Origin of the sequence: Ruminococcus sp. 5_1_39BFAA (assembly GCF_964240875.1) — a bacterium.
In the GTDB taxonomy this organism is placed as follows: domain Bacteria; phylum Bacillota; class Clostridia; order Lachnospirales; family Lachnospiraceae; genus Blautia_A.
In genome coordinates this window covers 115,343-173,013 of record NZ_CAXSVO010000001.1, presented here as the reverse complement: position 1 = coordinate 173,013, position 57,671 = coordinate 115,343, and the positions used below count along the sequence as shown (strand labels likewise).

59 protein-coding genes (2 of these 59 running past the window's edge) are annotated in these 57,671 nt (G+C 46.8%); 43 read left to right on the top strand and 16 right to left on the bottom strand.

Annotation, left to right across the window (positions count from 1 at the left end; translation table 11 throughout):
• The 8 genes from yaaA to ACESZH_RS00820 all read left to right on the top strand — a co-directional run.
• Positions 1-499, top strand: the 3' portion of a protein-coding gene (gene yaaA / locus ACESZH_RS00855) for a peroxide stress protein YaaA (RefSeq protein ID WP_373215405.1). 260 nt of this gene lie to the left of the window's left edge; only the last 499 of its 759 coding nucleotides appear in the window; its start codon lies beyond the left edge, outside the window; its stop codon occupies positions 497-499.
• A gap of 77 nt (positions 500-576) precedes the next feature.
• A complete protein-coding gene (locus ACESZH_RS00850) occupies positions 577-1,428 on the top strand; it encodes an effector binding domain-containing protein (RefSeq protein WP_373215404.1) in 852 nt (283 codons plus the stop codon).
• 238 nt (positions 1,429-1,666) lie between these two features.
• On the top strand, positions 1,667-2,038 hold the full coding sequence (locus ACESZH_RS00845) for a GntR family transcriptional regulator (protein ID WP_373215401.1): 372 nt from the start codon (positions 1,667-1,669) through the stop codon (positions 2,036-2,038).
• A 3-nt stretch (positions 2,039-2,041) separates the two neighbouring features.
• A complete protein-coding gene (locus ACESZH_RS00840) occupies positions 2,042-2,884 on the top strand; it encodes an ABC transporter ATP-binding protein (RefSeq protein WP_373215398.1) in 843 nt (280 codons plus the stop codon).
• Position 2,885: 1 nt separating this feature from the next.
• Positions 2,886-3,509 (top strand): ABC-2 transporter permease, encoded by a 624-nt coding sequence (locus tag ACESZH_RS00835; RefSeq protein WP_373215397.1) that lies wholly within the window; start codon positions 2,886-2,888, stop codon positions 3,507-3,509.
• A 61-nt stretch (positions 3,510-3,570) separates the two neighbouring features.
• On the top strand, positions 3,571-4,470 hold the full coding sequence (locus tag ACESZH_RS00830) for a DUF4474 domain-containing protein (protein ID WP_373215395.1): 900 nt from the start codon (positions 3,571-3,573) through the stop codon (positions 4,468-4,470).
• On the top strand, positions 4,467-5,333 hold the full coding sequence (locus tag ACESZH_RS00825) for a metallophosphoesterase (RefSeq protein WP_373215393.1): 867 nt from the start codon (positions 4,467-4,469) through the stop codon (positions 5,331-5,333). Before ACESZH_RS00830 ends, ACESZH_RS00825 begins: the two co-directional genes overlap by 4 nt.
• A gap of 57 nt (positions 5,334-5,390) precedes the next feature.
• A complete protein-coding gene (locus ACESZH_RS00820; protein WP_373215390.1) occupies positions 5,391-6,746 on the top strand; it encodes an MATE family efflux transporter in 1,356 nt (451 codons plus the stop codon).
• 84 nt (positions 6,747-6,830) lie between these two features.
• Here the strand turns inward: ACESZH_RS00820 and ACESZH_RS00815 are convergent, their stop codons facing one another.
• On the bottom strand, positions 6,831-7,190 hold the full coding sequence (locus ACESZH_RS00815) for a metal-dependent transcriptional regulator (protein ID WP_373215389.1): 360 nt from the start codon (positions 7,188-7,190) through the stop codon (positions 6,831-6,833).
• Between the two features lie 297 nt (positions 7,191-7,487).
• Between ACESZH_RS00815 and ACESZH_RS00810 the strand changes: the two genes are divergently transcribed.
• From ACESZH_RS00810 to ACESZH_RS00755, 12 genes are all read left to right on the top strand, one after another.
• Positions 7,488-9,938: a methyltransferase domain-containing protein gene (locus ACESZH_RS00810; protein WP_373215388.1), complete on the top strand. Its 2,451-nt coding sequence runs from the start codon at positions 7,488-7,490 to the stop codon at positions 9,936-9,938.
• 7 nt (positions 9,939-9,945) lie between these two features.
• Positions 9,946-10,860, top strand: coding sequence for a LysR family transcriptional regulator (locus ACESZH_RS00805; protein WP_373215385.1), 915 nt, complete (start codon positions 9,946-9,948; stop codon positions 10,858-10,860).
• Positions 10,861-11,022: 162 nt separating this feature from the next.
• Positions 11,023-11,967, top strand: coding sequence for a nickel ABC transporter permease (gene nikB / locus ACESZH_RS00800; protein WP_373215382.1), 945 nt, complete (start codon positions 11,023-11,025; stop codon positions 11,965-11,967).
• Positions 11,964-12,830, top strand: a complete 867-nt coding sequence (nikC, locus tag ACESZH_RS00795) for a nickel transporter permease (RefSeq protein ID WP_373215381.1) — start codon at positions 11,964-11,966, stop codon at positions 12,828-12,830. Before nikB ends, nikC begins: the two co-directional genes overlap by 4 nt.
• 34 nt (positions 12,831-12,864) lie before the next feature.
• Entirely contained in the window at positions 12,865-14,418 is a 1,554-nt protein-coding gene (locus ACESZH_RS00790) for an ABC transporter substrate-binding protein (RefSeq protein WP_373215380.1), read from the top strand.
• A gap of 30 nt (positions 14,419-14,448) precedes the next feature.
• Positions 14,449-15,240 (top strand): ABC transporter ATP-binding protein, encoded by a 792-nt coding sequence (locus ACESZH_RS00785; protein ID WP_373215378.1) that lies wholly within the window; start codon positions 14,449-14,451, stop codon positions 15,238-15,240.
• A complete protein-coding gene (locus tag ACESZH_RS00780; protein WP_373215376.1) occupies positions 15,233-15,991 on the top strand; it encodes an ABC transporter ATP-binding protein in 759 nt (252 codons plus the stop codon). The genes ACESZH_RS00785 and ACESZH_RS00780 overlap by 8 nt, the downstream gene beginning before the upstream one ends.
• Positions 15,992-16,133: 142 nt before the next feature.
• The gene (locus tag ACESZH_RS00775) at positions 16,134-17,723 is read left to right on the top strand and encodes an ABC transporter substrate-binding protein (protein ID WP_373215374.1); all 1,590 of its coding nucleotides are present in this window, start codon (positions 16,134-16,136) and stop codon (positions 17,721-17,723) included.
• A gap of 12 nt (positions 17,724-17,735) precedes the next feature.
• On the top strand, positions 17,736-18,728 hold the full coding sequence (locus ACESZH_RS00770; protein WP_373215372.1) for an ABC transporter permease: 993 nt from the start codon (positions 17,736-17,738) through the stop codon (positions 18,726-18,728).
• Positions 18,725-19,552, top strand: a complete 828-nt coding sequence (locus ACESZH_RS00765; RefSeq protein WP_373215370.1) for an ABC transporter permease — start codon at positions 18,725-18,727, stop codon at positions 19,550-19,552. The genes ACESZH_RS00770 and ACESZH_RS00765 overlap by 4 nt, the downstream gene beginning before the upstream one ends.
• A gap of 62 nt (positions 19,553-19,614) precedes the next feature.
• Entirely contained in the window at positions 19,615-20,559 is a 945-nt protein-coding gene (locus tag ACESZH_RS00760) for an ABC transporter ATP-binding protein (RefSeq protein ID WP_373219834.1), read from the top strand.
• Between the two features lie 148 nt (positions 20,560-20,707).
• On the top strand, positions 20,708-21,301 hold the full coding sequence (locus ACESZH_RS00755) for an ABC transporter ATP-binding protein (RefSeq protein WP_373216127.1): 594 nt from the start codon (positions 20,708-20,710) through the stop codon (positions 21,299-21,301).
• A gap of 33 nt (positions 21,302-21,334) precedes the next feature.
• Here the strand turns inward: ACESZH_RS00755 and ACESZH_RS00750 are convergent, their stop codons facing one another.
• Both ACESZH_RS00750 and ACESZH_RS00745 read right to left on the bottom strand, forming a co-directional pair.
• Positions 21,335-22,246 carry a selenium metabolism-associated LysR family transcriptional regulator gene (locus ACESZH_RS00750; protein ID WP_373216126.1) on the bottom strand — a complete coding sequence of 304 codons (912 nt, stop codon included), beginning with the start codon at positions 22,244-22,246 and terminating at the stop codon, positions 21,335-21,337.
• A 29-nt stretch (positions 22,247-22,275) separates the two neighbouring features.
• Complete coding sequence (locus ACESZH_RS00745) at positions 22,276-23,445, bottom strand: aminotransferase class V-fold PLP-dependent enzyme (protein ID WP_373216125.1); 1,170 nt, start codon at positions 23,443-23,445, stop codon at positions 22,276-22,278.
• Positions 23,446-23,602: 157 nt separating this feature from the next.
• Between ACESZH_RS00745 and yedE the strand changes: the two genes are divergently transcribed.
• Genes yedE through ACESZH_RS00730 form a run of 3 tightly spaced genes read left to right on the top strand, consistent with a single transcriptional unit; the run spans position 23,603 to position 25,175 of the window.
• On the top strand, positions 23,603-24,679 hold the full coding sequence (yedE, locus tag ACESZH_RS00740) for a YedE family putative selenium transporter (RefSeq protein ID WP_373216123.1): 1,077 nt from the start codon (positions 23,603-23,605) through the stop codon (positions 24,677-24,679).
• Between the two features lie 47 nt (positions 24,680-24,726).
• Positions 24,727-24,933 carry a sulfurtransferase TusA family protein gene (locus ACESZH_RS00735; RefSeq protein WP_373216121.1) on the top strand — a complete coding sequence of 69 codons (207 nt, stop codon included), beginning with the start codon at positions 24,727-24,729 and terminating at the stop codon, positions 24,931-24,933.
• The gene (locus tag ACESZH_RS00730; RefSeq protein ID WP_373216119.1) at positions 24,933-25,175 is read left to right on the top strand and encodes a DUF3343 domain-containing protein; all 243 of its coding nucleotides are present in this window, start codon (positions 24,933-24,935) and stop codon (positions 25,173-25,175) included. Before ACESZH_RS00735 ends, ACESZH_RS00730 begins: the two co-directional genes overlap by 1 nt.
• Here the strand turns inward: ACESZH_RS00730 and ACESZH_RS00725 are convergent, their stop codons facing one another.
• From ACESZH_RS00725 to ACESZH_RS00715, 3 genes are read right to left on the bottom strand one after another with little or no spacing between them, the layout of a single operon-like run.
• Complete coding sequence (locus ACESZH_RS00725) at positions 25,176-25,832, bottom strand: DUF3786 domain-containing protein (RefSeq protein ID WP_373216118.1); 657 nt, start codon at positions 25,830-25,832, stop codon at positions 25,176-25,178.
• Positions 25,833-25,891: 59 nt separating this feature from the next.
• Positions 25,892-26,617 (bottom strand): DUF554 domain-containing protein, encoded by a 726-nt coding sequence (locus ACESZH_RS00720; protein WP_373216116.1) that lies wholly within the window; start codon positions 26,615-26,617, stop codon positions 25,892-25,894.
• Positions 26,618-26,625: 8 nt separating this feature from the next.
• Complete coding sequence (locus ACESZH_RS00715) at positions 26,626-28,122, bottom strand: DUF6056 family protein (RefSeq protein ID WP_373216115.1); 1,497 nt, start codon at positions 28,120-28,122, stop codon at positions 26,626-26,628.
• Positions 28,123-28,316: 194 nt separating this feature from the next.
• On the opposite strand from ACESZH_RS00715, the gene ACESZH_RS00710 reads away from it, so the two are divergent.
• On the top strand, positions 28,317-29,117 hold the full coding sequence (locus ACESZH_RS00710) for a transglutaminase domain-containing protein (protein ID WP_373216114.1): 801 nt from the start codon (positions 28,317-28,319) through the stop codon (positions 29,115-29,117).
• Here the strand turns inward: ACESZH_RS00710 and ACESZH_RS00705 are convergent.
• Positions 29,107-30,003: an EamA family transporter gene (locus ACESZH_RS00705; RefSeq protein ID WP_373216112.1), complete on the bottom strand. Its 897-nt coding sequence runs from the start codon at positions 30,001-30,003 to the stop codon at positions 29,107-29,109. The two genes, ACESZH_RS00710 and ACESZH_RS00705, sit on opposite strands and share 11 nt — an antisense overlap.
• A 286-nt stretch (positions 30,004-30,289) precedes the next feature.
• Here ACESZH_RS00705 and ACESZH_RS00700 point away from each other — a divergent pair, with 286 nt between their 5' ends.
• The 5 genes from ACESZH_RS00700 (at position 30,290) to ACESZH_RS00680 (ending at position 34,979) form a co-directional block, all read left to right on the top strand.
• Complete coding sequence (locus ACESZH_RS00700; protein WP_373216110.1) at positions 30,290-30,775, top strand: type III toxin-antitoxin system ToxN/AbiQ family toxin; 486 nt, start codon at positions 30,290-30,292, stop codon at positions 30,773-30,775.
• 133 nt (positions 30,776-30,908) lie between these two features.
• On the top strand, positions 30,909-31,676 hold the full coding sequence (locus ACESZH_RS00695) for an ABC transporter ATP-binding protein (protein ID WP_373216108.1): 768 nt from the start codon (positions 30,909-30,911) through the stop codon (positions 31,674-31,676).
• The gene (locus tag ACESZH_RS00690; protein WP_373216106.1) at positions 31,669-33,681 is read left to right on the top strand and encodes an FtsX-like permease family protein; all 2,013 of its coding nucleotides are present in this window, start codon (positions 31,669-31,671) and stop codon (positions 33,679-33,681) included. Before ACESZH_RS00695 ends, ACESZH_RS00690 begins: the two co-directional genes overlap by 8 nt.
• Positions 33,682-33,940: 259 nt before the next feature.
• Complete coding sequence (locus ACESZH_RS00685) at positions 33,941-34,669, top strand: AzlC family ABC transporter permease (protein WP_373216104.1); 729 nt, start codon at positions 33,941-33,943, stop codon at positions 34,667-34,669.
• A complete protein-coding gene (locus ACESZH_RS00680; protein ID WP_373216102.1) occupies positions 34,659-34,979 on the top strand; it encodes an AzlD domain-containing protein in 321 nt (106 codons plus the stop codon). The genes ACESZH_RS00685 and ACESZH_RS00680 overlap by 11 nt, the downstream gene beginning before the upstream one ends.
• A 12-nt stretch (positions 34,980-34,991) precedes the next feature.
• Here the strand turns inward: ACESZH_RS00680 and dapF are convergent, their stop codons facing one another.
• On the bottom strand, positions 34,992-35,849 hold the full coding sequence (dapF, locus tag ACESZH_RS00675) for a diaminopimelate epimerase (protein WP_373216100.1): 858 nt from the start codon (positions 35,847-35,849) through the stop codon (positions 34,992-34,994).
• A gap of 323 nt (positions 35,850-36,172) precedes the next feature.
• Here dapF and ACESZH_RS00670 point away from each other — a divergent pair, with 323 nt between their 5' ends.
• The 9 genes from ACESZH_RS00670 to ACESZH_RS00630 all read left to right on the top strand — a co-directional run bounded on the left by ACESZH_RS00670 (position 36,173) and on the right by ACESZH_RS00630 (position 46,697).
• Positions 36,173-36,961, top strand: a complete 789-nt coding sequence (locus ACESZH_RS00670) for a transporter substrate-binding domain-containing protein (protein ID WP_373216098.1) — start codon at positions 36,173-36,175, stop codon at positions 36,959-36,961.
• Positions 36,962-37,068: 107 nt separating this feature from the next.
• A complete protein-coding gene (locus tag ACESZH_RS00665) occupies positions 37,069-37,761 on the top strand; it encodes an amino acid ABC transporter permease (protein WP_373216097.1) in 693 nt (230 codons plus the stop codon).
• Between the two features lie 13 nt (positions 37,762-37,774).
• The gene (locus ACESZH_RS00660) at positions 37,775-38,497 is read left to right on the top strand and encodes an amino acid ABC transporter ATP-binding protein (protein ID WP_373216138.1); all 723 of its coding nucleotides are present in this window, start codon (positions 37,775-37,777) and stop codon (positions 38,495-38,497) included.
• 329 nt (positions 38,498-38,826) lie between these two features.
• On the top strand, positions 38,827-41,118 hold the full coding sequence (locus ACESZH_RS00655; protein WP_373216095.1) for an extracellular solute-binding protein: 2,292 nt from the start codon (positions 38,827-38,829) through the stop codon (positions 41,116-41,118).
• Between the two features lie 155 nt (positions 41,119-41,273).
• A complete protein-coding gene (locus ACESZH_RS00650; protein WP_373216094.1) occupies positions 41,274-42,161 on the top strand; it encodes an alpha/beta hydrolase family protein in 888 nt (295 codons plus the stop codon).
• Positions 42,162-42,185: 24 nt separating this feature from the next.
• Positions 42,186-43,199: a sugar ABC transporter substrate-binding protein gene (locus ACESZH_RS00645; protein ID WP_373216092.1), complete on the top strand. Its 1,014-nt coding sequence runs from the start codon at positions 42,186-42,188 to the stop codon at positions 43,197-43,199.
• Between the two features lie 86 nt (positions 43,200-43,285).
• Positions 43,286-44,797: a sugar ABC transporter ATP-binding protein gene (locus tag ACESZH_RS00640; protein ID WP_373216090.1), complete on the top strand. Its 1,512-nt coding sequence runs from the start codon at positions 43,286-43,288 to the stop codon at positions 44,795-44,797.
• Complete coding sequence (locus ACESZH_RS00635) at positions 44,787-45,746, top strand: ABC transporter permease (protein WP_373216089.1); 960 nt, start codon at positions 44,787-44,789, stop codon at positions 45,744-45,746. Before ACESZH_RS00640 ends, ACESZH_RS00635 begins: the two co-directional genes overlap by 11 nt.
• Positions 45,747-45,755: 9 nt before the next feature.
• On the top strand, positions 45,756-46,697 hold the full coding sequence (locus ACESZH_RS00630; RefSeq protein WP_373216088.1) for an ABC transporter permease: 942 nt from the start codon (positions 45,756-45,758) through the stop codon (positions 46,695-46,697).
• A gap of 16 nt (positions 46,698-46,713) precedes the next feature.
• Here ACESZH_RS00630 and ACESZH_RS00625 read toward each other — a convergent pair whose 3' ends face one another.
• Both ACESZH_RS00625 and asnA read right to left on the bottom strand, forming a co-directional pair.
• On the bottom strand, positions 46,714-47,130 hold the full coding sequence (locus ACESZH_RS00625) for a CBS domain-containing protein (RefSeq protein WP_373216086.1): 417 nt from the start codon (positions 47,128-47,130) through the stop codon (positions 46,714-46,716).
• Between the two features lie 67 nt (positions 47,131-47,197).
• Positions 47,198-48,205, bottom strand: a complete 1,008-nt coding sequence (gene asnA / locus ACESZH_RS00620; RefSeq protein ID WP_373216084.1) for an aspartate--ammonia ligase — start codon at positions 48,203-48,205, stop codon at positions 47,198-47,200.
• 272 nt (positions 48,206-48,477) lie between these two features.
• On the opposite strand from asnA, the gene ACESZH_RS00615 reads away from it, so the two are divergent.
• From ACESZH_RS00615 to ACESZH_RS00600, 4 genes are all read left to right on the top strand, one after another.
• Positions 48,478-49,188, top strand: a complete 711-nt coding sequence (locus ACESZH_RS00615; protein WP_373216083.1) for a hypothetical protein — start codon at positions 48,478-48,480, stop codon at positions 49,186-49,188.
• A 138-nt stretch (positions 49,189-49,326) separates the two neighbouring features.
• The gene (locus ACESZH_RS00610) at positions 49,327-49,806 is read left to right on the top strand and encodes an RNA polymerase sigma factor (protein ID WP_373216081.1); all 480 of its coding nucleotides are present in this window, start codon (positions 49,327-49,329) and stop codon (positions 49,804-49,806) included.
• Positions 49,800-50,864: a DUF4179 domain-containing protein gene (locus ACESZH_RS00605; RefSeq protein WP_373216080.1), complete on the top strand. Its 1,065-nt coding sequence runs from the start codon at positions 49,800-49,802 to the stop codon at positions 50,862-50,864. Before ACESZH_RS00610 ends, ACESZH_RS00605 begins: the two co-directional genes overlap by 7 nt.
• Positions 50,865-51,085: 221 nt before the next feature.
• A complete protein-coding gene (locus ACESZH_RS00600) occupies positions 51,086-51,550 on the top strand; it encodes a hypothetical protein (protein ID WP_373216079.1) in 465 nt (154 codons plus the stop codon).
• 117 nt (positions 51,551-51,667) lie between these two features.
• On the opposite strand, the gene arcC is transcribed toward ACESZH_RS00600, so the two are convergent.
• Positions 51,668-52,600 carry a carbamate kinase gene (gene arcC, locus ACESZH_RS00595; protein WP_373216077.1) on the bottom strand — a complete coding sequence of 311 codons (933 nt, stop codon included), beginning with the start codon at positions 52,598-52,600 and terminating at the stop codon, positions 51,668-51,670.
• Positions 52,601-52,805: 205 nt separating this feature from the next.
• Between arcC and ACESZH_RS00590 the strand changes: the two genes are divergently transcribed.
• Positions 52,806-53,666 carry a GH25 family lysozyme gene (locus tag ACESZH_RS00590; RefSeq protein WP_373216075.1) on the top strand — a complete coding sequence of 287 codons (861 nt, stop codon included), beginning with the start codon at positions 52,806-52,808 and terminating at the stop codon, positions 53,664-53,666.
• Between the two features lie 47 nt (positions 53,667-53,713).
• Here ACESZH_RS00590 and ACESZH_RS00585 read toward each other — a convergent pair whose 3' ends face one another.
• The 5 genes from ACESZH_RS00585 to ACESZH_RS00565 form a co-directional block, all read right to left on the bottom strand.
• Complete coding sequence (locus ACESZH_RS00585) at positions 53,714-54,649, bottom strand: GTP-binding protein (protein WP_373216073.1); 936 nt, start codon at positions 54,647-54,649, stop codon at positions 53,714-53,716.
• 529 nt (positions 54,650-55,178) lie between these two features.
• A complete protein-coding gene (locus ACESZH_RS00580) occupies positions 55,179-55,475 on the bottom strand; it encodes a PBECR2 nuclease fold domain-containing protein (RefSeq protein ID WP_373216137.1) in 297 nt (98 codons plus the stop codon).
• A 335-nt stretch (positions 55,476-55,810) separates the two neighbouring features.
• Complete coding sequence (locus ACESZH_RS00575) at positions 55,811-56,179, bottom strand: helix-turn-helix domain-containing protein (RefSeq protein WP_373216071.1); 369 nt, start codon at positions 56,177-56,179, stop codon at positions 55,811-55,813.
• 646 nt (positions 56,180-56,825) lie between these two features.
• Positions 56,826-57,440: an L-2-amino-thiazoline-4-carboxylic acid hydrolase gene (locus ACESZH_RS00570; protein WP_373216070.1), complete on the bottom strand. Its 615-nt coding sequence runs from the start codon at positions 57,438-57,440 to the stop codon at positions 56,826-56,828.
• A 15-nt stretch (positions 57,441-57,455) separates the two neighbouring features.
• Positions 57,456-57,671, bottom strand: the 3' end of a protein-coding gene (locus ACESZH_RS00565) for a hypothetical protein (RefSeq protein WP_373216069.1). 243 nt of this gene lie beyond the right edge of the window; 216 of the gene's 459 nt are visible here — the last part of the coding sequence; its start codon lies off the right edge, out of view — the gene reads right to left on this strand; its stop codon occupies positions 57,456-57,458.

The window sequence follows — 57,671 nt, the reverse complement described above, 5'->3', positions numbered from 1 at the left end:
GGCACCTGCTGTTTTTTCGGATAAGGAATGGGATTATGTGCAGGAAAATCTCCGGATCCTTTCCGGCTTTTACGGGGTCCTGAAGCCCTTTGACGGAGTGACGCCTTACCGTCTGGAAATGCAGGCGAAGGCCGCAGTGAGCGGTTGTAAAAACCTCTATGATTTCTGGGGCAGTAAGCTTTACGAGGAAGTGACAGACAAAGACAGGATCGTGATCAATCTGGCGTCAAAGGAATATTCAAAGTGCATAGAAAAATACCTTCAGCCGGAGGATACATACATTACCTGCATATTTGGTGAGGAGAAAAACGGAAAGATCATCCAGAAGGGAACCCAGGCAAAGATGGCCAGAGGGGAAATGGTCCGCTACCTTGCGGAAAACGCGATAGAGGACCCGGAGGAGATGAAAGAATTCAGCAGGATGAATTACCGTTTCCGGGAGGAATTGTCATCAGGGAAAGAATATGTTTTTGTAACAGAGCAGAATACCCGTCAATGACCTCTCTTTTTGTGTGCGGAAAAAGAGAGGAAAAAAATGCGCCATAGATTTATGATAACAGCAGGGAGGGATGAAAAATGGAATGGATAGAAAGACTGAATGATGCGATCCGATTTATAGAAGACCATCTGACGGATGAAATTGGGTACCAGGAGCTTGCAAAAATCGCAGGCTGCTCTGCCTATCATTTCCAGAGAATGTTTGCTTATATGGCAGGAATGCCCTTGTCGGAATATATCCGGAGGAGAAAAATGTCTCTGGCAGCAGTGGATCTGCAGAGCGGAGATGAAAAGATCATCGATATTGCCCTGAAATACGGATACAATTCTCCTACAGCATTTAACCGGGCATTTCAGAGCGTTCACGGAATCGCTCCGTCTCTTGTAAAAAACGAAGGAGCGTCCGTAAAATCCTTTCCCCCGATCAAATTTACGATTATGGTGAAAGGAGCACAGGAAATGAATTACAGGATTGAGAAAAAAGAGGAGATCCGTATTGTAGGCATGGCAAAACCGATGTATGCGGAGTTGGAGAAGAATTTTGAGATCGTTCCTCAGATGTGGCAGGAGGCAGCCGTTACGGGGTTAATACCAAAGCTGGCAGGTATGATGAACTCCCAGCCTATGGGAATCCTGGGAGTATGCGACTGCAATGACCCGGAACATGGAAGATATTATATTGCCGTTGCCACCTCAGCAGAGGCAAAGGAGGGTATGGAGGAGCATGTGATCCCGTCCTTTACCTGGGCGATCTTTCCCGGAGAAGGGGTCTGCCCACAGGCGATCCAGGAGCTGGAGCAGCGTATCGTGACAGAGTGGCTTCCCACATCAGGTTACGAATATGACAACGGACCGGATATTGAAGTATATCTGGAGCCGGATCCACAGAATTCAAAGTTTGAAGTGTGGATTCCTGTTGTGAAAAAGTAAAAGTAGTTTTATTCCTATTAAACAGCAGGGGAGAAATCCGTAAATGCGGATTTTTCCCCTGCTGTTGTTCAGTGGTGCGCCTGGCGGCGCGAGTTTCCGGCGGGTGCAAATCCTGAATCCGTCCGGCAGCCGGGGATGGTATAGCGGCATATAGGAATCTTTTTCATATATGGCATTGACAAAACTGCACTAACTGTATATACTGTTCATATACAGATAAAAACAAAGAGGTGATGAGTTGAATATCCTGATAGATAATAAAAGCGGAGCGCCGATTTACGACCAGATATACACACAGATTAAAAATCAGATCATCAGCGGCGTATTGGAGGAGGACGAGGCACTGCCCTCCATCAGAAATCTTGCGAAGGATCTGCGCATCAGTGTGATCACCACCAAGCGGGCCTACGATGAGCTTGAACGGGAGGGCTTTATTTACACGATTCCGGCTAAGGGGTGTTTCGTAGCGCCTAAGAATGTGGAATTGCTGAGAGAGGAGAATCTGAAAAAGATCGAGGACTATATGCAGAAGATCGCGCAGCTTGCGGTTACCTGCAGTTTGAGCAAAGAGGATGTTATTGAGATGTTTGAGTTGAACTGGGAGGAATAAAGGATGAATGCTCTGGAAATAAAAAATCTGACAAAAACCTATGACGGATTTAAGCTTGACAATCTGAATCTTACACTGCCCAGCGGCTGCATTATGGGACTTGTGGGTGAAAATGGAGCCGGTAAAAGCACTACAGTCAAACTGATCCTGGACATGATCAGCCGGGACAGCGGGACCGTAACGATCATGGGAAAGGACAACCGGGAGGATCTGTGCCGCACAAAGGAAGACATCGGTGTTGTGCTGGATGAGGTTGGATTTCCGGAATGTCTCACGGCAAAGCAGGTAGGAAAGATCATGAGATATACCTACCAGAACTGGGACGAAAAGGAATATGAGAGGCTTCTCAGGGAGCTGTCCGTGCCCTTTGAGAAGACCTTCGGAGAGTTTTCGAGGGGAATGAAGATGAAACTTGGAATTGCTGCGGCAATGGCTCATGATCCGAAGCTTCTGATCCTGGATGAGGCTACCAGCGGCCTTGATCCCGTTGTGCGGGATGAGGTGGTAGAAATGTTTTATGAGTTTACCAGAGACGAAAACCATACGATCCTTATTTCGTCGCACATTGTCAGTGATCTGGAAAAGCTTTGCGATTACATCGCTTTTCTCCATAAGGGAAAGCTGCTGCTTTGTGAGGAAAAGGATGTTCTTCTGGAGGAATACGGGATCCTGCACTGTACAGCCGCGCAGCTTCAGGAGCTGGACCCTGCGGTGGTCAAGGGCAAAAAGGAATCCCCGTATGGAGTGGAAGCCATCGTAAAGAGAGACGGGGTTCCGGAAGGGATGAGCCTTAGCCCGGTAGGAATCGAAGAGCTGTTTGTGTTTATGGTAAAGGGGGATAAATAGGATGAAAGGATTATTATTGAAAGATCTTTATATGACAAAGAAATACTGCCGCATGGTATTTGTCTGCGCCTTTATATTCCTGGCAGTGTCTATGGTAGGAAACAATAATGTGTTTTTCGCATTTTATCCTGTGCTCATTACAAGCATGATCCCTGTGACCCTGATAGCCTACGATGAGAGAAGCAGATGGGATATCTATTGCGGGGCGCTGCCTTATTCCCGGTCACAGATCGTATCGTCAAAATATCTGATAGGACTGATATTGCTGGGCACCGTGTGGATATTCACCGTGCTTTCACAGAGTATTGCAGTCATTGTTTCAGGCGGGAGCCTTTGGCGTGATTCAGCAGGATGGCTTGCTGCATTGCTTGCCATGGGGCTTTTGTCAGAGAGCATCATTTTTCCGGTGATCTTTAAATACGGTGCGGAAAAGGGACGGATTGTCTATTACCTTATCATTGTGGTTTTCTTTGCTGCCGGAGGCAGTCTGGTGGTTCTGAATGAGGAAAATCACATTGTCTGGGATGGAAGGCTGATAACCGGAGGACTCTTAGCCGCCGCAGTGCTTGTATTCACAATATCCTGGAAGATATCTATTAAGATTTATGAGAAAAAGGAGCTGTAAAAAGCGGGTAGGTACCTAATTGGAAAAGATTACATACAATATCCTAAAAAAGGATTTGCCTATGTATATCTTGGGTGAAATATTGCTTTGTCTGTGTTTGCTTTTTGGCATTCTGTTTGAGGCGCGCATAAAAAAAGCCGAGAAAAAAGTCCGCCGTATGGGGGAATGTGAAAAGTATTGTCTGTTGGAGCAAATGCTGAATCCGTTTGGTTTTTCCTTTATCCCGGAGCAGAAAGTGATGACCTCCACACGGGATGCCTGGCAGCGGGAGTTTGGCTACCAGGCGCTTTTTGACGAAACAGCAGTCTATTTTAATATGGTGTTTGACGCAGAGCCGATTTATTTTGACTATGAAAACCGGACCTGGATGATAGAGCTTTGGAAGGGACAATATGGGCTCAACACAGGAGGAGAGATCGGAGTTTACCGTGCGGATTCCCTGATCGCACCACAAGAGCGCAAAACAGCCATATTTAAAAGTGTGCCGGATCAGGAGCTGCCCTTTTTGTCTGCCAGATTATATAAGAGGGAGCGAAATTTATTTTGCATAAGGAAAAAGCATTGGTGGCTCACTGGTTTTCTGGTAGGGGAATACTGCGAACCGGAAGAGCTGTCCATGAAGGTGACCATTATGTTTCCGGACAGGAAAATGGTTCAGAGCTTTACCGAAGGCCTTTTAGAATTGGGATACCGGGAATGTGATCTGTGCTTTTGCGGCAGGACAGTTGGCTTCCTGTTTGATCGGCCTTATTCGGTACAGTCTCATAAGAGGAATTTCCGGAGGGTGCGGTGGACCCAGCTTAAGAACCGCGTTTTTTGCAAACTATACCGGTTCGTTACGAAGAAATTTACAGAAACAGAGGATAAGATTCTGTTTCTGTATTTCTTTTTGCCCGGGACAGTCCGCCATATGCTGGTGTCTCAGAAAAACAAATGCCAGAAGTGGAGGAAGAAAAGATGAGCTGTTATACCAGGATCTCACATGCCTTTGATGAGGCAAAAAGATTGCCCCTGACAGAAAAAACCAATTATATTCTGTTTAGCGACTGTCATAGAGGCTGCGGAAATGCCAACGACAATTTCCTGAAAAACGAGCAGATTTATCTGGCAGCCTTGCGCTATTATTTTGACAGAGGCTTTGTGTATCTGGAGCTGGGAGACGGGGATGAGCTGTGGGAAAACCGTTCCATGGAATGTATCCGGGAGATGCACGGTCACAGTTTTGAACTGCTGGATAAATTTCATCGATCAGGACGGCTGTATTGCCTTTACGGAAACCACGACCTTGTAAAAAAATGCAGAAACTTCCGGCAGAAATACTTTCCGGGATATACGTTTTATCCCGCTGTTATCCTGAAAGATATGGAGAAGGAAAAAGACATTTATTTGATCCATGGCCATCAGGCTGATCTTTTGAACAGCACGCTCTGGCGTCTGTCCCGGTTTCTGGTGCGCTATGTCTGGAGGGTGCTGGAGGCGCTGGGGATTCCTGATCCCACAAGTGCAGCGAAAAACCATATAAAAAAGAAGACATCAGAGAAGATCCTGGCAGACTGGGCCAGAATAAACGGGCACATTTTAATAAGCGGGCATACCCATCATCCCATGGCTGGTTCAGAAAGTTCACCCTATTTTAATACGGGAAGCTGCGTTCATCCCTCCGGGATCACGGGAATCGAGATCAGCGATCGGTGTATGACGCTGGTGAAATGGAGTGTCACCACAGGAGAAGACATGGCTCTTTGCGTGACCAGGGAGGTATTGGGAGAAAAAATCTGTATCGATGATTATGGGTGTTCTCAAATTATGGAAAAGATGGTATAGTATGATGACATGGGATTGGATTTTGTGACAGGATGAGAAAATACACAGGAGGTCTTTATGTCTGCAAAAGTACGTGATATGACGGTTGGGACGCCGGGAAAACTGATTCTGCTGTTCGCCCTTCCACTGATGCTGGGAAATGTATGCCAGCAGCTCTATACGATGGTAGATACCATGGTAGTTGGACAGGTGGTAGGCGTTCATGCACTAGCCGCATTGGGCGCAGTGGAATGGATCATGTGGCTGGTTTTGGGAATCTCTCAGGGAATCACCCAGGGCTTTTCCATTTTGATCGCCCAGTATTACGGGGCAAAAAACAGAGAAGGATTAAAAAAAGCGGCAGCCCACAGCTATATGCTGACAGCTTTGATCGCTGTGATCGTGCTTGTAGTCAGTCAGGCTGGAGCAAATTGGCTTTTGGAGTTTTTAAATACCCCGGAAGATGTGATCGGCATGTCACTTGGGTATGTTCGGATCGTATTTTGCGGGATACCTGTGATCGCAGCATATAATATGTGTGCTTCCACGCTGAGAGCTATAGGAAACAGCCGTACGCCTCTGATCGCCATGATCATTGCGGCGGGGATCAATGTTGCGCTGGATCTTCTTTTTGTAGCAGGATTTTCCTGGGGCGTAGGAGGCGCTGCGCTGGCAACCGTCATTGCACAGACGTTTTCCGCTGTCTATTGCTTTCTGGTTTTGCGAAAAATAGATGAGGTACAGGTAAAAAAAGGAGATTTCGGACCGGAAGAGGGGCTGAACGGAAGGCTTTTGAAGCTGGGTGCGCCCATTGTCTTTCAGAACGTGATCATTGCAGTGGGCGGTCTTGTGGTGCAGTACGTGGTAAACGGCTATGGTTTTTTGTTCGTGGCAGGTTTTACTGCTACAAATAAGCTTTACGGGATTTTGGAAATGGCATCGATTTCCTACGGATACGCGGTGGTGACCTATGTAGGTCAGAATCTTGGGGCAAATAAGCCTGCCAGGATCCGGAAAGGCGTAAAGGCTAGTGCGGGAATTGCCTTTGTCACTTCGGCGGTGATCTCTCTGATCATGCTTGCGCTGGGGAGAAATATTTTGTCTCTGTTTGTATCAGGGGACCCGCAGCAGACAGAGCAGGTATTGGATATTGCATACCACTATCTGTTTATGATGTCATGTTTCTTGTGGGTGCTGTATTTCCTGTATGTTTACCGTTCCGCACTTCAGGGCCTGGGCGATACGCTGATTCCCATGATAAGCGGAATTGTAGAATTTATCATGCGCGTGGGAGTTTCTTTGCTTCTGCCGAAGCTCATCGGACAAAACGGGATTTTTTATGCAGAGATCATGGCGTGGAGCGGAGCAGCGACGCTTTTATCCACAAGCTATTTCTGGAGAATGAGAAAACTGGAGAAAAAAGAAATTTCATAATGGTTCAGATATGGAGCTTATAAAACAGACAGCCGGAACTTTTATAGAAAGGGACGGCTGTCTGTTTTAAACGGTAAAAAACAATCAGGAAAGATGTTTTTTAATAGCAGCAAAGCTTTCCGGGCTGATGAAATGCTCAATGCGGCAGGCATCTTCGGTAGCTGTCTGCGGGTTTACGCCCAGGCTGATCAGCCAGGAGGACAAAAACTGATGACGTTCATAAATCATGTCTGCAATCTGCTGGCCTGATTCTGTGAGATAAATATAGCCCTCCGGAGTCACGGTGATATGATTCTGTTCCCGGAGATTTTTCATGGCAACACTGACACTGGATTTTTTAAACCCCAGCTCATCGGCGATATCTACAGAGCGCACAACAGGTTTCTTTTTACTGAGAATTAATATGGTTTCTAAATAATTTTCAGCGGATTCATTTGACTTCACGATGTTTCACCTCAATTTCTGTTCTATTTCCAATCATGATCCAAAATAGATTATTGATTATAGGATACCATAATTCCGGTGCGAGGGCAAATCCTTTTTGCGCCCATGGACAGGCTTTAATTGAGAAAAAGTTGCTGTTCATAGGTAATATCCCGCGAGGTATTTTTGTCCACATCCCCCCTGGGGGCTTGTGGGAAAAACACTCTTTGGGTAAAATGAAAAAACATGAATAATATTGGAGGAAATGCCAGGGCATACCGTTATGCCCAGAAACACGGGCAATAAGGAGGAAAACAGTTGAAAGAGCTACTGGAAGAAATAGAAAGCTACTGGAGTACCAGGACAGAAGGGTATTCTGAGGTCAACCAGAAGGAGCTTCACGGGAAGCAGAAAAAGGCATGGCTTGCTGTTCTGGAAAAGGAATTCCCGGCTAAGCCGAAGGAGGAGATCCGAATCCTTGACATTGGCACAGGGCCGGGCTTCTTTCCCATGATCCTGGCCGAAGAGGGATATTATGTGGATGCTGTGGATTACACAGAGAGGATGCTGGAAAAAGCAAAGGAAAATGCAGGTGGGCTGTGTGAAAAAATCCGTTTTGCGCGTATGGATGCCCAGGATCTGGAATTTGAAGACAACACCTTTGATGTGGTGATTTCACGCAATCTTACCTGGAATCTTCCGGAGCCGGAAAAGGCATACCAGGAATGGTACCGGGTGCTGAAGTCTGGCGGAAAAATGCTGAATTTCGATGCAAATTGGTACAGCTATCTCTATGATGAAAAGAAGCGTGCGGAATACGAAAAGGATCGCAAGAATGTGGAAAAGGAAAGCCTGGATGACCACTATTTATGCACGGATATTGACCGTATGGAGCAGATCGCCATGCAGGTTCCGCTGTCTGCAATCAAACGTCCGGCGTGGGACAGGAAGACCTTAAAGGAAATCGGGTTCGGGGAGATCACTGTTGACGAGACGGTATGGAACAGAGTGTGGAGTGAGGAGGAAAGGCTGAACTACGGCTCGACACCTATGTTTATGGTAAAAGCAGAAAAGCCATCCTGGGGAGCCTTTGAGCTTGGCGGACTTTCGGTAACGCCGGGGCACAGAAAGCATGGCGTCCTTACCATCGGAGACGGGGAATTTCTTCTTCCTGCTACCGTTATCCGGGGCACGAAGCCCGGTAAAACCGCGCTGATCACGGCGGGGGTACATGCCGGGGAGTATGTGGGGATCCAGAGCGCAGTTGAGCTTGCAAATGACCTCAGTGTTGAGAAAATGAGCGGAACGGTAGTGATCGTAAAGGTATTGAACCGCGATGAATTTGAGAACCGCAGAGGAAGCGCGGGACAGGCAGATATAGGAAATCTGAACCGGGTATTTCCGGGAGATAAAGGGGGAGACAAGCTTTCCCGTCTGGCATGTGCAGTGGTAAAAGAGCTGCAGGCAAAAGCCGATTATTACATAGACCTGCACAGCGGCGATGACTACGAATATCTTGTCCCCTATGTGTACTATGCCGGCATGGCAGAGCCTGAGGTGGCAAAGCTTTCCCGCCGGATGGCAGAGCAGGTTGACGTTCCCTATATGGTAAGATCCAATGTGGCATCAGGCGGTTCCTATAACTATGCAGCCTCATGCGGTATTCCCAGCGTCCTTTTGGAAAGAGGAGGAATGGGTGCCTGGGACAGCGAAGAGGTGCGCTCTATGAAGCGGGATGTGAGAAGCATTCTGCGGTATGTGGGCATTTATGATGGTCATAAAAGCTACCGGAAATATTACCCGCTGGATGTAAAAAATGTACAATACCAGTCTGCATCATATTCCGGCTTATGGTATCCTGCGAAGAAGGTCGGGGACCTTTTCCGGGAGGGCGAGATCCTGGGTGTGGTTAAGGATTATGAAGGAAATGTTCTGGAAACCAGTGTGGCTTACAGTGAGGGCGTGATCCTGTATCAGGCAGGTTCCCTGCAGGTATTAAAAGAAGGCCCCATGGTGACCTACGGACAGATCGCCTACGAGGAGGATGACAGGAAAGAGCGGATCGCTTCCTACTGGACAAAGCGCAGCGACAGCTTTCTGGAGCAGCGCAGGGCTGAGCTTCACAGTCCTCTTGCAGGGCGTTGGCTGGAGGAGTTAGAGAAACATCTGCCAAAGAAAAAAGGATTAAAAATCCTGGATGTTGGATGCGGAACAGGATTTTTTACCATACTAATGGCAAAGGCAGGGCATGAGGTAACAGGAATCGATTTAACCTCTGACATGATCGCCCATGCGAAAAAGCTGGCAGAGGAAGAAGAGGTATCCTGTGAATTTCAGGTGATGGATGCGGAGCGTCCGGATTTCCCGGATGAGACGTTTGATGCTGTGATCTCGAGGAATCTTACCTGGACGCTCCCGGATGCTGCCGGGGCATATTCCCAGTGGTGCCGGGTGCTGAAAAAGGGCGGTGTACTGATTAATTTCGATGCCAATTACGGAGCAGCGGACTGGTCCGATACAAAGGGCCTGCCGGAAAATCATGCCCATAATACCATCGGAGATGCACTGATGCAGGAGTGCGAGGACATTAAGCGTCAGCTTCCTATCAGCGCCTATATGCGTCCGGCGTGGGACCTGGAGACGCTTGGAAAGACAGAAATGACAAGCTTTTTATTTGATCTGTCCGTCAGCAGCAGGATCTATACGGAGGTGGATGAGTTTTATAATCCAACACCGCTGTTTCTGATCTGCGCCCGCAAAGGAGAATGATGAAAAAATGCTGGATTTTAAGGCTATAAAATGTTTCGTGATCTGTGTTCAGACAGGATCCTTCAGCAAGGCTGCAGAAGAGCTGTTTACCACCCAGTCCAGTGTAAGCAAGATAATCAAGACAATGGAAACAGAATTGGGGTATGCGCTGTTTGAGCGGCAGTCAAAGGGGATCAGGGTGACCCCGGAGGGTGAGGGGATTTATCCCTACGCTGTGGCGGCGCTGGAAAATATCGAAAAAATGCAGCCTCACGAAACGGGAGAATACAAAAAAACGCTGTCCGTTTCCTGCAATCCCAGCTCCTGGTTTGCTGATGTATTTGTACAGTTTTACAGCATCCATAAAGCGGAAAAGCTTCACTATCAGGTATATTCCGCAAGCAGCCGGGAGGTGGCGGAGCGGGTGCGGGAGCGCCGCGATGATGTGGGATTTGCCTATGTAATGAAGAACCAGTCGGCAGCATTTCAGTATTATCTTTCCAGAAATTATCTGGAGTTTGACGTGCTGAAGGAAACCGGGATCAGGGCGTATCCCGGGGCTCAGTATGCTGGAAAAACGGACGGATCGGGCTGTATCAGCCTTAAGGATTTAAAATTGATACAGCGTTTTCCGGATGAATTTTCGGCGGATAATTACTGGAATCTTACGGACAAAAACGGGAATTCCGTATCGGATGCAGATATGGTGATTGCCACAAACAGCGACTATATCATGGAGCGGATCCTGGAGATCAGTGATCTTGTAAATATCAGCGGCAGTTATCTGTCAGGGGAGCCGTGGAAAAAGACATCCCGCGGGAAAGAACTGGCAGAAACAGATGCCAGGGTACAGTTTGGATGTATCCGCAGAAAGGGTGAAGCTTTGTCCAAAGCGGCGGCGGAATTCGTGGATTTTCTCGTATTAAATCTTCAAAAATCATAAAAAAACAGTATGGTATTCCATGTTGAAATGGCGATACATGCGAAATGTGAATGGTGCAATATCCCCCGGTGGGGCTTGCTGCACCATTTTTTTATTGTTAAAATTTTTGCATAGTAAACAATTGAAATCTGCCTGACAGATTTTGGATAAGGAGCATTTATAATGGGGAAATATGTGATAAAAAGGCTGATACAGCTAATCCCTATTTTGATAGGAATCACGTTTTTGTCCTTCGCAATGATGAGACTGGCGGGAGGAGATGCGGTTACGTATATGTATGAAAATGCGGGAACGGCAGTTTCCCAGGAAATCATAGATGAGGCAAAGGCGGAATATGGTCTGGATAAGCCATTTTTGGTCCAGTATGCAAGCTGGTTTGCCGGAATGCTGAAGGGGGATATGGGAGAAAGCTATGTTTCCCATAAAGATGTCTTTGAGACATTTGTTTCAAAGCTTCCGGCAACCTTGCTTCTCACCTTTTCATCCATTATGCTGACCGTTATCATTGCCATACCTCTGGGAATCGTGTCCGCGATCAGGCATAACCGATGGGTGGATTACCTGATACGTTTTTTGAGCTTTATCGGCAATTCCATGCCGAATTTTTTCGCAGCGCTTGTACTGATGTATTTCTTTTCCATCAGGCTGGGATGGCTCCCGGTAATTACCTCTGACAATACGGCGGTCAGTCTGATCCTGCCCACCTTGACCCTGGCAATCTCCATGGCATCCAAGTACACCAGACAGGTAAGGGCAACCGTTCTGGAAGAACTGAATAAGGACTATGTCACTGGCGCAAGGGCAAGAGGAGTGCGGGGAAAGGTGATCATCTGGAAAAGCGTTATGAAGTCCTCCATGCTTACCATTATTACCCTGCTGGCGCTTTCAATCGGCAGCCTGCTTGGCGGTACAGCCATTGTGGAAAATATTTTTATGTGGGATGGAGTGGGAAAAATGGCAGTAGATGCCATAAACATGCGTGATTATCCCATCATTCAGGCTTATGTGGTCTGGATGGCAATTATTTACGTTATGGTAAATCTGGTGACGGACATTCTTTATCACTATTTAGACCCCCGTGTGCGTCTGGGAGGTAATGAAGCATGAGTGTGGAAAAACAGATCACGGTTCGCGAACAGAAAATCAAAAAGAACCATTTGAAGGCAAAGCTGGTATTTTTCCTGATACTGGCAGCCGGTCTTTTGCTGACTGCGGTTTTTGCCAGATATCTGTGCCCTTACGATCCTTATGAACAGAATTTGCTGGATGCGCAAAAGCCTCCAAGTATGCTTCATCCTTTTGGCACGGACCGCTACGGGCGGGATATGCTGTCCCGTGTTTTGATCGGAAGTACCACAAGTATTTTTGCAACCCTTGTCCTGGTGGCTGTCATTACAGTGGTTGGAACTGCGGTTGGAATTATCTGCGGATGGCGCGGTGGTAAAGCGGATGCGGTTTTGATGCGTATTTCTGATGTGTTTCTTGCATTTCCCGGACTTGTATTTGCCCTTGCGGTGGCAGGAGTCCTTGGCGGAGGTGTACAGAATGCCATTATTGCGCTGGGAGCTATAAGCTGGCCGAAATTTGCACGCCTTGCCCGGGGCCTGACTCTGGCGCAGAAGGATTCCTCCTATATGATGGCAGCGAAACTGTCGGGAAGCGGTACGCCGAAGCTTCTTGTGAAGCACATTCTTCCCAATATAGCCGGGCCGATCCTTGTTACGGCAGTTCTGGATATCGGTACTATGATGATGGAACTGGCGGGACTTTCCTTTCTGGGACTTGGCGTGAAGCCGCCCATGGCTGAGTGGGGAAGCATGATCAGTGACGGGCGTGTGATGCTGCAGACAGCGCCCTGGATGGTGCTGGCTCCGGGCGGAGCGATCTTTGTGACCGTTATGATATTTAATCTGTTGGGCGATACTGTGAGGGATTATATGGATCCCAAGCAGAGAAATAAAAATAACTGAGTAAATTACAACAAAAGAAAGTTGAGGAATGAACATGAGAAAGAAAATTTTTGCGGCACTTCTGGCAGGAGCTTTGGCTGCTTCCATGTCAGTAACCCCTGCGTTTGCTGAGGGAGAAAAAACATTTGTATACGGTACTACCGGTTATGGCGTGGAGATGGGAGATGAGGGGCTGAATCCCCATAATAATTACTCCGGATGGAGCGCGATCCGTTACGGTGTAGGCGAAACCCTGTTTAAATACAATGACAATATGGAAATCGAGCCATGGCTGGCAACGGGTTATGAATTTGTGGATGATACTACCGTTAAGATCACCCTTCGAGATGGCGTTCAGTTTTCCAGCGGACGCACTATGGATGGAGAGGCTGTAAAGGAATGCCTGGACCATCTTCTTGCTGTACATGACCGTGCACCTGGCGATCTAAAGATCGATCATATCGATGCGGATGATATGACGATTACCATTTACACCACAGAGCCGTGTCCGGCAATTATAAACTACCTTGGTGATCCTTACGGAGCGATCATTGATATGGATTTCGGGACAGACGGAGTGGAGGGAGATTCCACAGGAACCGCAAATGTGGCTGGTACTGGCCCATACATTGCCGCCAAAGTTACGGATACACAGATCGACCTGGTAAAAAATGAGAATTACTGGGGTGGTGAGGTAAATGTAGACAAAGTAGTGGTAAAGACCTTCAGCGACGCAAGCTCTCTGGCAGCATCTCTCCAGACAGGAGATATCCAGGGTACATACGGTCTGTCTTATGACAGCTACGCATTGTTTGACGGAAATCCGGATTATACCATCAATTCCTGCGCTACAAGCAGATGCTTTTTCGGACAGTTTAATTACGATTCTGAGATCATGCAGGATGAAGCAGTGAGAAAAGCAATCACCATGGGTATTGATAAAGAAGGCTTTTGCAATGTTCTGATGGAAGGACGGGGACTTCCGGCAAAGGCAGCTTTCCCCAGCAGCTTCAGCTACGGAAATGAGGCGGTGACAGTTCCGGACTATGATCCGGAGGGTGCAAAGGCCATTCTGGAAGAGGCTGGATGGACGGACACCGATGGGGACGGATATGCGGATAAGGACGGACAGAAGCTTACTGTGCGCTGGCTGACCTATCCGGGCCGTCTGGAACAGCCGAAGCTTGCCGAGTATGCACAGGCTACCCTGAAAGAAATCGGCATTGAAGTGGATGTAAACTGCACACAGGACCATCTGAGCATTTTGGATACAGGCGCTTATGATGTGTATGTAAGCTCTCTGACAACAGCGCCGACAGGAGATCCGGAGTATTTCTTTACCACATGTGCTTTGGAAAGCTCTGCAAAAAACCGTTCCAATCATAAGATTGATGAAGTGGAAACCTTATACGGGCAGCTCCACCAGGAATTTGACAAGGAAAAACGAGGCGAGCTTGCAGTACAGATGCAGCAGGCGATGCTGGATGAGAGTGCGATCTTTTTTGTATCGCATCTGAATATGGGGATCGTGACAAAGGCAAATGTGACAGGAATGGCAGCACATCCCTGCGATTACTATGAAATCACGGCGGACCTGAATGTAAACTGAGAGAACTGAGCGTACAGGAGATTATAGATTATGGAACCATTGTTGCAGGTTGAGCACGTTACCATTTGTTATAATGGGAAGCCTGTTGTACAGGACATAAGCTTCGAACTGCAGCCAGGGGAGATCCTGGGTGTGGTGGGTGAGTCAGGCAGCGGCAAAAGCACCATAATTAAGGCGATCATGGGCCTTCTGGGAGGAGGCGGCATGGTTACCCGGGGCGATATCTATTATAAAGGCCAGAATGTGGTGGATATGCCGTCAAAAGAGCTGCGCAGGCTTCTGGGACCGGAAATCGGTATGGTATTTCAGGATTGTAAATCCGCTCTGTGCCCGATCCGTACCGTTGGCGCCCAGATTTATGAAGCCGTATCAGAGCATGAGAATATCACAAAAGAGGACGCCTATGGGCGGGCAGGTGCTTTGATGAAAAAAATCGGTCTGGATGATCATCAGAGGGTATTGGAAAGCTATCCCTTTGAATTATCCGGCGGTATGAATCAGCGTGTTGGTATCTGCATGGCTATGCTGATGAAGCCGGAGCTTCTCCTTGTCGATGAGCCGACCAGCGCTTTGGACGTGACGGTCCAGAGGCGGGTTATGGAAGAGATGAAGCTGATGCGCGGTGAATATGGAACAGCCATTATTTTAGTAACCCATAATATCGGCGTGGTAGGTGCTATGGCAGACAAGGTTCTGGTTCTCCATAATGGCAGCATGATGGATTATGGTCCCACGGACAGAGTGCTGAACCATTCAGAAAATGAATATACCAAAAAACTGATGGGGTCTGTACTGCGTTTACGGAGGGCTGGAAATGTCTGAGACAATATTGCAGGTTGAACATTTGAAAAAGGTATTTACCTCTGGCAAAAAAACAGTTACAGCCGTAGAAGATGTAAGCTTCACGGCAGAGCGGCGGGAATGCCTGGGCATTGTAGGGGAGTCCGGTTCCGGAAAAAGCACGGTTGCAAAAATGATCACCCGGCTTCTGGATACTACAGAAGGCAGGGTGACTCTACAGGGAGAAGATATCACCCATGCAAAGGGAAAGGACTTGCGGAAAGCTTACCGGAAAGTCCAGATGGTTTTCCAGATGCCTATGGAGTCCTTTGACCCGCGCCGCACCCTTGGGGATGGCATTGGAGAAAGCCTGAGAAATATGGGACTGCGTAAAAAGGAGACCAGAAAAAAAGTAGAAGAGCTGCTGGTAACCTGTGGGCTGACACCGGAGTTTGCAGACCGATACCCTCATGAAGTCAGCGGCGGTCAGTGCCAGAGAGCAGCCATTGCCAGAGCCTTGGCTGTGGATCCGGTGCTGCTGATCTGTGATGAGGCAACCAGTGCTTTGGATGTAACGGTCCAGATGCAGATCGTTCAGCTTTTGCGGAAGCTGCAGAAGGAAAGAGGACTATCCCTGCTCATGATCACCCACGATCTGGCTCTGGCACAGGAGTTATGCGACAGGATCCTGGTCATGTATCATGGCAGGATCATTGAGGAAGGGACTCCGGATGAAATTATCGGGAATCCCAAAGAAGAATATACGAAAAAGCTGATAGATTCTGTGGTTTAAGCAGAGCACCGGCAATCCTGACTATAGACGCAGGATAAGATCAGTGCAAGCTTAACTGGTTCTTTTTGGCGGCAGATGGAAAGCGCGCTCCGGAAAGCCTGTTCATAAAGATGATAGATTGATTCATAAAGGAGGAAACCAGATGAAAATCAAAAAAGTTACCAGTCTGCTGTGCGCAGCTGCCATGGCGGCTGTCCTGATGGCAGCACCTGCAGCCAGCGTTTATGCAGGGGCGGAGGACGCATCCGTTGTTGTGACTATGCCAACGACCTCAGAGCCGGAATCCGGTTTTGATCCGGCATTCGGATGGGGAGCGGGAGAGCATGTCCATGAGCCGCTCATCCAGAGTACACTGGTTCGTACTACAAAGGAACTGGGAATTGAAAACGATCTTGCGACCAGGTATTCCTGCAGCGATGACGGACTTACCTGGACGGTAAAGATCCGTGACGATGTGAAATTCACGGACGGAGAGCCCCTGACAGCAGAGGATGTGGCATTCACTTACAATAACTGCCGTGACAACAGCTCTGTCAACGATTTTACTATGCTGAAGGAAGCGGTTGCGGTAGACGATACGACCGTGGAATTCCATATGAATGAGGCATATTCTATCTGGCCTTATACGATGGCTATCGTAGGCATTGTCCCGGAACATGCCTATGACGAGAATTACGGTCAGAATCCCATCGGCTCCGGCCGTTATATTATGAAGCAGTGGGATAAAGGCCAGCAGGCTATCTTTGAGGCAAATCCGGATTATTACGGAGAGGAGCCGAAGATCAAGAAGATGACTGTGCTTTTCATGGAAGAGGATGCAGCCCTTGCAGCAGCTATGGCAGGTCAGGTGGATGTGGCACATACTGCAGCTTCCTACAGCGACCAGGCAGTTGACGGATACAGTCTTTTCAGTGTGGAAACGGTAGATAACCGCGGATTTAACCTTCCGTGTGTTCCGCGTACAGAAAAAGACGGCATTGTATACGGAAATGATCTCACAGCAGATGTAAATGTCCGCCGCGCCATCAATCTTGCCATTGACCGCGATGAGATGATTGAAAACGTGCTGAATGGATACGGGACAAAGGCTTACAGTGTTTGTGATAAAATGCCCTGGTACAACGAAGACAGTGTGGTTGAATATGACCTGGATGCGGCAAAGGCTCTGATGGAAGAAGCAGGATGGACGGAAGGGGAAGACGGCATCCGTGAAAAAGACGGACAGAAGGCTGAGCTTACCTTGATGTTCTCCAACGGAGATTCCGTGCGCCAGGCGTTGGCAGAGGATACCTCCAATCAGCTAAAAGAGCTTGGAATCGATGTGACAACAGAGGGCGTAGGCTGGGATACCGCTTATGACCGTGCGCAGTCCGATGCTCTTGTATGGGGCTGGGGAGCGCATACGCCAATGGAGCTTTACAATATCTACCATACCATGAAGGATACGGGAAGTGCCGAATACTCCCCATATGCCAACGAAACGGTTGATCAATACATGGACGAGGCCCTGCAGAGCAGTGATCTGGAGGAATCCTATGAGCTCTGGAAAAAAGCCCAGTGGGATGGGACAACAGGCCTTACGCAGGAAGGCGATATCCCCTGGATCTGGCTGTGCAACATTGACCACCTCTATTTTGTAAAGGACGGTCTGAAGATTGCGGACCAGAAGCTTCATCCCCACGGACACGGCTGGTCGATCGTAAACAATGTAGACCAGTGGGATTGGGAGTAAAAAGGAAAAACAATGAAGAGTACACTCATATACACAGGAAAAAAACTTATCCGGATGATGTTGCTCTTATTTGCAGTAAGTATTCTTACTTTTGCCCTGGTATCCGCCTCCCCCATTGACCCTTTACAGGCCAATGTGGGGCAGGCTGCCCTGGGCAGTATGAGCGAAGCACAGAAGGAAAAACTGCGTTCCTACTGGGGCGTGGATGAACCTCCTGTACAGCGGTATCTGAACTGGGCAAAGGATTTTATAAAGGGAGATATGGGAAGCTCCCTCTTATACCGCCAGCCGGTGTCAAAAGTAATAGCTGTAAAATTGGCCAACTCTTTGTTTCTTATGGGGTTGGCCTGGGTTATTTCAGGACTTTTGGGATTTGTGCTGGGAGTGATCGCTGGTGTTTTCAAGGGAAAGGCAGCGGATAAGGTGATCAAAGGCTATTCCCTGGTGATCGCCAGTACGCCGTCCTTCTGGCTTGCCCTTATTCTGCTGATCGTGTTCGGCGTGTGGCTGAAGATCCTGCCAATTGGCTTAAGCGTTCCCATCGGAGTGGAGGCAAGCGGTGTGACATTTCTGGACAGGGTACGCCACGCCATCCTTCCGGCAGTGACCTTAAGCATTACCGGGATTTCCAGCATTACTCTGCATACAAGGGAAAAAATGATCGACATTATGGAAAGCGACTATGTGCTTTTCGCCAGAGCAAGAGGGGAAAGCCTGTGGAGCATTATCCGAAACCACGGATTACGCAATGTGCTGCTTCCGGCTATGACATTGCAGTTTGCCTCCATAAGCGAGATCATCGGCGGCTCAGTTCTGGTAGAGCAGGTATTTTCCTATCCGGGTCTGGGACAGGCAACCGTAGCAGCAGGGACAGGCAGCGATGTGCCTCTCCTCATGGGGATCACGTTGATTACTGCGGCGATGGTATTTCTGGGAAATCTGGCAGCAAATGTCCTCTACGGCGCGGTAGACCCAAGAATCTGGAAAGGGGGACAAAGGCCATGAAAAGAAAAAGGAACCAGCGCCAAAAGGCAAGAATGATCCTGATAATTGCAGTTGTTTTTCTGGCAGGAGTGGCAATTGCAGGAAGGCTTTGCCATGATGCTTCCATGGTAACGGATTTTTCCAGAAAGAATCTGTCCCCAAGCCTGAAATATCCCTTTGGCACAGACTGGCTGGGAAGGAACATGTTCTACCGGACCCTTACCGGACTGTCCACCAGCATTCTCATTGGCATTCTGGCGGCAGGTGTCAGTGCTGTGGTGGCGCTTATTTTAGGAATCTGCGCCGCAACCCTGGGAAAACGGGCAGATTCAGCCATCACCTTTCTGATCGACACCGTAATGGGAATTCCCCATATCCTTCTGTTGATCCTTATTTCCTTTGCCATGGGAAAAGGAATGAAGGGTGTGATCACAGGCGTTGCCCTTACCCACTGGACATCCCTTGCAAGGCTGATCCGGGGAGAGGTTCTGCAGCTTCGGGAAAGCGAATACATCCAGATCACCTATAAACTTGGGCACAGCAGCCTGGAAGTGGCGAAGAAACATATGCTGCCTCACCTTCTGCCGCAGTTCCTTGTGGGTCTGGTGCTTTTGTTTCCCCACGCCATTCTCCATGAATCCAGCATCACCTTTCTGGGCTTCGGACTTTCCTCCGAACAGCCTGCCATCGGTGTGATCCTCTCCGAGAGCATGAGATATCTCATTATGGGGAAATGGTGGCTTGCAGTATTCCCGGGGATCATGCTGGTGCTGACAGTGATCCTCTTCGACCAGGCAGGAACCTCCCTGCGGAGGATCCTGGATCCCAACAGCGTACATGAATAGAAAATACCAAAGAACGGAGCCGCACCCTATAACCCAAAGCTGCAGGCCGGAAAGGATGAAATATGAGCTGTACAAACAAAAAACACATATTAGAAATTGAGGATCTGTCCGTTTCCTTTTTACAATACGAAAACAACCGAAGCAGCCGGCAGATCCGCCTTCCGGTCATCTCCCGGCTGTCCGTGTCTGTCCACGAAGGTGAGATCGTAGCCATAGTAGGCTCCAGTGGCTCCGGAAAAAGCCTCCTGGCCCACGCAGTCCTGGACATTCTGCCCTACAATGCTGACATTTCCGGCAGCATCTACTTCCAGGGAGAACTGCTTACCCACAAAAAAATAGCCGCTCTCCGCGGAAAAGAAATTGCCCTGGTCCCCCAGAGCACCACCTACCTGGACCCGCTTATGCCAGTAGCCCGCCAGGTCCGCGGCAACAAAACCCCTGAAAATAAAAAAAGGCAGAAAACCCTTTTCCGCCGTTACAACCTTGGAGAGGATGTAGACAAAAAATACCCATTTGAGTGCTCCGGCGGCATGACCCGCCGCATCCTCCTAACCTCCGCCCTAATGGGCAACCCCAAACTCATCATAGCCGATGAACCCACCCCCGGCCTGGACCTGCCCCTGGCAAAAAAATCTATGGAAGATTTCCGAGCCTTCGCCGATGAAGGAAACGGCGTCCTCCTCATCACCCACGACATCGAACTATCCCTTGCCGTAGCCGACCGGATCGCCGTCTTCTACGCCGGAACCACCGTAGAAGAAGCCCCCGTATCCGACTTCTCCTCCGAAGAAACCCTACGCCACCCCTACACCAAAGCCCTATGGCGAGCCCTCCCCCAAAACGGCTTCCACCCCCTACCAGGAGTACAACCCTACGTAAAAAACATGCCCCAAGGCTGCCCCTTCTCCCCCCGCTGCCCCCACCAAACCCAAGCCTGCCAAAACCAAATCCCCATGCGCCGCGTAGGCTGCGGAACCGTCCGCTGCACCCTCTACCCGCCCAAATAACCGCCCCACTCCCTTCCGCCAACAAGGTTCCACTCTCAAGCGGGCCAACAGGGGGAGCGCGAGGGGGCATTCGGCCTTCGCTCTCCGAGATTGCCCCCTCGCAAATTCCCCTTTTGATAAAAGAAAAAAAGAAAAAAGGAGATTCCCCATGCTTCTACAAGCCCAAACCCTAACCTTTTCCTACAAAAATACTCCAACCATCTTTTCAAACCTAACCTTTTCTATAGAAAACCACGAACGCGTCGCCATCACCGCCCCCAGCGGCACCGGCAAAACCACCCTCTGCAAAATCCTCGCAGGCTACCTCCGCCCCCAATCCGGCGAGATCCTTCTTGACGGCTCCCCTCTTCCCAAGAGGGGATATTGTCCCGTCCAAATGATCTGGCAGCACCCCGAACGCGCCGTAAACCCCCGTCTCCGCCTCCGGGACACCCTCGCAGACGGCCTGGACGTGGACGATCGCATCATCCACGACCTGGGAATAGAAAAAGACTGGCTAACCCGCTACCCCCAAGAACTCTCCGGCGGTGAACTCCAACGCTTCTGCATCGCCCGCGCGCTGGGCAAAGCCACAAAATTCCTCATCGCCGATGAGATCAGCACTATGCTTGACCCCATCACCCAAAGCCAGATCTGGACCTTCCTTCTAAAAGAAGTAGAAAGACGAGAAATCGGTCTTATCATCGTCTCTCACAGCGAACCGCTCCTAACCCGAATCGCCCAGAGACAAATCCGCCTTTAATATTACCCTTTAGCCACTCCCCATTACAGTGCCTCAGACAGAATCACGCTCCGGGGCACTGTAAAAATCCTTCACAAAATGAATAAACTGCTTGACATGAGGCTTCAAAATCCGATTCTTATTATAAACAATATAAAAAGTGCGCCCCTGCGTATCCCCATCTAAAGGAAACAAAAGAATCTGCCGTGAATCCGCCAGATCCCGCGCCGAGCGGTAGGACAGCACAGAGATCCCTACCCCTTTCACAATCGATTTGCGAATCGCTTCCAAATCATTCATACGCGCCACGATCCGCAGCGACGAAGCAGAAATTCCATGTTCCTCCAAATACCGGTCAATCTCCTTTTTGGTGCCTGAACCCTTTTCACGCATAATAAACGGCTCCTCCAAAAAATCACGAAAACACGCCCCCTGTTCCTGATACCGGAGAAAATGCTCATTCACCGGAGTCGCGATCACAAGCCTGTCATGGCAAAACGGAACAAAGCAGCATTCCTCCTCCTGTGAGCAATTCCCCACCAGACTCAGATCCACACTCCCATCAAGCACCCTGGCAATGGCTCCCTGGCTGTCAGACTGCCAGGAATGAAAATACACATTGGGAACCTGATGACCAAAAGCGCTGAGAATCTCCGGAAGAATATAGGAGGACGGAATGGTAGACACTCCCAGATCGATGATTTTTTTATCCTGCCCCGTAAACTCCTCAATAAGGCTGTTCCTCATATTCAGCATATTCACCGCACAGTCATAAAGCTGATATCCCCGCCTGGTGACAGTCAGCTTTTTTGTCGTACGGATGATCAGTTTCGAATTCAGCTCCTGCTCCAGCGAACGGATATGGGCGCTGACAGTAGGCTGTGTGAGAAAAAGATGCCTGGCAGCCTCAGAAAAACTGTTATATTCCACCACTGCCACAAAAGCCTCCAGTTGTTTAAACTCCATAAAGCATGCGCTTCCTTTCTTTGGATTTGTCAAATGCCCTTTCCAAGTATTTTTCTAAGGGCATCCACCGCCGCATCCACCTCATCCGTCGTATTCTCCGGTCCAAAGGAAAAACGGATCGTCCCTGCCGGATATGTAAGCAGCGTCTTGTGCGCATTAGGCGCACAGTGAAGCCCCACTCTCGTCATAATGCCGAAGGAATCATCAAGCTGCCATGCCGCATCTGCCATATCCATTCCCGGTGTCTGGATGGAAACCACAGCATTCCGGTCCGCCAGATCCTTTTTGCCAATGATCTTAACATATTTCTCCTTCTCATCCATCTCCAGCAGCCTTTCCAGAAAATATCCCGTAAGCTCCAATTCCTTCTTTAAAATTGCTTCCATAGAATTTTCCTGCAGATAAAGAAGTGCAGCATGAAGCCCGAAAATCCCGGGAAGGTTTGGCGTTCCTGCTTCAAAACGGTCCGGAAGAAAGGCGGGAACCTCCTCCGTGTGGGAAATGCTTCCCGTACCTCCTGAGATCAGAGGCTCCATCTGCTCTGCCAGCTCATCGGTAACAAGAAATCCTCCTGTCCCCTGAGGCCCCCGAAGTCCTTTATGTCCCGTAAAAGCCAGCCCGTCAATGTGAAGGGCTTCCATATCAATGGGAACGCTTCCCGCTGTCTGTGCGGCATCCACAATGAAAAAAAGATGATGTCGGCGGCAGATTTCCCCAAGCTCCCTAAGGGGCATTCTGGTTCCGCATACATTGGATGCGTGGAGGGTGACAATGGCTTTGGTACGGGGCGTGATAAGCCCTTCCACAGCCTCCACCACCATGGAACCGTCACTCCTGCAGGGAATCCGGTCAAAGGACACTCCCTCTGCCGCAAGCTGCACAAGTGGCCGCATTACGGCATTATGCTCCATGGAGGACACCAGTACGTGATCCCCGGGCTTTAAAAAGCCTTTAAGGATCATATTCAGGCTGGTGGTCACGTTGCCTGTAAGAATCACGTTTTTGCTCCTGTTAAAATGAAAAAGTCCACAGAGAAGCTCCCTCGTTTCCAGCACAACCTCCTCTGCAGAGTAGGCGCTTTCATAACAGCCCCGGTTGATGTTGGCACCCACCTGGGTAAGGTACTGCACCATGGCATCCGCCACTCCCGGAGCTTTGGGATAGGAGGTGCTTGCCTGATCAAAATAAATCTTATTCATAGAACAATCCTGCCTTGTTTTGTTAATAATAGTTACTGTATCACAATTTATTGAAAATATCTATAAATATATAAAAATTATTTCGATAATTGATTGGAATAAAAATCCTGCCAATGTTATCATAAAATAAGATATTGATTGAGGAGGGAATAAGAAAATGAAAGACAAGCAAATGAAAAAAGAGACAACCGTGATCATCGGCGCTGGTATTCTGATCGGAATCATCGCAGTTGCACTGGTGTATTTCGGAAATCCTGCAAACATGGGCTTTTGTATCGCCTGCTTTTTAAGGGATACCTCAGGAGCATTGGGATTCCACCAGGCAGCAGCCGTGCAGTACATACGTCCTGAGATTGTGGGACTGGTTCTGGGAGCCTGCATCCTCTCCCTTGTAAATAAGGAATTTAAGCCAAGAGGAGGCTCTGCACCTGTCACACGTTTTATCATCGCCATCTTTGTTATGATCGGCTGCCTCATGTTTTTAGGCTGCCCGTTCCGTATGATCCTTCGTCTGGCAGGGGGAGATTTCAACGCCCTGTTTGGAATCATTGGATTTGTGGCAGGAATTTTACTGGGAGTTGTTTTCCTGAAAAAAGGCTACACGCTGAAACGCTCTTATAAAATGCAGCCAGTGGAGGGCGGCCTGTTCCCGGTGGTTGAAGTCGTAATCCTTGTGCTTTTGATCGCAGCTCCGGCATTTATCCATTTTACAGAGCCGGAAGGCGGTCCTGGTGCAAAACACGCAGCTATTGCCATCTCTCTTGTGGCTGGACTGATCGTAGGCGCACTGGCTCAGAAAACCCGCCTCTGTATGGTTGGCGGCATCCGTGATGCAGTGCTGTTCAGAGAGTGGAAGCTTCTCTGCGGATTTCTTGCAATCGTTGTGGCAGCTTTTGTATGCAATATGGTTCTGGGATATTTTAATCCTGGCTTTGCAGGTCAGCCGGTTGCCCATACGGACGGTCTGTGGAATGCCCTTGGCATGGCGCTGGCAGGCTTCGGATGTGTTCTTTTAGGCGGCTGTCCGCTGCGTCAGCTTGTTCTGGCAGGAGAGGGAAACACGGACTCTGCTGTTACCGTATTCGGACTTATGGTGGGAGCAGCCATTGCCCATAATTTCGGTCTGGCATCCTCCGGTGAAGGACCTACCGCAAACGGAAAGATTGCCGTTGTGATCGGAATCGTAGTACTGGCAGTGATCGGCACCATAAATTCCATGCGTAAGAATAGTTAAAAAAGCATCAGCCTGAGGGCTGGTGCCGTGAAAGGAGACAAGATAAAATGAAAACAGTAGATGCAAGAGGACTTTCCTGTCCGGAGCCTGTAATTATGACAAAAAATGCGCTGGCATCTAAGGAGAGCAGCTACACTATCCTGGTGGATAACGTGACGGCAAGAGAAAATGTAACCCGCTTTGCCACTCATCAGGGCTACGATGTGAGCTGGAAGGAGGACGGGGAGGATTTCGTTCTGACCGTGAAAAAATAATGGAAGAGTATGTTGCCACTTTCTTTTCACACTATGGGGCAATGACCTTCAAAAAGAAATGTGACAGAGAGGGTTATCCTGCAAAGATCATGCCAGTGCCCAGAAATTTAAGCTCCTCCTGTGGAACCTGTGTCCGCTTTACAGGAGAAATGCAAAAAGCCCTGGACTGGAAAACGGAGGAGCTGGAGCAGCTTGCCCGCCGGACTCCGGAGGGAGAGTATGAGACTCTGTGGCATGAATAGTCATCCTCCGTAGATCTCTTTTGCATCCAGTCCGGCTGCCAGAGTCAGGTAGTACACGGCATCGGATGCAACACCCACCACATTTTCTTCGTGCATAAAATCCGTAATATTGGAATCAAACAGCATGTTTGCCTGGGCGGAAAATTCTTCATCCTCATCCCAGAAAAGAACCGCGATGTTCAGAAAAGGGAAGACCGGGATGACATAGCCCACGTCCCCCTGGGGCATGGAAGTTCCGTCCAGGCGTTCGCATGCTTCTGTCATTTCTTTTACATGTCCTGAAAAGGTTTTCACAAGCTTCAGGATAATGGTATTCTGGTAAGCTTTTTCAAAAGGATAAACACGTTTTACTTCCCGGAAAGGTACCAGCTTGCCTGATGGGAAGGGCTGGGGGAGGGAATAGTGAAACATATTGTAAATGGTCATGGACGTATTAAAACCAGGCCGTTGTCCCTTCAAAGCCCCTTCATTTTCATAGGTTATGACACCTGTTTTTCTGTCCAGGCGGAGAACCTGGGAAAAATAAGTCACATAAAGCGCTTCTTTATCTGCATCAAGATGAAACCGACGGATCAATTCCTCATGATCCATTTCAAGAAATTTCTTTCGCCATGTTTCAATTACCTTATCATAATTGGACTGCCGTTCTTTCATCATAGTTTTCCTCCTTGTAAAAACAGCCGTTTTCATAGATGATTATGAAACAACAGGCGCTTTCATATCAGCATTACTACTGCATCATAGATCACCACAAACACCATTGCGGGGAGCATATTTCCCACCCGGAATCTTTTTCCGAATGCCAGATTTACGCCCACGCAGAAGATCAGCATATTCCCCACAAAAGACAGATCACCGATGATCTGCTGGGTCAGAACAGGCTCCAGAGCCTTTGCAAACAGGGTGATGCTGCCCTGCCAGATCCCCACAGGAATGGCGGAAAACAGCGCTCCTTTGCCATAGGTGGAGGCAAATACCACCACGATCACGCCGTCCAGTATCGCTTTGGCATAAAGCATGGACGCATCGCCTGTCATGCCATCCTGCAAAGCGCCCACGATCGCCATGGCACCGATGCAGATGGTAAGGGAGGTTGCCACAAAGCCCTCCACAAATTGATTGTCGTCCTTTCCGCCGAAGCGCGCCTTCATCCATTCACCGAAGGCTTCCATTTTGCTTTCCAGATCGATCCATTCTCCAATCAGAGAGCCCGCAACCAGAGAAAATATCATCAGCATAGTCCCGGTGGTGCTTAAGGAACCGTCCTCGATCACAAACATTCCCTTCAGTGCCCCGGAAACTCCGATAAAAATGGTGCAAAGCCCCAGCGCCTGCATCAGGATTTCCTGATATCTCTCCTTCAACCCTCTTTTCAAAAACAGCCCCAGGCTGCCGCCCAGCAGCACAGCCAGTACATTTACAATTGTTCCGGTACCTCTCATGTTGTCTCCTATTCAAATTTAATCTTGGTTTTCAGAGGAATATGATAAAATTTTTTAAAGCGCTTTTCCCATGTCTTATCCACCGGGATAGTAGTCCAGTAATATTCCGAATAGGGGAGCATGGGCAGCGTAATTTCCGTTTCGCCTGCAGCAACGGAGGTCTCGATAATTTCCTGACGTAATCTATTAACCTGTCCGATATTCTTAAACATTTTTACATAGCATACGCTCAGCACGATGGTGACGAAGACCAGAACCAGTGCCGGGAAATACAGGTCTGTTTTTAATTGTTTTGCCAGATAACCTGTGATCTTCAGCAGGACCAGTACCTGAAAAACGTATGAGATATAAAAACAGCGGGGACCGATAGGATTGGCCGCTACCAGAGGAGCGGAAACAAATGCTGCACATAAATACAGGATACAAACAGAGTATTTCTCATTCCCCTCTATGCAAAACCAGATACAAAGCAGTACATTAGCAAAAAACAGCAAAGACAGAAAAGCTTCGACCAGATTATTTATATTCTCGTTTCCTGTAAATACCCATGCAGGATAAATTTTGTGGAAAACGCTGTACACAGAGTATCCGCACATGACCAGCAGCATTTCCATTGACAGCAGGCTGCGCATATTTTTTCTGGCAATGAGGTAAATCAGTACGCCTGCCAGAAGTACATTTAAAATCCAGTTATTCAGGAATAAATGATCGGATATTTCGGTGTAAAACTGTCTGATCATGGAACCGATGGAAAGACTGATTCTTTTATACCCCTCTGTGTCAGTGGCGGCGCGCCGATATGCCGCATTGGAAAACATAATGAGAGCTCCTACAGCACTGGAAAGGAAATAGATAAGAGGTAAAAGGCTTATTTTCTTAGTCTTTATCCAAATAAACAGTACGAGCCAGGCGGCATACAGAACTACAAAAACCGTTATGTGCTCACTGAAAAGCTGAACACTGATACCGAGGATCACTGCCATAGCAACCTGAAATTTGCTGAACTGCGGCAGCCCGTGGGAATAGATTGGTTCCGTCCAGTTATAGTAGATCAAAAACAGAATAACAGGAGGAACAAAATTTACAAAGGCAGCGGGCCAGCCATAGCTTTGTGCGAATAAGGTCCTGGGAACAGAAAGCAGCAAAAAAGCTGCGAACACCATAAAAAACACGTCCGATGCAGGCGAAGGTGAAGTTGCAGCGCTGCCGTTTTCATCAATACGTGCAGGGAGTATACTCCGATTTATGAGATAAAAGAGCCAGAGGCTGCAGCCGGATAAGATCAGCGCTTTTGCCCACACGCTCCTGGTAATGATCAATGCAAGAATATTTCCAAGATATCTTCCATTGTAGTTCCGGAATCCGTTTTTCATTAATTCAATCCGCTCATCAAGTCCCCACTGCCACTCATCATGACAATAGGGTGCCTGGTAAGCAAGATAGAAAAAAACACAGAAAAAAAGAAAATAAATGATAATTCGTTTATAGTCTCTTTTAGTATTCATAATTTCCTCCCGAATAACAAACTTGAGATATAAAGCTTATAGCCATTCCTATTATACAAAGAAAAAGCTAGTCAGGCAATGGATTTCTTTAAATGGTAAATTCACTGGTTGCATATATTTGAAATGCGGATATAATAGAGGGAGCAGAAAGAATGCCCTTGAAAAATAAAGATGGAGCGAGGAAAGAGAACAGGATGAAAAGAATAAGAAGAACAGTACTTGTTCTGATGTGCGCCATGCTGCTCACACTGCCGGTTACTGTGGCAGCAGCAGAAAATGGGAAAAGCACATCTGCAGGGACACAGACAGAAGTAAAGAAGCCTAAGAAAAGACAGGGCTGGTACAGGCTGAAAAGCGGTAAGAAAAGATACTTTGAAAATGATAAATATGTACGTGGACTGAAAAAAATCGGTAAAAGAACATATTATTTCAACACAAAAGGAATTATGCAGACCGGTGCCGTAAGAATTAAAAGGACTACCTGGTATTTTAATGACCGAGGGGTCTTGGAAGGAAAAAAGGTCGGATCAAAGTACTATGATGCCAACGGGAAGGTCATGAAGAAACAAAAGGCTCAGGATTTTCAGGCATTACAAAACGCAAGGCAGGTTGTGGTCGAGATTACTACAAGTAGGATGAGCAAAAGTGAAAAGCTGAAAAAATGTTTTGATTGGGTAATTCGGAAGCCTTATATAACAAGGCGGGTGTTCACCAATTCCAAAGGCTGGCCGGCGGTCTATGCAAATGACCATTTTGAACTGGGAGGCGGAGACTGCATGGCGGATGCGTCCGCATTTGCATATATGGCAAAGGCTCTTGGATATAAAAAGGTTTATGTCTGCGCGGATGGAAGAGGGAACTCTGCTCATTCCTGGGCAGAGATCAACGGGCTGGTATACGACCCTCTGTTTGCTGAGGCAAAGAGTTATTCCGGAAATTACGGAGTCCAATATGGCGTTTACAAACTCAGCCCGGTCCTGCATGTTAAACTATAAGGGATAAAGTTCCGGCTACGATCATGATCAGCCCGGCCCATGCTTTTTTGGTAAGCTTTTCGTGGAAAACAATATAGGAAAAAGCAATGGTCACCAGAATGCTCAGCTTATCAATAGGCACGACCACACTGGCGGGGCCGGTCTGCAGAGCGCGGTAATAGCACAGCCAGGAAGCCCCGGTGGAAAAACCGGACAAAGTGAGAAAGAGCCAGCTTTTTTGGTCTATATTTTTGATGGTGTTTTGCTTCCCTGTAATAAAAACAACAACCCACGCCATAATGAGGACCACAACGGTACGGATCGCTGTCCCCAGGTTGGATTCCACACCTTCAATGCCTATTTTTCCAAGAATTGAGGTAAGGCTTGCAAATAAAGCACTGCCGAAAGCATACAGCAGCCAGGCGCTGCCAGACGTGCGCTTCCCCGTCCGGGAGGCGTTTTTCTGTTCCGGCTTTGGAGCGGATTCCGGTTTCTTTTGGATCATCAGCCAGGTACCTGCGCCGATCAGCACCATGGCAGACGCCTTGACCACAGTCAGGCTTTCATGGAGAAAAAGAAAGGCAAGGAGCATGGTGAGGATCGTGCTGGATTTGTCAATGGGTGTCACCTTATTTACATCTCCAAGCTGCAGGGCGCGGAAATAACACAGCCAGGAAGCTCCGGTAGCCAGACCGGAAAGGATGAGAAAAACCAGCGTCCTGCCCGAAACGGAGGAAATGCTGTCAAAGCTTCCGGTGAGAAACACCATGATCCAGGAAAAAATCAGTACCACAATGGTGCGCAGCGCCGTAGCTACATTGGAATCCGTATTTTTGATCCCGCATTTTGCCAGAACCGCTGTCAGTCCGGCAAAGAGCGCAGAGCCAAAGGCAAATAAGATCCACATAGAAACACCTCCTTATACTTCTTTTATTGATAAATTATATCACTAAATAGAAATAATAAAAGACTTTGAAGGGATGTTTTATAAGGCATTGATTTTTTTAGAAAAATTGCATATAATAAAAAAGTAACAGTGGGTGTATCTCAGCCCTAAAATGAGAAAGTTATGGAGTGAGCTTCTCTTGGCTCGAAATCAAGAAAGTTACAGGTGAGTGTTTCGCCGCTCGAAGTGCGACTGTAACAGGAGGGGCAGGGCGACTTGCCCCTGTTGTTTTATAGGGGAGAAAAAAGTGAATCATATCAAATTTTATCAGGTATCACCGAGCTATGTGGATTATTTGGTTCCATATGCACCACATTTGTTTCATAATAAGCAAATAGGGCAGCAAAACGAGAGGAAATATATTGGAATCTTGCTTCATATTAATGATATGGATTATTTTGCACCATTATCTTCTTTTAAAGATAAGCATAAAAAAATGAAGGAAGGTTTGGACTTCATTAAGATTAAGAATTATGCTGTGATCAATTTGAACAATATGTTTCCGGTACCAAAGGACCAATATTTCTATGTAGACATCTCTAAAGAGAAAAATCCAAAGTACAAATCACTTCTTCTGGCAGAATATCGCTATATTAAATCCATCCAGGACAAAATCCGAAAAAATGCAGCAAGTCTTTACCAGCTAAAGGTAAAGGGGAAAACGTCGCCTTTGACGAAGCGTTGTAATGATTTTTTGAAGCTTGAAGAGCTTTGCAGGGAATATATAAGATAACTGGTATATGTTATCAAATCTTACAAAACTGTAAGCTTACCTCGCGAAATTGTAAGCCAAGTCGATGGCAGCCCTCTTTTTCTTCTTTTATACTTATGGTATAACATAAAAGTAAGAAAAGAGGAGAGATAACATGTCATTACTGGAAGTAAGCAACTTAAAAAAGATATATAGTACCCGCTTCGGGGGCAATAAGGTAGAGGCGCTGCGCAACGTAACCTTTACTGTGGAAAAAGGGGAATTCGTAGCCATCATGGGAGAGAGCGGGTCAGGAAAAACAACTCTTTTAAATATCCTGGCAGCCCTGGACCGCCCCACATCCGGGGAGGTGCTTCTGGAGGGGAAAAGCATCGTCCATTTAAGTGAAAAGGAGATATCCGCATTCCGGAGGAAAAACCTTGGCTTTGTGTTCCAGGATTTCAACCTGCTGGATACCTTCAGCCTGCGTGATAACATTTATCTTCCCCTGGTGCTGGCAGGAGAGGATTACCGGGAAATGGCACAGAAGATACGTCCTGTGGCGCAGGCACTTCACATTACAGAACTTCTGGAAAAATATCCTTACGAGGTATCCGGCGGACAGAAGCAGCGTGCCGCAGTTGCCCGCGCACTGATCACCCAGCCACGGATCGTGCTGGCAGACGAGCCGACCGGTGCATTGGATTCAAAAGCAGCGTCAGCCCTTCTGGATATGTTCGGGGAGATCAACGAAAGCGGACAGACTATCCTTATGGTAACCCATTCCACCCAGGCTGCATGCCACGCCTCCCGCGTTATGTTTATCAAAGACGGAGAAGTATTCCACCAGATTTACAGGGGAAGCAAATCACGCCAGGAAATGTACCAGATGATTTCCGATACCCTTACGATATTGATGACAGGTGGTGAGAAACATGCGTAACGGACTTTTCGTACGGCTTGCCGTGACAAACATACGGAAAAATAAAAGCACCTATATTCCTTACATGCTGACCTGTATTTTTGATATCGCCATGTTTTACATGATGCTGTTTATTAACCAGAATGCAGGAATGGATGCGATCCCCCATAGCGGAGATGTGGTAACCATTACAGGGATGGGCATAGGAGTGATCGGGATTTTCTCCTTCATTTTCCTGATGTACAGCAACAGCTTTCTCATGAAGCGCAGACAGAAGGAACTGGGGCTTTACAACATTCTCGGAATGGAAAAAAGCCACATCAGCAGGATGATGTTCCTGGAAACCCTGTTCAGCTCGCTGATCAGCTTTACGGGTGGAATCCTTTTGGGAATCCTGGGAAGCAAGCTGGCTCTTCTGTTTCTGCTGAAGCTGATCCACGTACCTGCCCAGTTTGGCTTTGAGGTAGAGCCAGAGACAATTTCTCTCTGCGCAGGCTTTTATGGAGTGGTATTTTTCGTAATTCTTCTGAACAATCTGAGAAGAGTACAGTTCGCCCAGCCAATTGAGCTTTTGCGAGGCGGAAATGCAGGCGAGAGAGAGCCAAAGGCAAAATGGCTCATGGCGCTCATCGGATTTATCTGTCTTGGAAGCGGATATTATATCGCCATTACGACGGAATCACCTTTAAGCGCCCTGCCTATGTTTTTCCTGGCAGTGCTTCTGGTCATGGCGGGAACCTATCTGGTGTTTACCGCAGGAAGCATCGTGATCCTGAAAATGATGCGCTGGAAAAAGAGCTTTTACTACAAAACAAAGAATTTTACAAGCGTTTCCGGCATGATCTACCGTATGAAGCAGAATGCAGTGGGACTTGCAAGTATCTGTATTCTGAGTACGGGTGTCCTTCTGATGATATCAACCACCGTCTGCCTGAATTCTGGAGTGGATGATATTATGGAGAACCGGTATTGCAGGGATGTGATGATGGATTTCAAGGGGATTACCCGGGAAGAGGGGGAGGCTATCCGCGCGAAAATGCAGGAGGAGATGGAAAAAGCCGGTATTCCCTATGAAAATGTGCAGACAGGAATGGAGCTGTCCGTAGCCTGTGCATACGATGGAAGCAGAGCTGTTTTCCGCCAGGAAGAATCACTGATGGAAGCGATGGATGTGGGCTACCTGAATATTGTTCCACTGTCTGAATATGAAATGCAGGTGGGAGAGAGCGTAAGCCTGTCACCGGGAGAAGTGATCGCGTGGAAAGAAGCCGGAGAAAAGAACGACAGCATTACGGTCAATGACACCGTTTATTCCGTAAAGGAATGGTCAGACAACCTGAATTATGAGGAAACCATATCCGTGGTGGGTGCCGGCAAGAACATCACCATCGTAGTGACAGATGAGGACTATGAGCAGCTTTATGAGGAGAATAAGAAAGTCTATGGCAAATATGCCAGTGAGCTGAAGCTGGACTACAATGTGGATATCTCCGGTTCAAAGGAGGATGAAGTAAAGTTTGGAAATCAGGTAACAGCAATTGCCGGCAGTTTGATGGAAAGCGGAATAGCTTCCGAAAAGGCATGGCTGAACTGGGGCACCCGTCAGGAAGGATACAGCAGCTTTTATACCATGTTCGGCGGTCTGTTCTTCCTGGGGATTTTCCTGGGAGCCCTGTTTTTGATGGGTGCAGCCATGATAATTTATTACAAGCAGGTTTCGGAAGGATATGAGGACAAGGAAAGATTTGAAATCATGCAGAAGGTGGGAATGAGCCATAAAGAAGTAAAATCCTCTATCCACAGGCAGATCGTGATGGTATTTTTCGCACCGCTCCTTGTGGCAGGGCTGCATATTACAATGGCGTTTCCTATGGTAAAACGTCTGCTGCTTCTGTTCAGCATGAACAACAGCGCTCTTTTTGCAGGCTGCACGGCAGTGACCATTGGAATTTTTGCAGTGGTGTACGGCATTATCTATGGCCTTACCGCAAAATCATACTACAGGATCGTGGAGAGAAAATCATAAAATCCGGTTGAACTTCATGGTTTACAGTGCTACAATAGTTACTGTTCACTCCGTTCACAGCAACTACGCTCCGCGGGATGCACAGAAATCGCATAAATGCGATTTCGCGCCTGCAATTCTCGGGTTTTATGTGACCTTTGCTCACATAAAAAACCTCGCGGGATATCCTGAGTGAACAGTAACTTATAATACTATAGCCTGGATGGTTCTGAAAGGAACCTTCCAGGCTGTATGTACGTTATGAAGGAGGAAACTTTTCATGAAAAGCGAAAGCTTCCGAAAAGGATTAAAAGACGGAATCCCCATTGGGCTGGGCTACCTGGCTGTCTCTTTTACTTTTGGAATGATGGCGGTCCAGGGGGGCTTAAGCATCTGGCAGGCAGTTTTGATCTCCCTTACCAACCTGACATCCGCAGGACAGTTTGCGGGACTTGATATTATCCTGGCAGGCGGTTCCTACTGGGAAATGGCTCTGACACAGCTTATCATCAATCTCCGGTACAGCCTGATGTCGTTTTCCTTATCGCAGAAAATGCGCCGGGATGAACCGTGGGCGCACCGCTACGCGGTGGCATTCGGCGTAACCGATGAAATATTCGGTATCAGCGCCAGCCAGCCGGGTAAGGTCAGTGCTTTTTATAATTACGGGGCCATGTGCGTGGCAATACCGGGATGGACCTTCGGAACCCTGCTGGGGGCTATCTCAGGAAGCCTGCTTCCTGATTTTATCATGAGCGCATTGAGCGTGGCGATCTACGGAATGTTCCTTGCCATTATCATTCCGCCTGCGAAAACGAACCGTGCCGTTCTGGGCGTTGTTGCGGCAGCTATGGCGGTGAGCAGCCTGTTTGCCGTTGTTCCGGTGCTGAATAAAGTATCTTCTGGTTTTGTGATCATCATTACCACCCTTCTGGTGGCAGGACTGGCGGCTTATTTCTGCCCGGTAAAGGAAGAAGAGACAAAGGAGGAAACCGCCCATGAAGCCTGATATTTATATGTACGTGCTGGTGATGGCGGCAGTTACATATCTGATCCGTATGCTCCCTTTGGCTCTTGCGAAAAAGGAGATCACCAGCCCGTTTATCAAATCGTTTTTATATTATGTTCCTTATGCGTGTCTGGCTGCCATGACGTTTCCCGCCATTCTATCTGCGACAGCCAGTGTTATATCTGCCGCTGTGGGATTTGCAGTGGCGCTCATCGCTGCCTACAGGGAAAAGAGTCTCCTCACCGTGGCATTGATGGCGTGCGGCGCTGTGTTTATCGTGGAAAGGATTTTGGAGGTGCTTCCCCTTTAGGACGGGGAGGCACTATTTTTCGCCTAAAAAGGACAGATCGATCTCCCCGTCAAAAACTGTGGTGGCAGGTCCTGTCATGTAGACCAGATTGTCGTTTCGGTCCCAGAAGATTTCCAGGTCACCGCCTAAGAGCTTTACTGTTACAGGAGTATCCCCGTCCACATGTCCGTTCAGGATAGATGCCACAGCCACGGCACATGCTCCGGTACCGCAGGCAAGAGTTTCTCCGGAGCCTCGCTCCCATACCCGCATCTGCAGGGTGTGTCGGTCGATCACTTTCACAAATTCTGTATTTACCCGGTCCGGAAAGCATACATGGGATTCAAAAGCAGGACCGATTTTTTCAATTTCCAGACTGTCTACATCATCCATATAGACGATGGCATGGGGATTTCCCATGGATACAGCGGTAAAATGATAGGTAGTACCGTTTACCTCAATGGGTGCGTCCAGAACTTCCTCCGTTTCCGCTACTACCGGAATCTGGGATGCAGTGAGCATAGGAGAACCCATATTCACTTTGACGGTGGAGACCTTGCCGTTTTTTACTGTCAGGTCCAGGTACTTGATGCCGCTTTTGGTGTCAACGCTGATGCTGGTTTTGTTCACAATGCCGTAATCGTAGGCGTATTTTGCAACACAGCGGATTCCGTTTCCGCACATGGCTCCCTGGGAGCCGTCCAGATTGTACATATCCATCTCACAGTCTGCGGCTTCGGATGGCTTGATCAGGATCAGTCCATCTGAGCCAATGCCAAAGTGACGGTCACTGACAAACTTCGCCACAGCAGACGGGTCCTTTACCGTTTCCTCAAAGCAGTTTACATATACATAATCGTTTCCGATGCCGTGCATTTTCGTAAATTTCATTATAAAATCCTCCTCTTATTCTGATTCTATACGATTCCCCTTGTGCCAATAATAATCCCGCAACCATCAGACTGGCAGAAATTACCATTGGGTTTCTAAGATAAATGATAAATGTTTCGAAATTGTGAAATCCATATAAAAAGATGATAAAACTGCATTCTTGTATATTTTGCCTTAGTAATTATAAAAAATAAATTATTATTATTCAAGTATACTCTTGCATTTTGCAAAAAACATGATAGAATTATTAAGGTAAAATGAGAAATTATACAGGGATTTGCATAAATATTCCTGTGTTTAAAAAGAAGAGGAGGAAATAGGTTATGAAAAACATGAAGAAGTTTACAGCTCTTACACTGGGCGCAGTGATGGCAGTATCCATGGCAGCAGGTGTATCTGCAGCACAGACCGTAGCATCCAAGGATGACCTTGCAGGAGCAACCATCGGTGTACAGTTGGGAACCACCGGAGATCTGGAAGCATCCGAGTATGAAAAGGACGGCTCCACTGTCGAGCGTTACAGCAAAGGAAGCGAAGCTGTACAGGCTCTGAAGGCTGGTCAGGTTGACTGTGTGATCATCGACTCCCAGCCGGCGCAGAAATTTGTGGAGAATGCAGAAGGTCTGAAGATCCTGGACGATCCTTTTGTAGAAGAGGAATATGCCATCTGCTTAAAGAAAGGCAACGATGAGCTTCTGGAAAAGATCAACGGAGCTTTAAAGGAATTAAAAGAGGACGGTACTGTTGACAGCATTATGGCCAACTACATTGGCGATGCTATCGGTGAGACTCCATATGAGTCACCGGAAGATGTTGACCGTTCCAACGGAACACTTGTTATGGCTACCAATGCTGAGTTTGAGCCATATGAGTACCATGAAGGCGACGACATTGTTGGTATTGATGTTGACATTGCACAGGCAATCTGCGATAAGCTTGGATATGAGCTGAAGATCGAGGATATGGAATTTGATGCGATCCTTGCAGCCGTACAGTCCGGAAAAGCTGATTTCGGTGCAGCAGGCATGACCGTTACAGAGGACCGTCTGGAGAGCGTTGATTTCACAGAGACATACGCAAACGCAAGCCAGGTTATTATCGTAAATGAGTAAATAATAGCTGAGCCGTGGGGCGAGGCTGTTCCCGAATAACAAAACATCTACAGAGCTGTTGACCATTTCGCCAACAGCTCTTTTCAAGAGAAAAGACAGGAAAAGCTATGTGGGAAAATATCAAACATAATTTCTATATCAATTTTATTAAAGAGGACCGCTATCTCTGGCTGGTAGACGGATTGAAAACGACTCTGATGATTACGGTCTTTGCGGTTATCATAGGTATTATCATCGGTTTTGTAGTTGCAATTATCCGTTCTGCCCATGACAAATCCGGGAAGTTTAAGATCCTGAACGCTATCTGCCGTGTATATCTGACTGTGATCCGGGGGACGCCGACCATGATTCAGCTTCTGATCATGAATTTTGTTATCTTTGGGTCCGTAAGTATAAACAAGATCGTAGTAGGCGGTCTTTCCTTTGGTATCAACTCCGGTGCATATGTGGCTGAGATCGTCCGCTCCGGTATTATGTCCATCGACCAGGGACAAACAGAGGCAGGAAGAAGCCTGGGACTGAATTTTGCGCAGACCATGCGTCTCATTATCATCCCGCAGGCATTTAAAAATGTGCTTCCGGCGCTGGTAAATGAATTTATCGTATTGATCAAGGAGACTTCCATTATCGGTTACATCGGTATGATGGATCTGACAAAGGGCGCTATGCTGATCCAGAGCCGTACCTATAACGCATTCTGGCCTCTGATGGCTGCGGCTGCTATTTATCTGGTGCTTGTTATGACTCTGACATACTTCATGAATAAATTGGAGAGGAGGCTGCGTACCAGTGAGCGTTGATAAAAATAAAGTATTGATCCAGGTGCAGGATCTGAAAAAAGCCTTTGGAACAAATCAGGTTCTGGACGGGATCACCACAGATATCTGCCAGGGCGAGGTGGTTGTTATCATCGGACCGTCCGGTTCCGGTAAATCCACCTTCCTTCGTTCTTTAAACCTTCTGGAGGAGCCGACAGGCGGAAAGATCCTCTTTGAAGGCACTGACATCACAGACCCGAAGGTAGATATTAACCGCCACCGCCAGAAAATCGGGATGGTATTCCAGCAGTTCAACCTGTTTCCGCATAAAACGGTAAAAGAGAACATTATGCTGGCGCCTGTAACCTTAAAGCTGATGACAAAGGATGAGGCGTCCAAAAGGGCAGAGGAGCTTCTGGCGCGGGTAGGACTGCCGGAAAAAGCAGACACCTATCCGGATATGTTATCCGGCGGACAGAAGCAGCGTATTGCGATCGCACGTTCTCTTGCAATGAATCCGGACGTCATGCTGTTTGACGAGCCGACTTCCGCTCTTGACCCTGAGATGGTAGGAGAGGTTCTGGAATTGATGAAGGAGCTGGCACAGTCCGGCATGACCATGGTAGTGGTTACACATGAGATGGGATTTGCAAGAGAAGTTGCCACCCGCGTCCTTTTCATTGATGACGGAAAGATCCAGGAAGAAAACAGCCCGGAGGAGTTTTTCTCTAATCCTAAGAATCCGAGGCTGAAGGATTTTCTTTCTAAAGTCCTTTAATAATATCTTAATATGCAGGCTGACCTAAGGCGAATTTTCAAGGCCGGCTTGCATATTTTTTATTGTCATTTTATAATGAAAAATAGCTGAGCCGTAGAGCGAAGCTATTTGCCGCGGTGTGATTTGCGAAGCAAATCGCGGCGATTCCCGTAATTTTTATGGAGCGAGGAACGAGCGGAATAAAAAATAGCTGAGCCGTAGAGCGAAGCTATTTGCCGCGGTGTGATTTGCGAAGCAAATCGCGGCGATTCCGGCGTTTTTTTAGCAGGGAATGAACACAAAGAATCAACAGATAATTAAGAGCGGCTACGCTTTTTATGAGGGAAAACATGGCGACAATTAAGGATGTGGCAAATGAGGCTGGGGTATCTATAGGAACCGTCTCCAACTATCTAAATGAAAAGGGAAACGTCAGTGCGCAGACTTCCGAAAAAATCAAGGCAGCCATAAAGAAGCTGCACTATGTGGTGCAGAATTCCGGCAGAGAGCTGCGTCAGAAGAAGAGTTATGTATTAGGGCTGGTATTCCCCAATATTTCAGAACCCTATTTTGAGAAGGTGATCAGCAGTATTAAAGGATATATGAATCTGCACGGTTCTCAGTATTCTATTGAAATGACCCTGACAGACAATAATCCGCGAAAAGAAAAGGAAACTTTATTAAACTATATCGGACGGAATATTTCCGGAATCATCCTGTATACCTGCAATCCGGATAACAGAGAGTTATTTGCAGTTCTGGAAAACAGTAAAATCCCTTTTGTGCTGGTGGACAGAAGGCCGGAGGGCATGGACTGCAATCTGATCTATTTGGATAACTATAATATCTTTCACGATATCACGAAGTATTACCTGGAGAATGGCTACCAGGATATTGCCCTTGTTACAGGACCGGATAATTATGATGAAAATAAATATGCAGCGGCAGGCTACCGGGATGCCTTTCGGGAGCTGGGGCAGGAGCTAAATGAAAAATTCCTGTACCGCGGGGAAGCTATCCGTGAGAGAGGTTTTCATATCGGAATCCAGATGTGCCAGAATCATGACAGCATCCCGCAGATCATTCTCACCACCTCCTACCGGATGGCAGAGGGAATCCGGTACGCCTATCACCTGAATCATTTGAATGTAAGGGATGATGTGAGGATCATTTCTACAGGAGACGAGCAGTACGATGTATTCTACTTTGACAGTGAGATTTTAAAAACCTCCAGAAGCACCTATGAGGTGGGGGAAAAAACCTGTCAGCTTTTGCTTGAGAATATACGGGCCCCTTATCTATTCGAAAAGCAGCAGCATTGCATCCGGGATACCATTGATGTAAAGAAATTTTCTCTGCCTTCGGGAAAAAAGCTGAAAAAAACGCCCTTTGTGTTTAGTGATAAAATAAAAGTTCTTATGCTGGACGATCAGACAGCAGTCAGCGGTATTTCCAATCTGCTGGATGAATTTTACCATAAAACGGGAATTGAGGTAGAAATCGAAAAGGTTCTTTCGGAAAATGCATTTTCTTATATACAGGAATATCTGAATTCAGGAAGGGACGATATTGATGTATTCCTCTTTGATGTGCCATGGCTGCATTACATGGCAGAAAAGGGAGACCTTCTGTGTCTGGATGACCTTGCAGGAGAACACCGGTTGGATGTCCAGTCCTATCTGCCTAATGCGGTAGAGCACTTTGGAATGTATAACGGCAGATTATACGCGCTGCCCTTCATGGTGTGTACACAGCTTTTGTTCTACCGGCTGGATATTTTCCAGACAGACAGTATCCGGAATGCATTTGAGGCCCAGTGTATGTTTCCGCTTCAATGCCCGGAAAACTGGCATCAATTTAACACCATAGCCAGATATTTTACACGGGCTTATAATCCAAATTCCCCGGTGCTTTACGGACATTCCATGTCCCTTTCCTACCCGGAAGAGCTGATCTGTGCGCTAATGCCCAGGCTGTGGGAGTGCAAGTCCGATCTGTATGACGAAAACGGTCACATACAGTGCAACAGCAAAGCCATGCGGAAGGTGGTCCACGGGCTGTTGGAAAGTGTTTCCTTTTCCGACCCGGATGTGGTGCTGAATAAACCGCCGGATGCCTTACATAATTTCATGACAGGAAAAACGGCAATGGTGAATATTTATTACAACTACGCCAATGAGATTACGGATAGGACAAAATCGGAGATTGCTGATAAATACAGCTATTCCCATCTTCCGGGAAAGCCGGTATTGGCGGGATGGAGTTTGGGCATTGCAAAAAACAGCAGAAAGCCCCATGCGGCATTCCGTTTCATTCAGTGGGCGACAGGGAAGGAGATTTCTGTACCTCATACGATTCTGGGAGGCCAGTCCCCAAATCTTCCCACCTATCAGAACTATGACCTGGTCATGCTGTATCCCTGGCTGACAAAGGCATTATGCGAGGTGAAGAGAGCAAAAAGAAGGCGAACACCGGTCAACAGCCATGGACAGCTGCTGAATGAAAAAGCAGTGGAAAATATGATCTATGAACACCTGCGTCCACTTATTCTGCGTGCGGTGGAGGGGGATATCGTTGGCTATGGTGAGATACAGACGGAATTGGACAAGCTGCAGAAACAACTTCTTGAATTTGCACGATAATAAACACAAGTCTCTGGTAATGATCACATCATACAGAGACTTGTATTTTTTAATTAGAATATTAAAACGTTTCAATAAAACGATATACAAAATCGTTGACGCGAAAAAATGGCAATGCTATAATTTGCTTAACGAAGAGGAAAGGAATTGAAGGTATGGAATATCAAAAGAAGTATTATACTCATGGCATTCCCTGCAGTGTGATCGTGGAATGTCCGGATGAAATCCCTCAGTCAGAGAAGAGATATCCGGCAATCGTTCTGTGCCACGGACATAGCCGCCATAAAAACGATGGTCTTGACATGTTATCCCACAGGCTTGCCGATGCAGGGTTTCTTACCTTCCGGATGGATTTTCGCGGGTGCGGGGAGGATGCGAAGCGGAAATACCACTTATATTGTGCCAGTGAATGGCCCTCAGATCTGATTCATGTGATAAATTATGCGCTGTCATTGGGATGTGTGGACAGAGAAAGAATCGGTGTGGCAGGAATCAGTATGGGTGCCTGTACGGCGGTATATACAGCAGGAATTGATAGGCGGATCAAATCAGTTGTTGCCATGTCAGGAATTGCTGATTGCCGTGAGTGGCTTAAGTATGTATGGGAATACCAGAAAGGTGACTTTCGGGAGTTTGAGGAAAGCGTAAACCGGGAAGCGGAAATAGCAGCCGCCACCGGAGCAGGGGGTCTCAGGAATGTGCTGGATATGTATCATTTTCCTGATAAGGACCGGGCGGATAAGATTTTAGAGGTTTTTGCCGACCCGGATGCCTGTGAGTACGTTGTATGGGACACGATGCAGGAGTTGATGATGTACAGGCCCCTTGACCAGTGCCGCAATATCCGGCAGCCCATCTTTTTTCTGACAGGAGGAGAGGATTTCCTGGTACCCCATGAGCAGTCTGAAAAAATGTATCATGCAGTGGCTTCCAAAGAGAAAAAGATTAAAAATTATCCAGGGGTGGAACACAATATTCCTATAGATCCCAAAAGAGAGCTGGCATTTGCAGATATTACAGACTGGTTTAAGAAAACTATATAATAAACTAAAGCAGGAGGGAACAAAATGAAAAAAAGATTTTTAGGAACAGTGCTTTCAGTGGCAATGGTATCATCACTTATGGCGTCTCCGGCAGCAGTATGGGCCAGCGAGGACGGCACGGCAAGCTATTCTGATCTGGAGCTGACAGACGAGGAAAAGGAAGCAGCCAAGGGTTTGACCATCGGTGTTACATACTGCATCAGCAGCGCTCCGGCAGTTAAGGTATTTGCAAAGGGTATCCAGGAGGAGGCGGAAGCGCTGGGTATTGAATTAATTGAATTAGACGGAAATATGGACGCAGCAACCCAGACAGACCAGATGAATACATTTATTTCTCAGGGAGTTGACGGTATTGTTTTGAACCCAAGCGATGGAACTTCTCTGGTTGCATCATGTAAAGCTGCATCTGAAAAGGAAATCCCTGTGGTGACAGGAGCTATGAATATTGATGAATCCGGGTATGATTATATTAAAACCTTTGTGGGACCGGATGATGAGGATGTAGGAAAAATTGCTGGTGAAAAGATGCTGGAGGTTCTGGGAGAAGAGGGTGGAAAGGTTGCTATCATTGAAGGAACAGCAGGAAGCTCCGCTCAGGTAAACCGTACAGCAGGCTTTGAGTCAGCAATCGAAGGAAGCGCGATCGAGGTGGTTGCTAAGAACGATGCCAATTACGATGAAGCCACAGCCATGAGCATCACGGAAGACCTTTTAACCAAGTATTCCGATTTAAGCGGAATTTTCTGCCATGACGATACTATGGCAGCAGGTGTTGCACAGGCTATGAAGGAGTTCGGCTATACAAGTGATGATATTAAGGTTATCGGTTACGGCGGAAGTGCAAAGGGAGCTGACCTCGTAAAAGAAGGATTTCTGGTAGCAACAGCAGTTCAGCCTCTGGTAGAAGAGGGAAGCGGCTGTATCAAGGCACTTGTGAAAGCAATCTGCGGCGAAGAGTTGAACGCATGGTACAAAGATGAGATCACGCCTCTGGATGCTGAGAGTGTAAAGACCTACGACGAAGCATTATTATGGTAAGAACATGTAACAGATAAAGCGTCCGGGATAAGGGAACGGTTTTTATAACCGTTCCCATTTCAAACAATAACAGGAGCTGAAGAGATATGGCAGAAGACTATATTTTGGAATTACAGAATATCAGCAAGGAGTTTCCGGGGGTAAAGGCTCTGGATCGCGTCTCTGTGGGAATACGCAGAGGTGAGGTCCATGGGATTGTAGGGGAGAACGGTGCCGGAAAATCTACACTGATGAAAATTCTTACCGGGGTATATCAAAAAGACACCGGAACCATACGGATTGACGGAAAAGAGGTAAAGATCGAGAACCCTCTTCAAGCTCAGAAGCTGGGACTGAGTATTATTTTTCAGGAATTCAACCTGGTCAATTCCTTAAGCATTGCAGAAAATATATTTGTGGGACGCCTTCCGGTAAAAGGGATCCGGGGAGTGGACTGGAAGGAGGTTTACAGGCTTGCAGGGGAGTGGCTTGAAAAAGTGGGGCTTCATGAAGAACCGTCCAAAAAGGTGGGGGCTTTAAGTGTGGCCGGAAAGCAGATGGTGGAGATTGCTAAAGCACTATCCTTTCATTCACGGATCATTATCATGGATGAGCCGTCAGCAACGCTGACGGACAAAGAACTGGAGCATTTGTTTAGAATTATTGAGGTGCTGAAAAAAGAAAATATTACGGTGATTTATATTTCCCACCGTCTGGATGAGATATTCCGTCTGTGTGATACTGTAACAGTGATACGGGATGGTTCGGTTATTGATACAAAGCCTATTGAGGAAATGGATAGAAAATCAATTATTTCTAAGATGGTAGGCCGTTCTATGGAACAGGAATACCCCAAACGTCACGGAAAACCTTCCGATGAGATAATACTGAAGGCGGAGGGTCTGACACGGGAGCCGAAATTCCGTGATATTTCCTTTGAGCTGAGAAAGGGAGAAATCCTGGGTATTGCAGGTCTTGTGGGAGCCGGAAGGACGGAAATCGTGAGATGTATTTTCGGGGCTGACAGACTTGACAGAGGAAGGCTTACTCTTAGAGGGAAGGAGATTGTGATCCGCTCGCCGGGAGAAGCCATTGAAAACGGCATTGCATTGGTAACGGAGGATCGCAAGGTGCAGGGACTGGTATTGGAGGAAAGCGTGGCATCCAATACAACGCTGGCACGGCTGGATGCCATTACTGCAAACGGCTTTGTAAACAGGAAAAAGGAAGGTGAGGTTGCCCGGGACTATATCCGTCAGTTGGGGACAAAAACTCCGGGAGAGCATACCCCATGCGTTTCCTTGAGCGGAGGAAACCAACAGAAGGTTGTTTTGGCAAAATGGCTGTATACGGAAGCAGACATTCTCATTCTCGATGAGCCGACAAGAGGTATTGATGTGGGAGCAAAATATGAGATTTACCAGCTTATCAATCGGCTTGTGGATGAAGGAAAGTCGGTGATTATGATTTCTTCGGAGATGCCGGAGGTTATCAGTCTCAGTGACCGTATGATCGTAATACATGAGGGGAATCTGAAGGGAGAACTGACAGGAGAAGACATGACGGCCGAAAATGTTATGAAGCTTGCAATTTTGACGGAGGAACAGCATGAAAGATAAAATTCTGGGCAGCGTATACAGACATGCCAATATTCTGCTGCTTGCAGTATTCTGCATTGTCGCGGCGATTTTTTCGGACAGCTTTTTTACGGTGCGGAACATTACGAATATATTAAAACAAAGCTGTATGCTGGGTATTCTCACAATCGGTCTTTCTTATGTGCTGATCTCAGGGCATATGGACCTTTCTATCGGTGCACAGGTGAGCTTTGCGGGTCTGATGGCAATTACCCTCCAGAATTATATGCCGGTGGGTGCTGCAATAATCTGCGCATTGGCGATAGGCGCTGTTATGGGGGCTGTAAACGGAGGAATCATTATATTGTCCCACGCAGATTCCGGCGGTTCTCTGATGATTACCTTTGGCACCAATCTTTTGTTTTCCGCAATCTGTCTTCTGTATACCCAGGGGTTTACACTGCCGGGAAGTGAGTCAGAGTTTTATAGCCAGATAGGAATGGGTACTGTGGGAAGATATATTTCTTATCCTGTTATTATTTTTGCAATTCTAACAGTTATTCTGGCGGTTATCGAGGGAAAAACAAAGTTCGGCAGAGAGCTTCATATGACAGGCTATAATCAGGAATGCTGCAGGCTGTCTGGAATCAATACCCGGAAGGTAACATTTGTTTCATATCTGGTCATGGGTATAATGTGCGCGGTAACGGCAATCGTGCTGACCTCCAGAGTTTCCGGGGCAAATCCTACGGCCGGAGACGGATATGAAATGGATGCGATTGTGGCAGCAGTTCTGGGAGGAATCAGCTTAAACGGAGGAATCGGAAGCGTGGGAAAGGCTGCAGTGGGTGTGATTACTTTACAGGTACTTTCCAATGTGATGAACCTTTTGGGATTTGTTTCCTATGACCAGAATATTGTAAAAGGCGTTGTGCTGATTCTGGCGATTTCGTTTGATGCCTGGAACAGAAGCCGGATGAAAAGGGCGTAGGAGGGCAGCATGGTGAAAACAAAGGAATATCTGAAAGAACAGAAAACCTTGGTGGTTTTAGTTATATTTTTTGTAATGGTCAGCATATTTGTTCCCGGATTCCTTTCCGGCAGCAACCTGATTAATATCCTTGTGCAGGTTTCCATATATGGAATTACATCCTGCGGAATGACATTTGCTATTATCAGCGGAGAGTTTGATCTGTCCGTAGGCTCCACTATGGCATTGACAGGGCTGCTCTGTGTAATACTGGAACCGTTTGTGGGACAGGCAGGGGCGATTATCGCTGCACTTTTGGTGGCTGCGGCTGTGGGGCTGGTAAATGGTGTCCTGATTGCGAAGTTTGGGATAAGTTCCTTTATTGTGACCATTGGAATGCAGTATATTGTGAAGGGAATTGCGCTGAGGATTTCTGACGGACGTCCTGTGCAGAGTCAGAGCACGTGGTTTCAGTTGATCGGCACAAGCTCTTTTCTGGGAATTCCGGTGATGGTTATTGTAATGTTGGTCTGTGTGATAATTACAGCGTATGTGCTGAAGCAGACGCGGTTTGGAAGAAATGTTTACACCATAGGCGGAAGCAGTGAGGTGGCACGTTACAGTGGGCTGGACGTAGTAAAAAATAAAATCCTTGTCTTTGTGATTGCTGCTGTGGCAGCAGCGATAGCCGGGGTGCTGAATGCTTCCAGGTTGAATACAGGTTCTGCACTTCACGGAGATGCGCTGGCGCTGTCAGTGATCACTGGTACGGTTATCGGCGGAACAAGTTTGACGGGCGGTGTGGGAAGTATATGGAAAAGTATAACAGGAATTTTGCTTTTGAATGTACTTTCAAATGCACTGGATATTATGAGAGTGTATTCTTATTACCAGACAGCGATAAGAGGAATTTTACTGGTGGGAATCATTGCCTTTGAATCGTGGCATATGTATAAGAAAAATAATGATTGAAGATATTGCCGGGGAGTTAATCCCCGGCAGCTTTTTTCATTTCTTTATAGCAGTATTTAATAATTTCTTTTCTGGTAATGATTCCGATGAAAAATCCCTGGTCATCTACAACAGGTACATAATTCTGGTTAATGGCGCGGTCCAGAAGGTCCTCCATATTAGAATTTACATGTACCGGTTTATAGGTGGCTCTGCGGGGGATGGCCATGATCGGCACACCCTCTGCCTCTTTCATATCCATGATCGCCAGGCGTTTCATACCCCATAAAAGGTCTCCCTCGGAAATCGTTCCCGTGTATTTTCCGTCCGGGCTGAGGATTGGGATACAGGAAAATTTCCTGTGTTCCATCTTTTCCAGTGTCTGCCTTAAAGTTTCGTCTTCAAAGATGTACGCCACTTCGCTTTTGGGCGTCAGGAAAAATAATATATTCACAATCAATCCCTCATTTCAACAGCGGCTGGGCGGGAATGCAGCAGCCGCATTTTATGGTGCGTGTTTTTTAAAGAAGCTGGATACCGTGAGCAGCAGCCTCATCCTGTACTTCCTTAGGCCACAGAGATACATGTACCTCTCCGATGTGGGCTTTTCGCAGGAAGAACATACAGATACGTGACTGACCGATACCGCCGCCTATAGTATAGGGAAGCTCCTTGTTTAAAATGGCTTTCTGGAAATCCAGCTCCCGGCGGTCATCGCAGCCTGCCATTGTGAGCTGTCTGTCAAGCGCCTCCTCGTCAACACGGATACCCATGGAGGAAAGCTCCAGGGCAATATCCAGTACAGGATAGTATACAACAATGTCGCCGTTCAATTCCCAGTCATCGTAGTCCGGGGCACGTCCGTCGTGACGTTCGCCGTTTGACAGGGTTTTGCCTACCTGCATGATAAAGACAGCGCCTTTTTCCTTTACGATTTTGTATTCGCGCTCCTTTGGGGTGCAGTCCGGGTACATATCTACAAGCTCCTGGGTGGTCACAAAGGCAATCTCCCGGGGAAGAATTTCTTCTATGTAATCATACTGGACTGCCATGTATTTCTCGGTTTTGCGGAGCACGCTGTAAATGGTGCGGACAGTGCTGATCAGGGTGTCCATGTTCCGCTCTTCTTTGGAAATGATCTTTTCCCAGTCCCACTGGTCTACGTAAATGGAATGGATATTGTCCACGTCCTCATCCCGGCGAATGGCTACCATATCTGTGTACAGGCCCTCTCCGTGAGAAAAACCGTATTTTTCAAGGGCATAGCGTTTCCATTTTGCAAGGGAATGAACGATTTCTGCTTCACCTTCCTGGCCCTTGATGTCAAAGCTTACGGGGCGTTCCACGCCATTCAGGTTATCGTTTAAGCCGGAACACGGGTCTACAAATATAGGAGCAGAAACGCGCAGAAGATTCAGCTTCTGGGACAGAGTCTGCTGAAAAAAGTCTTTTACTGTTTTGATCGCTACCTGAGTATCATGCAGGTTAAGGTCTGCCTGATAGCCCATAGGAATTTTAATTTGTTCCATGGGAACCCTCCTTGTTTATTAAGTCATTCCCGCGAGCAATGAGCCAAGCGCGGGTGCTTGCACACGCATTTGGCGAATGCCGCGAGGGTCAGATACCCCGTAGCTTGCTGCGGGGTATTTGACTTTATTATACCAAGAATTTATCCAAATGGCAATTTAGTCCTTGAAAGAATTCTATAAAATAGATACAATAATTATAACATTTTTATAAACTTTTCGTAGAATTCACGGCTGCAGAATGAAGCGGCAAGGCAGTACACAGGAGGAAGGGGATGCAGATGGAAAGAAAAAAATGCCAGATTTGTGAGGGCCCCATTGTGAATGGAAGGTGTAAACTGTGCGGTATGCCTTACCGGAATGATGAGGTTTTATACCATTTGAATGAAAACAGGAGAGAGCATTACAAACACGCCGGACAGCGGGCAAAAGAGATCATGCGCCAGAATGAGGTCCCGCTGGGGGAGAAGGCTGCGAAAAATCAGGCGGTAAAAAGGCAGGCAGCAAAAAAGCAGACTGCGAAAAGCACAACGACTCCGGGAAGCGGGAAAGCTGTGAAAAAAGCGGCGCCTCCTACGGGATATAATAACGGGCTTGTAGCAGCAGGCAATACCGGACGGATTGTGATCATTTTAATTCTTTTGGTTGCACTGGGTTATAATTTTATTACCGAGAAAATGCAGGAGAGAGCAGGAAGCTGGGAGATTTCCAATGAATCGGCCGGGACAGAGGGGATTGTGGAGGAATGGCCATATACCCTTGCAGAGGGATGGTCACTGGCAGTGGATGAGCAGTTTTCAGAGGGGGAGTACATATTTTTTTGCCCGGCAGGGAATGTCACCGTGCAGATTGCAAGCGGAGACGGGATTCGAGTAACGTCCATGTCGGAGGGCGCCCAGCAGGAATTCACTTTAAGAGAAGGCGATGTTGTGACGCTGACAGAAACAGAGTATGATGACCAGGAGCTGTGGATCAGAGAAAAATAAGCAGATAGAACAGGCTCGTACAGACCAGTTGGTTTGTGCGGGCCTGAAATTTTCTGTGATTTTTGAGAACCGATTTGGTTTTTTTAGTATCTAATAGGCATCAAATACCACGGTCAGTGGAAGGCAGGAGGTTTTGCTGTGACAAAGGAAAAGTTTATGGCAGAGGTGCGTGCATCGGAGACTATGCTGTATCATGTGGCAAAGTCAGTTTTAAAAAGTGATGCAGATTGCGCAGATGCTGTGCAGGAGGCACTGCTGATTGCGTATGAAAAGAAAAATACACTGAAAAAAGAAAGATTTTTTCAAACCTGGCTCACCAGAATCCTTATTAATGAATGCTATAAGATATGTAACCGCAACAAAATAATAGTTCCCTATGAGGATTATATGCAGTCCGGCAGAATAGAAGAAAAGAAATATTCGAGTCTGTATCAGGCAGTGCTGGATTTGCCGGAAGAATTGAGGATACTGGTGACACTATACTATCTGGAAGGTTTCAGTCAGAAGGAAATCAGCAAAATTCTGGAAATGAGAGAGGGTACCATAAAGAGCAGGCTGTCCCGTGCCAGAAAAATACTGAGAGAAAAATTGGAAGGAGAGGAGGAGACTTTATGTTAGCGAGAAAAGATTGGGAAAAGGCGGCGCCGGAAATTCCGCGGGAGTTTCATGAACGGTTTGAGAATACTCTGGCTGAAATTGAGAAAAGGGATGGAGAAGAAAAGAATAGAGGTTATGGAAAAAGAAAGAAGCTGAGGGTACTGTTTGCGGCAGCCGTGATTGGATTGACCGGACTGGGAAGTATAGCGGCAAACGAGACTTTTCACTGGAATGAGTGGCTTGAGAAAAAGCTGAATCCGTCTTTGGAACAGCAGCAGAAGTTGGCAGATAAGGGAAGTATTCAGGAAATCGGACAGACTGTGACAGATAATGGAGTGAGAGTTACATTTATACAGAGTGTATTGGACGCGCATATGCTGGATATGGTTTTTCTGGTGGAAGCACCGGATGGGGTTTTGTTAGATGATAGCTGCGGTTTTGGTAACTGCGAAGTGACAATTGATGGTGAAAATATCTGGGATTCGCCGACAGAAAAAAACATGTCCGGGGGAGGAAATTTCCTTACAGAAGAGCGACAGAATCAGGAGATACTAAATGAAAAATACTATGAGATAAAATTTTTTAACGATACGAAGTGGGATTTGGGCGAAAAGGATATCCGGGTGACATTGGAGAACCTGATGACTGGTGTAAAAGGAAATTCGGCGGGTGAGATCCTGACAGAGGGGAAATGGGTATTTCAATGGAAAACAGAGGGGATTGAGCGGGAAACGCTTCGATTTGATATCAACAAAGCTTATGATTTCGGCGGAGAGGAAATTCTGGTAAAATATGCGGAGCTTTCCGCGTTTGATTACAGTATACATGTGGATCTGGAAGATGCGGAGAGAGCGGAGAAAGGCATAGATCTGGGAAGTGCGCTTTCTATCAGAAAGATCAGATTTGAAGATGGCACGGAATTGGAGGACATGAATGGCGCAGGAAGCTGCGGGCCAGGGGAAAAGGAAGAAGAAGCGGAAGATTATGTGGTGTTCCGGGAATTTGAACATGCCGTGGATGTAAACAAGGTAACAGCGGTTTATCTGATGCATGGAGAGCTTAAAATTGAGATACATTAATAACAATTATTTGCGTTGACAGCAGGAATGGGGCTTGTTACAATAAAAATACATATCTGGGAACAATTCTGAACCGTTCGGTTGCTGATCCCCATATGGAAAAAAATATGGCGGAAGGCAAAGCAACGGTAGGGAATGCTCCGTGGAGAGAAATGCAAAAAACGCACTACTGTGTAGCATACATAAAACAGCAGAAGGGATTGACGGAAAGGAGAACAGACATGAGCACTGTAGAAAAGGATGCCGAAAAGGGCAAAAGGTTTAAGAAAAAATGGCTGGTAGTAGGCGCTACGATTCTGGCGATAGCCCTGGCCTTTACATGTCTGTCCTGGCGTTCTATGCATCCTGAGGAAAGCATTACGATAGAGGAACTGCAAAAAGGAGCGGAAGACGGCAGCGTGGTTCAGATTGATTGTGTGAACGGTTCTTACATTGTTCTGGTGGAGAATGAGAAGAATGCGAGCTGGTACAGGATTTCAGCAGAGGAAACAGAAGCTCTTGATGAACAGATAGAAAAAATCTCGGCTGACGCAGAGATCATGCTGACCCGGGAAAACGTAACACTTCCCTACGTGTTCCTGGTGTATGTGGTACAGTTTTCTATTTGCTATGGTGCGGTGTGGGTTTTATGGTTCCTTTATGGAAAATTAAGGATCGGGAAGAGAAAAGAGCATTACAGGCGGTAAGGCGTTTCGGGAAAAAACGGAATGGAAAATAAATGAACGGCTGTGCAGGAGAATGATCACTCCTGTACAGCCGTTTTGTCATACGTGAAAATGTTACTTTGACCAGAATGAAAAGACTTATTTAATGATCGTCCCGGTTTTTTCCCGATAGCCGTCCTTTGCGTGCTGGATATCTGTAATGATAGTGCGGCGGCCTTCTCCCCTGGCGATGAAGGAAATGCCTGCTTCGAATTTAGGAAGCATAGAGCCGGGAGCGAACTGGTTTTCATTCATATATTTCTTTGCTTCTTCTACCGTGATAGTGTCCAGGAATTTTTCGTTGTCCTGGCCAAGATTCAGGCTTACTTTTTCAACGCTGGTGAGGATCATCAAAGTGTCGGCATTTAAGTCCTCTGCCATAAGTCCGCTTGCCAGATCTTTTTCAATGATCGCACTGGCACCGTGGAGTTCAATGCCCTGCTCCATAACAGGGATTCCACCGCCGCCTGCTGCGATAACAACCTGGTCAGCATCGATCAGGGTACGAATGGTTTCAATTTCCACAATACGCAGCGGCACGGGAGCTGCTACAATCCTGCGAAAACCGCCTTCGGGAAGCTCTGTGACATAATTTCCCTTTTCTTCCTCCGCTTCCGCCTCTTCCGCAGTGAGAATACGACCGATAATCTTTTCAGGCTCTGCAAACGCTTCATCATAAGGATCGATCACTGCCTGGGTGAGCACGGTGCTGACTGGTTTATAGATGCCGCGGCTCAAAAATTCCGCACGGATGGCATTTTGAAGGTCATAGCCGATATAACCCTGGCTCATGGCGGAGCACACAGACATGGGTGCAAATGTATAATCAGGATGTGCCTTTCCAAATTCGTTCATGGCAGTGTGGATCATGCCAACCTGCGGGCCGTTGCTGTGGGAGATTACTACGCGCACACCTTCTTCCACAAGGTCTGCAATAGCTTTGGCTGCCTGTCTGGTGGCAACCTTCTGCTCCGGAAGGGTGGTTCCCAAAGCTCTGTGTCCTAATGCAACTACTACGATTTTTTCACTCATAGGAGATACCTCATTTCTCTCGGATAATGTGATTGCAATATGTGGAACCCCGCTGTAAATGTAACCTGCAGGTTCCGATACGTACTATTATAAAAGACAAGGTCTGGAATTGCAATAGGCTCTTGCGTGATGGACCGCAATTGAATTTCTGTCATATTATAAAAAGAAGCTATGATCAAGGTAAAAAAAGAAAGGCAACAGGACTATGGAATGGAAAGGAATTGACGTTTCAAGCTATCAGGGAAAGCCGGATTGGAGTGAGGTAAAGAGGGCCGGAATCGAATTTGCCATCCTGCGTATCTACCAATATGACGGGATAGATGCCTCGTTTGCATATAATTATCAGGAATGTGCAGAAAATGAAATCCCGGTAGGCGGGTACACCTTCAGTTATGCCAAAACGCCGGAGGAGGCAAGGGCAGAAGCGGATAAAACTCTTGAAGCATTGGAGGGAAGGAAGATGGAATATCCGGTATTCTATGATATGGAATGGAGTGAACAGAGGGAGCTTGGTACAAAAGCTGTCACGGAGATTGCCGGGGTATTTCTGGAAAAAGTGAGGCTGGCAGGGTATCAGGTGGGAATTTACTGCAACCTTGACTGGTATAAGAATGTGCTGGATACAGCAAAGCTCCCCTATGATTTTTGGCTGGCCGCATATCCGGCCGATGATCAGGGAATCCTTGTGGAAAGCCTGCGTCCTTCAGCGGGAGTCGGGTGGCAGTATAGCTCAAAGGGGCGGATTCCCGGCATTGCAGGAAATGTGGATTTAGATATATTTTATAAGGATTACGCAGGCGAAAAGGACGGGGAGCAAAGAGAACGGGCGGAAGTGACAAATGCCCTTACCTTGCGTTTGCCTGTGATACGAAAGGAGTATCAGGGCACTGCGGTCAGAATGCTGCAGACCATGATCGGCACACCGGTGACCGGATTTTGGAGAGATGAGGATATCCGGGTATTTCGGGCATTTCAGAAGAATACCGGACTTGATCCGGACGGCATCTGCGGTACCAAAAGCTGGACGGCGGTGGCGGAGCATATGAAGGCAAATACATTCCGGTAAAAGCGCTGCTCCGGAAGTTATCCGGAGCAGCTTGCTTCATCAGTTGGCTATATTTTTCTGGGAATAAATACCTGCCTTAACGCGGGTTCATTCAGCTCCTGACCGATAATGACCAGAAGACCACGCTTGATCTTGCAGGGGCGGATGCTGAATGCGTCTTTTGCGCAATTGACTTCATACCAGTTTTTGTCCAAATCCTGGATATGTCCTTTTACACGAAGAACACGTCCGAAGTCTGCACAGGAAAACAGGTTTCTCAAGCGTACCTCCAAATCCCGGATATTCTCGCAGTAATCAGCGGTTTCTTTTACATGGAAAATAATGTCGTGCTCCATGGTATTGCGCTGATGCTCAAGAATCCTGAAGCCGCTCTGCTGGAAGGCAGCAAAATCTTCATCGGTAAAGTCGTCCCAGTTTTTTGTGCACAGATCGTCTCCGAGAGGCTGTGGGCTGCCATACTGTGTGAGCAGCAGGTTTAACTGTCCGATGGTTTTGCCGAGCACAGCTTCGGGAAACAACTGGGCCTTGCTTATGATCACGGTTCCTGCTGCCAGAAGCTGGGAAAACATCAGGTATTTTGCTTCTTCTGTGAGTCCTTCGTCCATCTGCCCGTCTACGATGGTCAGAATGCTGCCGATCCGGCAGTGTTCGCGCACTTCTTCCGCAGACATGACGGCAAAAAATTCGTCCACATCATAGATGCCTGACGGCTCCACGAGAATTCTGTCATATCCCTGGACAGCACTTTGAATCAGCATTTTTTTGAACAGATCTTTTCCTTTACAGCACATACATACACCAGTCAGATCGCTGATGTCGCAGTCATCATCCCGAAGAAGCGTGCGGTCAACACCGATACTGCCGAATTCGTTTTCAATGACACGGATTCTCTGACCGCGGCGGCTTAGGTATGCAATATATTTATGAATAAAAGTCGTCTTGCCTGCTCCGAGAAAACCAGTGATTAAATCTACCTGTACCATAATCTTCTCCTTATTGAGTTTGTTTGATGTTTACAGTTTACATTATTTTGCAACGCCTCCGGCATGGCGCAGAGGAGAAAATCCAAATTATCGGTATCTGCAATCTATAAGGTTTTTTCATAGCCTGGGTAATAGTTGCCAGCCTTATACGCTGTCAACACTGTAAAACCTCTGATCCATGCGTCTACATAGCATAATGCTTGCGGCCGTTCTGGAATGCCGTCTTCATGAGTGTACAATTTCCGTGTCATCGTTCAAGGTCATAAATGGATAAATAATCAAAGGCGAAAGAGCGTAAAAGACCTCACATTTCTGTGAGGTCTTTTCATAATGACTTCTGTCTTCTTTAATGCCCTATAGGCAGTGTAATAAAAAAGACAGATTATTCAGCCGGGTGGCAATCCGACATCTCTTTAAGACCTCGTGGGCGTGATAGCTGCCTGTTCTATCCTTGAATAATCTATCTTAATTTACAATATGTCCGTTTGCATAATTATCATACATTTTTTATATTAAAAAGTCAATAGATTTATCGGCATTTCCATGCACGTCCATTTTTTATGTAGTTTTCAAGCTGCGAGTCCCGCAGTGGGTACATTGTCCGATACGCAAGTTTTCCGTCCAGAGATATACGGATTGCAACAGAGGTATGGTCAGCATAATCTTTAATAAATGATATGCTGTCCTTATTTGGATGTATGCTGATATAATCAGGATGTTTGATGATATCAGGAATATGTAGGAAACATTTTGCATATTCTTCAGGGGAAGAAAAATCTTTTTTGTGGCGTTCTGTATGCTTTATACGGTCGTGCCAAAAAATAATATCTGTTTCGGAAGAAAGCTTATCGGAAAATTCGGGATATCTGTCAACAACCGAAGCGATTATATCGGGGCGTATACGACCGATGGAAACAAATTTTTCCGAATCAGAGAAGATTTCAGTATTTAGTTGTGATACAGATCGGATAGTTTCACCCTCTTTTAAATATTAAATTTTCAAAAAAACTCCTAAAAGACCAAAAATCTGCCATATGAAAAGCAAGATAAAATATAATCGCGTAAAATATGGCTGTAACTAAATGGATCAGAACGCTTGTTTGAAGAATATATTGCATTTCTATGATGAATTACCGGAGCTGACCAATAGGTTGGCTCTTTTTATTTGAGGCCTAAACATTCTTTCATAAATTCTTCTATATATTTGAGCTTTTCTGGCGAAGCCTCAGCGATGGCGTTCAACATATTTTTAACCATTTGATTTTCAGTAGTGCTTAACTTACCAAGATTCAAGGAGAAACGATCATCATTGACTTTAGTAAGCATGTTTTCATCGCCACCCTCGCCAGTACGAAGCCACACTTCATTTACACCGAATTCCTTGCATATCGAATTAATAATAGGATCCATCGGAGTATTTCGCCCAATTTCATAGTTGGCAACACTATTTCTTTTTAATCCTAACCTATTGGCAAACCCTTGTTGCGTAAGTCCGAAATATTTTCTGATCCTTTTTATACGGTCTTTCAAATTCTCACCTCCAATTGATTTATTTTAATATACCACGAAAAAGTGCTAATGTTAACAAAAAAAGTGCTAAAATCAATAAAAATCTCTTGGCTGAGTTAGCTTATGGACGTATAATAGTGCTAATAACAATAGACATGGGATGAAAGAAATCATTACAAGCACATAGGCAAGGAGATAGAAGAATGCACAACCTAAAAGATATCTTCCTCTTGGCCGTCATCACTACATACCAAACATGTATTAAAAAAGTCCCGACGCCGACCAAAGCAATTCAGGACTCATCAAATTATTTACAGCCTTAGTATAAGGCGTGCCAAAGCGGGCAGAGTCCGATACCTGTCACAAGGAGGTAAACCTGAACAGGTGATATGTTGCCATATAAAATTGCACAGCGCTTAATAGACGAAAATGGAAGATTGAATTGAATATAATAAGATAGATTTAATAAATAATAGTTCAATGCGGTTAGTCACAGGTTAGTCACAGAAAAGGGCACCCGCATACGCGAAGTGCCCAGTTTCCGTTATTTTTTTTGAGGGGGGAGATAGAGAGTGGTTTTTCATCTATCCAAGACCTATTATATCGGTTAAATGTGTGCAAAGTGTGTCGCTTTTCTAAAAGAAATCGAAAATTTCTAAATCGTTTATTAACTGGTTTTCCATGAATAAAAATGGAAATCACAACGTTTAGCCCCTTCCCCTATTGTTCCTGATCTTTCAAATCTAATCTTGGGTTCATATCCTGCAAAGGCTGTTATATCACTTTGGCAGAAAACCGTACAAAGCTCTGGGCAATGATATTTTTCGCACATATCTTTGTAAATGCAATGAACTATATCGAAATGGATTTCCTTAGCATCACATCTTTTCCATTCCACCGTAAAACCTTCCATCGGATACTTTTTCTTCATATGTGATTTGGCAAACAGTTTGAATAAGCCATATGTAAACGGCATTTTTGTGAGCTGAGCATTTTCTTTTGCCTTGTAGCGGGCATTACGCTGTATTTCTTTATGTGTAATCATGAGTGCTTCTTTTTGGGTAAAACCATTTTCTATAAGAGTTATATACGCGCCGATCGTTGGCAATAATCTCTTAAAAATATGCTCGTTCATCTCGCTATTATCAAATTGTATTTCTCCCTGGCACAAATCAGCATACTTTTCGCATATTAAAGCATAAAGCAACTCGCCTTGTTCTTTCCCATAGTCCTTGATTAAATCGTCGCATAGAAAATTAAGATTTGTTTCTCTGTAGTCCATAATTACGATCTCCATTTAGTTTAATAAATTGCCAATAGCCCTATAAATAAAGGGAACATACATACAAAATAAAGTGAGCCGTTCCCGTAATCCTTCATACTTCAAAAAGGTGTTTTGAAATTGTTCCTTATCTCCCATAACAAAACAGGCAAAGAAAACAAGCGATAAAACAAATGAGCTTATACTGACGATACCCCCAATTATGTCCTTTTGCTTAAATGATATAATTCC

Excerpts from the sequence above, each read along its gene's own strand:
- ACESZH_RS00850 (WP_373215404.1), top strand. The coding sequence starts at position 577 with ATGGAATGGATAGAAAGACTGAATGATGCGATCCGATTTATAGAAGAC.
- ACESZH_RS00840 (WP_373215398.1), top strand. The coding sequence starts at position 2,042 with ATGAATGCTCTGGAAATAAAAAATCTGACAAAAACCTATGACGGATTT.
- ACESZH_RS00835 (WP_373215397.1), top strand. The coding sequence starts at position 2,886 with ATGAAAGGATTATTATTGAAAGATCTTTATATGACAAAGAAATACTGC.
- ACESZH_RS00830 (WP_373215395.1), top strand. The coding sequence starts at position 3,571 with ATGTATATCTTGGGTGAAATATTGCTTTGTCTGTGTTTGCTTTTTGGC.
- ACESZH_RS00825 (WP_373215393.1), top strand. The coding sequence starts at position 4,467 with ATGAGCTGTTATACCAGGATCTCACATGCCTTTGATGAGGCAAAAAGA.
- ACESZH_RS00820 (WP_373215390.1), top strand. The coding sequence starts at position 5,391 with ATGTCTGCAAAAGTACGTGATATGACGGTTGGGACGCCGGGAAAACTG.
- ACESZH_RS00805 (WP_373215385.1), top strand. The coding sequence starts at position 9,946 with ATGCTGGATTTTAAGGCTATAAAATGTTTCGTGATCTGTGTTCAGACA.
- nikB (WP_373215382.1), top strand. The coding sequence starts at position 11,023 with ATGGGGAAATATGTGATAAAAAGGCTGATACAGCTAATCCCTATTTTG.
- nikC (WP_373215381.1), top strand. The coding sequence starts at position 11,964 with ATGAGTGTGGAAAAACAGATCACGGTTCGCGAACAGAAAATCAAAAAG.
- ACESZH_RS00790 (WP_373215380.1), top strand. The coding sequence starts at position 12,865 with ATGAGAAAGAAAATTTTTGCGGCACTTCTGGCAGGAGCTTTGGCTGCT.
- ACESZH_RS00785 (WP_373215378.1), top strand. The coding sequence starts at position 14,449 with ATGGAACCATTGTTGCAGGTTGAGCACGTTACCATTTGTTATAATGGG.
- ACESZH_RS00780 (WP_373215376.1), top strand. The coding sequence starts at position 15,233 with ATGTCTGAGACAATATTGCAGGTTGAACATTTGAAAAAGGTATTTACC.
- ACESZH_RS00775 (WP_373215374.1), top strand. The coding sequence starts at position 16,134 with ATGAAAATCAAAAAAGTTACCAGTCTGCTGTGCGCAGCTGCCATGGCG.
- ACESZH_RS00770 (WP_373215372.1), top strand. The coding sequence starts at position 17,736 with ATGAAGAGTACACTCATATACACAGGAAAAAAACTTATCCGGATGATG.
- ACESZH_RS00765 (WP_373215370.1), top strand. The coding sequence starts at position 18,725 with ATGAAAAGAAAAAGGAACCAGCGCCAAAAGGCAAGAATGATCCTGATA.
- ACESZH_RS00760 (WP_373219834.1), top strand. The coding sequence starts at position 19,615 with ATGAGCTGTACAAACAAAAAACACATATTAGAAATTGAGGATCTGTCC.
- ACESZH_RS00755 (WP_373216127.1), top strand. The coding sequence starts at position 20,708 with ATGCTTCTACAAGCCCAAACCCTAACCTTTTCCTACAAAAATACTCCA.
- ACESZH_RS00750 (WP_373216126.1), bottom strand. The coding sequence starts at position 22,246 with ATGGAGTTTAAACAACTGGAGGCTTTTGTGGCAGTGGTGGAATATAAC.
- ACESZH_RS00745 (WP_373216125.1), bottom strand. The coding sequence starts at position 23,445 with ATGAATAAGATTTATTTTGATCAGGCAAGCACCTCCTATCCCAAAGCT.
- yedE (WP_373216123.1), top strand. The coding sequence starts at position 23,603 with ATGAAAGACAAGCAAATGAAAAAAGAGACAACCGTGATCATCGGCGCT.
- ACESZH_RS00735 (WP_373216121.1), top strand. The coding sequence starts at position 24,727 with ATGAAAACAGTAGATGCAAGAGGACTTTCCTGTCCGGAGCCTGTAATT.
- ACESZH_RS00730 (WP_373216119.1), top strand. The coding sequence starts at position 24,933 with ATGGAAGAGTATGTTGCCACTTTCTTTTCACACTATGGGGCAATGACC.
- ACESZH_RS00725 (WP_373216118.1), bottom strand. The coding sequence starts at position 25,832 with ATGATGAAAGAACGGCAGTCCAATTATGATAAGGTAATTGAAACATGG.
- ACESZH_RS00720 (WP_373216116.1), bottom strand. The coding sequence starts at position 26,617 with ATGAGAGGTACCGGAACAATTGTAAATGTACTGGCTGTGCTGCTGGGC.
- ACESZH_RS00715 (WP_373216115.1), bottom strand. The coding sequence starts at position 28,122 with ATGAATACTAAAAGAGACTATAAACGAATTATCATTTATTTTCTTTTT.
- ACESZH_RS00710 (WP_373216114.1), top strand. The coding sequence starts at position 28,317 with ATGAAAAGAATAAGAAGAACAGTACTTGTTCTGATGTGCGCCATGCTG.
- ACESZH_RS00705 (WP_373216112.1), bottom strand. The coding sequence starts at position 30,003 with ATGTGGATCTTATTTGCCTTTGGCTCTGCGCTCTTTGCCGGACTGACA.
- ACESZH_RS00695 (WP_373216108.1), top strand. The coding sequence starts at position 30,909 with ATGTCATTACTGGAAGTAAGCAACTTAAAAAAGATATATAGTACCCGC.
- ACESZH_RS00690 (WP_373216106.1), top strand. The coding sequence starts at position 31,669 with ATGCGTAACGGACTTTTCGTACGGCTTGCCGTGACAAACATACGGAAA.
- ACESZH_RS00685 (WP_373216104.1), top strand. The coding sequence starts at position 33,941 with ATGAAAAGCGAAAGCTTCCGAAAAGGATTAAAAGACGGAATCCCCATT.
- ACESZH_RS00680 (WP_373216102.1), top strand. The coding sequence starts at position 34,659 with ATGAAGCCTGATATTTATATGTACGTGCTGGTGATGGCGGCAGTTACA.
- dapF (WP_373216100.1), bottom strand. The coding sequence starts at position 35,849 with ATGAAATTTACGAAAATGCACGGCATCGGAAACGATTATGTATATGTA.
- ACESZH_RS00670 (WP_373216098.1), top strand. The coding sequence starts at position 36,173 with ATGAAAAACATGAAGAAGTTTACAGCTCTTACACTGGGCGCAGTGATG.
- ACESZH_RS00665 (WP_373216097.1), top strand. The coding sequence starts at position 37,069 with ATGTGGGAAAATATCAAACATAATTTCTATATCAATTTTATTAAAGAG.
- ACESZH_RS00655 (WP_373216095.1), top strand. The coding sequence starts at position 38,827 with ATGGCGACAATTAAGGATGTGGCAAATGAGGCTGGGGTATCTATAGGA.
- ACESZH_RS00650 (WP_373216094.1), top strand. The coding sequence starts at position 41,274 with ATGGAATATCAAAAGAAGTATTATACTCATGGCATTCCCTGCAGTGTG.
- ACESZH_RS00645 (WP_373216092.1), top strand. The coding sequence starts at position 42,186 with ATGAAAAAAAGATTTTTAGGAACAGTGCTTTCAGTGGCAATGGTATCA.
- ACESZH_RS00640 (WP_373216090.1), top strand. The coding sequence starts at position 43,286 with ATGGCAGAAGACTATATTTTGGAATTACAGAATATCAGCAAGGAGTTT.
- ACESZH_RS00635 (WP_373216089.1), top strand. The coding sequence starts at position 44,787 with ATGAAAGATAAAATTCTGGGCAGCGTATACAGACATGCCAATATTCTG.
- ACESZH_RS00630 (WP_373216088.1), top strand. The coding sequence starts at position 45,756 with ATGGTGAAAACAAAGGAATATCTGAAAGAACAGAAAACCTTGGTGGTT.
- asnA (WP_373216084.1), bottom strand. The coding sequence starts at position 48,205 with ATGGAACAAATTAAAATTCCTATGGGCTATCAGGCAGACCTTAACCTG.
- ACESZH_RS00615 (WP_373216083.1), top strand. The coding sequence starts at position 48,478 with ATGCAGATGGAAAGAAAAAAATGCCAGATTTGTGAGGGCCCCATTGTG.
- ACESZH_RS00605 (WP_373216080.1), top strand. The coding sequence starts at position 49,800 with ATGTTAGCGAGAAAAGATTGGGAAAAGGCGGCGCCGGAAATTCCGCGG.
- ACESZH_RS00600 (WP_373216079.1), top strand. The coding sequence starts at position 51,086 with ATGAGCACTGTAGAAAAGGATGCCGAAAAGGGCAAAAGGTTTAAGAAA.
- arcC (WP_373216077.1), bottom strand. The coding sequence starts at position 52,600 with ATGAGTGAAAAAATCGTAGTAGTTGCATTAGGACACAGAGCTTTGGGA.
- ACESZH_RS00590 (WP_373216075.1), top strand. The coding sequence starts at position 52,806 with ATGGAATGGAAAGGAATTGACGTTTCAAGCTATCAGGGAAAGCCGGAT.
- ACESZH_RS00585 (WP_373216073.1), bottom strand. The coding sequence starts at position 54,649 with ATGGTACAGGTAGATTTAATCACTGGTTTTCTCGGAGCAGGCAAGACG.
- ACESZH_RS00570 (WP_373216070.1), bottom strand. The coding sequence starts at position 57,440 with ATGGACTACAGAGAAACAAATCTTAATTTTCTATGCGACGATTTAATC.